The organism is Ruegeria sp. O4 (genome assembly GCF_056535125.1).
In genome coordinates, this window is the sequence record NZ_JBQERO010000007.1 from 57126 (window position 1) to 113443 (window position 56318).

Consider the following 56318-nt stretch of genomic DNA (forward strand, 5'->3'; position numbering starts at 1 on the left):
CTGTCGCTTATATCGGTGGTGGTATTCTTCTGGCACAGGCCAGCGAAGAGTTGCGAGAATTCGTTGAACATATGGGCCTTCCAGTCGCGCATTCCCTCATGGGTAAAGGCGCGTTGCGAGACGACCACCCGCTTGTGCTGGGAATGACCGGGTTTTGGGGCACCGAGCTGGTCAACCAGTCTTGCCTGAATGCGGATTACATCTTTGCGGTTGGAACCCGGTTCAAAGAGGCCGATTGCTCCAGCTGGTATCCCGGCTATACGTTCAATATTCCCGGCTCGAAGGTCATCCATATCGACATTGAACCGCAGGAGATTGGACGAAACTACCCCACCGAGATCGGAATCGTTGCTGACGCCAAGGCCGCTTTGCGCGTCGTCAACCGAGTTGCCCGCGAGATGTATCCTGAGGGCTTCAAACGCCCCGCGCTGGAACAGAAGATCACCGACTTTCGAACGGACTTCAAAGCGCGCAACGTGGACATGGCGACCTCGTCGTCCTTTCCGATGATGCCCGAACGTATTTTGGCAGATACCCGCAAGGCACTGCCCGAGGATGCCATTATCACTACGGACGTGGGATGGAACAAGAACGGCGTCGGACAACAATTTGATATCCTGGCACCCGGTTCAATCCTGACCCCGGGTGGATTCGCGACGATGGGCTTTGGCCCTCCGGGAGCGATCGGCGCAAAACTGGCAGCCCCTGACCGTGTGGTGATAAGTCTTGTTGGCGATGGGGGGTTCGGTCAGAACCCGTCGATGCTGGCAACCGCGGTCGAGCTTGATCTGGGCATCATCTGGCTGGTTATGAACAACAACGCCTTCGGCACTATCGCGGGCCTTCAAAAGGCGCATTACGGTCTGACATACGGGACCACGTTCCCTGGATCAGCCGCAGCTCCTGCGAACGGACCGGGTTATGCAGATATTGCAAGAGCTTATGGTGCAGAAGGGCACAGGCTCAGTGCTGCTGATGAATTGTTGCCCGCATTGGAAGCGGCAATCGCCAGCGGCAAACCAACCGTTCTTGATGTCCCAATGATCAACAACCCAACACCAACGACCGGACATTGGAACATCTTGGACATATACTCACCGGACAAAGAGGTATCTCACGTCGCGACTTGACGAAACTGGGCGCGTTCAGACGCGCCCAGTTTCTTGTGTCAATGTTCATCCGTGTTCGAGCAAATATCAACAGCTCCGTCGCGGCGCGGTCATCGTTGTTGTGTGTCTGAACTTTTTTGTTGGTTAGTTATTCTCAACGAAGCACGTGAGATAATGTCAAATTGCAATAACGCTGAAATATGTGCGTTCTTAGCGTCCAAGTTTTCTCTCTCGCAGCGAATGGCAGATTCGACGGGATGCGCCGCAGCATCACCAACAGGCGGCCACCGGCAGCTTAGGGCCGGGCGCGTCGTTTAGGCCAAGGCGCTTATTAGCTACCCGGGACGTGTCTGTTTTTTGACGGCGGCGAGCAGTAAATGCCTAAGAAAGAAGGCCCGCAATGACGCGAGCCTTCTTTTGGCGGATGGGTCATCGACTATGCGTCGAGAAACCTTTTCGCGCTCGGCAGGTGGTGCATCAGCACGTAGTAGGTCAGACCCGCCGGGATCAGACTTGCATACCAGGAGATCCCCGAAAAGATCAGGGCCGCGACAACTCCGACACCCATGGCGATCACGGCAGCCCAGTTCACGCCGTTATAGGGGCCTTCCAGATCATAGAGCTTGTCAAGATCAAGCGTCTGTTTGCGCAGCACGAAGTAATCGACGACAAGGATCGCGAAGATGGGACCTAGGAAAGCCGAGTAGGTCTGAATGAATATGCTCAGGCCTGCCGCGGACTCATCTTTTACAAGTTCCCACGGGAAAGTGCAGAAGGCGAGCAAGCCGACGATCACTGCAGAGGTTTTGAATTTGATCTTGAAGACATCCATCAGCGCATAAGCGGGAGGGACGACGTTGTTCAGGATGTTCGTTGTGACCTGAGCAAAAGCAATGAACAGGAGCGTTACGACCAGCAGCAGTTTGTTGTCGACAGCGCTCGAAAACACCTTGATTGGATCAACTTCACCGGTAGCACCGGACACCATCAGCCCAATGAGGCCCATGAAAAGTGTCGCCGGCAGGATCGAATTGGCATAGATCGCGACCTGCCTTAGCGGCCCAACGCTCCGGCGTAATTCGCGCGAATAGTCCGATACGTTCAGCATCATCGTACTGTAGATCCCAAGGAAGAGCATGGTTGCCCCCCAGAACGGTGCACCCCAGGTGCCCTCGACATTTACCAGATTGGTCGAGATTTCTTCGCCGTATTTGTTGATGACGCTAAAGAACATGTAGATCAGCGACGCGATGATGAAGATCGATCCGATATTCTCGAGCCACTTGATCCCGTGAAACCCAAGCACCGAAAGACCGATCTGAAGGAACTGGAAGCCGATAAAGAACGCCCACATGTTCGAATAACCGAGGAGCGTTTCCGACACGAGGTTGAGTGCCCCCGCGCCGATCCAACTCTGGAACCCGAACCAGACGATAGCGGGAACCGAACGCACCAGCGCCGGAATCCGTGTACCCGCAAAGCCGAAAGCGGACCGGGCCTGTACCATGAACGGAATGCCATATTTGTGACCGGCCTGACCGTTGATCATTAGCGCGAGCCCGATCACCGTGCAGCCGATGGCGATAGCGACAAAGGTCTGCAGGAGGTTCAGCGTACCGACCAAGCCCGACCCGATAGTAAATGTTCCGATGGAAACACATCCGCCAAGCCACGCGAAAAGATAGGACCACGGGTCCATGATCCGCGTCTCTTGCGGTGCCAGGCTCTCTTCCCCGATCGCCTTGTGTTCGATATGGGTTACGTGATCGTCGTGCGGCATAGCGACCGTGTCGGCCGTGTCTGATTTGAATGTCATTTTCTCCTCCGATGACAGGTTATTTTAGTTTTGGCCGGGCGTAGGCATTGATTTTGCTGGTCTTCAGGCCGCAACCGACCAGCGCTTCGATCATGCGGGTTGCCACGCTCACGCCATCGATCACCGGAATGCCGGTCTCTTCGCTGAGCCACGCGGTCAAATCCGCCATCCCCGCACATCCCAGAACAATTGCTTCGCAATGATCTTCCTCAATCGCGTGCAGGATTTCCTCGCGGATCTTTTCGCGCGCGTTCGAGCCGGGCTCTTCCAAGGCCAAAACAGGGATCTCTGCTGACCGAACCCGCCGGCATTGATGCGACAGGCCATAGCCATGGATCATGTGTTCGATGATGGGCACTGACCGCGGCAAAGTGGTGACGACCGAGAACGAGGTGGCAAGCATGCTCGCCGCCTTCACCGCAGCTTCGCAGATTCCGATGACAGGGCCCGTCGCGATCTCGCGGCAAGCGCCGATACCGGGATTTTCGAAACAAGCAACGACAATGCCATCGACCTGCTGGTCTTCTGCGGCTTGCACGCAGGACAGAAGGCCGGGAACTGACATCGCTTCGTCGAAATGCCCTTCGATACTCGCCGGTGCGCCTTGCGCGGTAGCGCCTTTGATCACGACACCGGCACTCGCGGCCGCCTGGGCGGACGTGATGATCTTGCGTGTCATCGATTCAGTAGAGTTGGGGTTTACAACTAGAATTTCCATGTGATCTCCCTTGACGATATAAATCGTTAACAAACGTTGTTAACGATTCCAACAAAAATGTTAACTTAGATTGTCAAGGCGTTACCGATGCCTAGATGGCGTCTGTTCCGACTGGGGGCAGAATGACAGGGGTGTTGTCAGGTTAACCCTAGATCGGTTGCTCGTGTCTGGATTTGGACATAGATCGCATTGGTGAATCCATCGTCCAACAGCTACAAGCGTCACCGATTTCCGCCTCAGATCATTGCCCACTCTGTGTGGCTGTATTTCCGCTTCAATTTGAGCCTTCGCGAAGTTGAAGAGATGCTGCTTGCGCGCGGGATCGGCGTTTCTTACGAGACTGTCCGGCGTTGCGTGATCAAGTTCGGACGGATGATGGCTCGAAACTTGCGACTAAGTCAGGACCGTCCTGGTGATGTCTGGCATCTCGATGAAGTTGTCGTGAAAATCGCTGGTCGCAGGTATTGGCTTTGGCGCGCGGTCGATCAGCATGGCATCGTGCTGGACGAAATACTCCAACCGAAGCGGGACAAACGGGCCGCAAAACGGTTGTTGCGCCGCCTGATAAAGCGTCTTGGCTTCCTCCATTGGTCAGCAAAGAAGTGAAATTTCTTTCAGACAGTTACACATATCCGCAATGCATCGAGAATTGCGGCGTGTATATTTCGGCTTGTAACTGCGTCGCCAATTCGGGCCAAATGGAAACGGCCGCTTAGATTGGTGTCAACGAATGGAAATGTCCCACCAATAAGCGCCTTGTGTTCAACCTGCCCGTGGTTCCGCGAGCTTGGTTTGAGATCGTGAAAAAGTCCGTCCATTGGGGACAGGCCATGTTCTACGACTACGTGATCAACAAGACGTTCAGTGACATCCCCCGTCAACACATGACGCAGGCTGGCGCGAACTCCATCATCTTCGCGCACCAGGGAGGTAAGCTCTTGCAGGCAGGTGAAGGTAACTCCATTGGCGGCCAGATCGCGTAAGGCGACGGCAGAGGTCGTTGGGCCAAGGTCATGCAGAAGTGCCCGGTCCGGGGTTACAAGATTTACACTGCAACCATTGCCCGCCAGCGCGTCGGCAGTTACAGCCGCAGGGTGGTCGCCGACTTCATCGAACAACAGCACCTCGCCCGAGACACGTGCCTCGCCCGACAACACGTCCCAACTGGAAATTGCCAGGTCGCCGCCGGGGATAACTGTGGTTTCGGGCCAGCCGCCTGTTGCAACGATCACCAAATCGGGGGCTTCGGATATCACGTCATCAGCTTCGGCATAGGTGTTCAAGCGGATATCGATCCCAAGCAAAGTCACTTCGGAAATCAACCAGTCAGCTACGCCCCAGACCTGTCTGCGCGTTTTCCCTTTAGAGGCCAGAACCAACTGCCCGCCCAGCCGATCCGATGCCTCGAACAGCACGACTTCGTGACCGCGCAGGGCGCAGACCCGTGCGGCCTCCAGTCCGCCGGGCCCGCCGCCGACGACAACAACTTTCTTTCGGGTGTCGCTGTAGGCGATGATATGAGGCAAGGTCTGCTCACGCCCCGTGGCGGCATTATGTCCGCAAACGGCAGGTTTGCCCTGATTGACCCGGTCCACGCAGTAGCCCAAGCCGACACAGGGGCGGATGCGTTCTTCTTCCCCTCGCGCGAGTTTTTCTACCAGATAGGGATCTGCCATCTGTGCGCGGGTCATGCCCACCAGATCGACATGGCCGCCGGAGACCGCGTGGCGGGCCGTGGCAATATCCGCAATCCCTCCCGCGTGCAGGATCGGTAAATCGACAGCGTCACGGATGCGCCCGGCTATAGAAACATGCGGCGCCGCTGGTAGGCCCATAGGGCGCACCCATTCGGCCAAGCCAAGATCATCGTAAGGCGCGCCGGCAAGGATGTTGAGCAGGTCGACATGGCCGGAATTCTCAAGCATCCTGGATGCGGCAATGCATTCTTCAGCGCTCAGCCCACCTTCATTCAGCTCATCGCCGGTGACGCGCATCGACAGGATGAAATCAGCGCAGACTTCGGCGCGCACGGCGTCGAGCACCTGCAAGGTCAGGCGCATGCGGTTCTCCAGCGTTCCACCATAGTCATCGTCGCGCTTGTTTGTCAGCGGGGACAGGAATTGCCCCAGAAGGTGTGAGTGGGACAGGAGCTCGATCCCGTCGAATCCTCCCTGCTGACAGCGACGCGCAGCGGCTGCGAAATCGTCAATCACGCGGTTGATGTCTTCTTGTTCCATGGCCTTGGGAAAGGAACGGTGTGCACGTTCGCGGATACTGGACGGAGCTATGACAGGCAGCCAATGGCCATCATCCCATGCAGTGCGGCGCCCCATATGAGTGATCTGACACATGATCGCGGCACCATGTTCGTGAACGCCATCCGTTAGTTTCCGAAACCATGGAATGACGCTGTCATCACCGGTATAAAGCTGGCCGAACACCGATGGGCTATCAGGGGCGATATTGGTCGACCCACCGACCATGGTCAGGGCAACCCCGCCCTTTGCCTTTTCCTCGTGATACAACCTGTAGCGGTCCCGGGGATGGCCATCTTCAACAAAATTCGGCGCATGGGACGTGCTGACGATGCGGTTGCGCAAAGTCAGGTGTTTCAATTGAAACGAATCGAGTAGGTGCGCCACTTTCGTGCCCCTTCGGCCAAATCTGCTGTTTGAAAACTGTCCAGGGTCGGCTCCGCTGGTCAGTTTCAACACCTGATGAGTTTGGTTGTCGAAAGCACTTTACTTGGGAAGCTATGCGTAAGAATTCACTGCTTCCGACATTGCTGTATGAAAAGGCGACCCGACCAGGAAATCCAATGGTGGAACACCCTTTGAGCACAGAAGGGAACCTGGCAGGGGCCGCTCGATCCATCAAGGTCTGCACAAGGTTGCAATCACGTGCAATCTTAGATTGGAGGTGCTGCGCGCGCTGTGATCAACTGTCTGGCAGTAACTCTTTCGCGATGTATCATGTACAGACCTGCACCGATGATGATGGCAATGCCAAGCAGGCTAAGCCTGTTCGGAAAGTCATTGAAGACAAGGTAGCCAAACAAGGTTGCTACCGGCAGCTCAAAATACTGCAAAGGAGCCAATGTGGCAGACGGGGCAAATGACAGCGCATAAGTCATCATCATGTGGCTTACCGTCGCAAAAAAACCGGTCCCAAGAAGCCACAACAGTGCAATGTCTTTCGGCCAAACGGGATCGAAAAGTTCGGAACCAGAACCTTGCGCAACCAATAAGATTGGAATGCAAAACAGACTGGCAACCAGGCCAGTGTGAAATTGCAGAGCCACCGGGTGCATCCGTCGCGACAAGCCCCGCGTCACAAGAATGTAGAAAGCGAAAGCAACAGCCGTACCGAGAGGAATAATTGCCACTGCGCCGAAAGCCGCGAAGCTGGGTTGGATGACGAACAATACCCCGACAAACCCCACAAGAGCTGCCCCGACGCGACGAGGACCGACATCTTCACCAAGGTAAAACTTGCCGACCAGCAAGACAATGAACGGTGCCACAAACACGATGGCAAGGGCATCAGCAAGCGGCATCACTCGGATAGCCGTAATGAAACAAAAAGTCGCGAACAGCAAAAGTATTGAGCGGAATACAAGTACCATCAATTCACCGCTCGCGACACGCAATGACAGTCCCATTTTCCAGACAAACGGTCCCATCAACGCAACTTGCAATACAAAGCGAGCGGCCGTTATCTGCCCAACCGGCACACTGGCCGATGCGAGCTTGGCAGCTACATCGAGCAAGGGAGCAGTCAGGCAAAATCCAAGCATCAGTGCAACGCCCGCAAGGGTGCGATCCGTGGATTGAGGTGTAGAATCAGCTGAGGTCATCTCATCATGAAGAACTGTCGCCAAATGCGTGTCTGTTCTCAATGCGACGCCAGGCAAAAGTCCCGATATTCCCGAGCTCGGGCAGAGTAGGAGTTTGCTCATGCAGCGAACCGCAGGTTCCATGACCCGCACGGCAGCATCAACTGCCTTGTTTCAGGATTCGCTAACGAGATGTACTGGCTTTTTCATTCAACGGTTTACCTGCAAGGCTAGGCACAGAGATCGGCGACCTGCAAATCTCTAGAAACCGGTCAATCAACGCTGTCTGCACTGTTTGGCGAGAGCGGGCAATCACCACCCTGTAGTGTCCGATGCTTTCCTCGAGCGGTCGCGCAACGATGGGGTCGCCTTCAATCGTGCGATCCTGCTTGGGCGGGAAGCCTGCCAGGGTGAAGCCGAACCCCTTGCCGACGTAGGCCTGAACAAGCTCGCGTGATTGGGATTGGAATGGCACTTCGGGGTGAACGCCTGCGGCCTGCAGCAGTTGAAGATAGCTAGGGCCGGGCCCGGCTGGTGATACAGCGATATAGGGCAGTCCGATCAGGTCGGACAGGCTGATCCGGGCTTTTGCTGCCAAAGGGTGTTCGCCTGACAGCAGAACCAGGGGCGGCAGCTCCAGCAGCACTTCTGCCTCATGCCGCTTGAGATCGAACCCCTGGTCAAAGACCACCAGCGCATCCACTTCGCCACTGTCCAGTGCGTCCACCAAGGTCGGATAATCCGCTTCCTTCACCTCGACACGAACGTCTGGGTAGCTTTCGCGGAAGGCAAGCACCGCAGGCAGGACGATCCGCTGTGCCAGTGCGTGATGAGTGCCGATGTGGATCCTGCCAGTGCGTCCTGACGCCAGGTTCTCGGCCTGCCTGTCCAGCGCCGCGGCCTGCGCCAGCAGCGCCTCAGCCTGGGCAAAAAATTCCTTTCCCGCAGGCGTCAGCCGCATGCCTTGCGCCGGAAAGCGGTCGAACAGGGTCACGCCGGTGGTCGCCTCCAGTTTGTCCACCGCTGAGGCAATCGCGGCGGGAGAAACATTCAATTGCCGGGCAGCCTGGGCAATACCGCCCCGCCGGGCGGTTTCTGACAGGTAGGCGAGTTGGCGAAGGGTGAAATTAATCATCTAAAAAACTGACTTTTGAGGTGTATTAAATCAGTTTTATCGACCTTTTGGCAAGCCCTATGCTGCTTTTGGGACAAACAGGAGACTCACATGGAGATTCTTCCACTGACGGGGGGGCTCGGTGCCGAAATTCTGGGTGCGGATGTCCGCAGCGATGCAGATTTTGGCGCCATTCAGCTTGCTTTTGCCAAATACTCGGTGATTGTGCTGAGGGGGCAGGATGTGGGCCCGGAAGATCACCTGGCCTTTGCCCGCCGTTTCGGGCCGGTCAACGTGAACCGGTTCTTCAAGCCGGTCAAAGGGCACCCCGAGATCGCCATGGTGCTGAAAGAGAAGGACCAGAAAGAAGCCGTTGGAGAAGGTTGGCATACCGATCATTCTTATGATCAGGAACCGGCGATGGGCTCGATTTTGCATGCGATCGAAATGCCGCCTTACGGCGGCGATACGCTGTTTGTCTCTATGGGGGCCGCCTACGAGGCGCTCTCGGCCCCGATGCGCCGGTTTCTCGGCGAGCTGACGGCCGTGCATTCCTCGCGGCATGTATTCGGCGCTGCCGTAATGGATAGCGAGGCAGTAAAGTCAGGACGTCTGGGCAATGCAGAGGCCGCAACCCAGGACGCCCGGCATCCGGTTGTTATCACGCATCCCCTGAGCCGACGGCGTGGCCTTTTTGTGAACCCGGTCTTCACCACCCGTATCGAGGGTTTGGCCCCGGCTGAGTCCGAGGCGCTTCTGGCCATGCTCTATGCCCATTGCCAGCAACCCGAATTTCAATGCCGTGTGCGCTGGCAGGCCGGTGACATCACCATGTGGGACAACCGCGCCACCTGGCATAAGGCGATCAATGATTATCACGGCTTCCGCCGCCTGATGCATCGTGTCACCGTGGAGGGCGTGCCCCTCGCGCCCGCTGCTGCGGCCTGACCTTAGCGAAAGTATCGCAATGACCCACCTCAACTCACAGGCAGCAACCAGCCGGCCCAATGTCATCCTGATCCTTGCGGACGACATGGGATTTGCCGATCTCGGCTGCACCGGTTCTGAAATCCAGACCCCCAACATCGACGCCCTTGCGCGGGGCGGTGTTATGCTGTCGGCGATGTACAACTGCGCCCGCTGCTGCCCCACCCGTGCTTCGCTTCTGACCGGGCTTTATCCGCATAATGCAGGCGTTGGCCACATGGGCGCCAATCTGGGCAGCCCTGCCTATCAGGGCTTCCTGCGCAATGACAGTGCCACGATTGCCGAGCATCTGCGCGCTAGCGGTTATGCCGCGCTGATGTCGGGGAAGTGGCATGTGGCGGGTGATTTTGAAGCCCGTAAGGTGGACAGTTGGCGGGTTGGCGACGTCGAACACCCAACCCCGCGCCAACGCGGCTTTGACCGGTTTTACGGGATCATGGATGGGGCCACACATTTCTTTTCGCCGCATTACATGCTGGAGGATGACAGTCGGGTCGAAACCTTCCCCGATGACTTCTACTTCACCGACGCCATCACCCAAAAGGCTATTGGTATGATCGAAGGCGCTGTGGCGGAAGAAAAACCCTTCTTCCTTTACCTAGCCCACACAGCGCCGCACTGGCCGTTGCACGCCCACCCCGAGGACATCGCAAAATACGATGGGGTCTATTCAAAAGGCTGGGACCATATTCGCACCGCGCGCCATGAAACCATGAACGGTCAGGGTGTGTTCCAGCGCGGCTGGGACATCTCGCCCCGCGACAGCACTGTACATGGTTGGGAGCAGGAACAGAACCGGGACTGGGAGGCCAGCAAGATGGCCACCTACGCGGCGATGGTGGACCGAATGGATCAGTCGATCGGCACGCTGGTTGCGGCCCTGAAACGGCTCGGTCAGTTCGACAACACGCTGATCCTGTTCCTGTCAGACAACGGCGGCTGCGCCGAGTTCATGGCCGAGGACGGCTGGGCCAAGTTCTATCCCGACCGCACCCATGACGGCAGGCAGATCACCATGGGCAATGTGACGGATCTGCGCCCCGGCGATGCCCAAACCTTCCAGAGCTATGACAAACCGTGGGCCAATGTCTCCAATGCGCCGTTCCGGCTTTACAAGCATTATGTCCACGAGGGCGGTATCTCCACGCCACTGGTGGCCCATTGGCCAAATGGGTTCGAACCGCGCGGCACAGCTCATGCAGCTTGCCATGTGGTCGATATTCTGCCGACCATCCTGGAAGCCACCGGAGGCGCCTATCAGACAGAGGTGGGCGGTCATGATATCCAACCGTTGCAAGGGGAATCTCTGCTAGGTCTAATGAAGGGCAAGGACTGGCAGCGCGAGCAGCCGATCTTCTGGGAGCACGAGGGCAATGCCGCCATCCGGTTGGGCCAGTTCAAGCTGGTTCGACTGCATGACCGCCCCTGGGAGCTTTACGATATCGAGGCCGACCGTACCGAGTTGACCGACCTAGCGGGCCGCAACGCCGCCCTTGAGAAAGACATGATCCATCAATACCAGGCTTGGGCGGAAACCGTCGGCGTGATGGACTGGAACGTAGCGTTGCCGAAACTGCTGGCGGCATGGGGGATGGAGAACGCGGATGGCTGAAGCTGATCGCTAGGTGGCTGCTGAGGTCCCTTGGTAAAGGACGGGTTTGCTCGCATCCTGCCAGTTCTGGCGAGGTGTAACGAATGGAACCGAAGCCAGCATCAGATCATCCATTTCGATCTTACCTGTGACTTTGGGGGTATCTTGCTCTGGGTAGATTGCTCGCCTCATCTTTTTTCTTGAGACGAATGTTTAATTATAGGAATGTATTTGAAAAAATCGAAAGTAGAACAGAGGAGTAGGCGTCAAATGGCCGGGAAGTTCGAGATATATAAAGACAAGGCTGGTGAATTTCGATTTCGTCTGAAAGCAGGGAATGGTGAAATCATTCTGGCCAGTGAAGGATATGTTCAAAAGGCGAGTGCCACGAACGGGATCGAGTCAGTCAAGAAGAACGCGCCGGATGACAGCCGGTACGAGCGCAAGGAAACCAAGTCCGGCGGTCATATGTTCAACTTGAAGGCCAGCAACGGTCAGGTGATCGGCACCAGCGAGAGCTATACCAGCACTTCAGGGCGGGATAACGGGATCGATTCCGTCAAACGGAACGCACCTGACGCACGTGTCGACGATTTGACGTGACCTGACACGGTAACTTTTTACCACTTCCATTTGTGTAAACTGCGAAGGCGAGATGCATGGACGCATCTCGCACAAAGGCTTGAACAACCAAGCCGAAAGCACTCATCAATCAACCCGTAGGCGCGAACGCATCGTGAAGCGCTTCGTTTCGATTCTGTTTCAAATCCGTGCCTACCGAATAAAACGGCGTTTTAGCGACAGAGGATCCAGACCCATGCTGGCAATCAAATCCGTTGCTTCAACCGCATTTGCCCTGACGACCATTAAACAGAAAAACATGATCCGCTAAGGGCAGACCTCCCCTGGACTCCGTCCATTTCAGCACTTTGCCCAACTGGCAGGCCAATAGAGTCGCCATCTCCACTGATGCCGCCTCTATTAAGACCGTAGTAGAATTGTCAACTTTGGTTCCGCGCGGGTGGGTTTGTCACAGGCAAATTGGGTTTGCTCGCGAGGTCCCCAAGGCTAAAAATCCGGGAGTGAGTGTGAGACGGAGGTAAAGCGGTGACCCAACAGAACTGGAGCCAGGCCATTCTCGACCGGCTCAAGTCCGCAGGAAGTAATCTGACTATACCAGACGGATCCCAACTGTTTGCACCGGGCGCTTACGGTGAGATGTTTTTGATCGTCCGTTCGGGCATCGTCCGGGTGGAACAAACCAGCCCGTCGGGACGCACCGTTGTTCTTTATCGGGTTGGCCCGTACGACAGTTGCGTTATGACGACCTCGTGCATGTTGTCGGACATCCCCTATTCAGGGTTCGGTTATGCCGAGGGGCCGGTGACGGCGCTGGCCATCGGGCGGGACAAGTTCAACACGTTGCTGGCTACAGATGCCGAGTTTCGGGGCGCGGTCTTCATGGCGTTTTCACAACGCATTGTTGAGCTGTCCGAGGTTATCGATGATCTTCTACTTAACCGGATGGACCTGAAATTGGCGCAGTGGCTTTTGGATCAGGGCGCACCTTCGAGCGATATCCGCATCACGCACCAGCGCATTGCGGCCGAACTGGGCAGCGCACGCGAAGTCATGTCCCGTATTCTCAAGGATTTTGAACATCGCGGGTGGGTCAGGCTTGAGCGAGGTGTGATTTATCTGCAGGACCGCCCAGCCCTGCACCACCATGCAAGAACGGGGGTTGTGTGACCTCGTCACATAACACGACTTGGAAAACAGTGAATCTTGGGCCAGACAATCAAGGAGATTCGACCATGCAATTCACGTCAAATGTTGGTTCTGTCGACCGGATTCTGCGCCTGATCCTCGGTGGTGTGCTGCTCCTTCTGGCACTGACCGGTACTATCGGCCCCTGGGGTTGGCTTGGGGCTGTGTTTGTGGTGACAGCATTCATGAAGTTCTGTCCGATCTATGCGCTTCTGGGTCTGTGCACCAACAAGCAAGCCAAGCCGTAACACGACCAACCCTTGCCTCGTGCAACACCGGGATTTTCTGGATCCCGGCGTTGCGCAGCGGGCGCGGGTCAGGCGCGGCGTTTCTCAGAGCTGACGCTGTTTGAGGCGGCCCGAGCGCCCGTGATCCTGGCAAGGGCGGGGGCCAGCTCGGGGCTATTGAAACGGAACCCGCTGCGTAGCAGTTTTGCCGGAATGACACGCTGGCCACCCAGTATCGTTTCACGTCCCATATCCCCTGCGACGTTTGTGATCAGCCAAGCAGGCAGACGTATCAGGGCAGGGCGGTTCAATGCGCTTGCCAAAGCCTGTGTGAACTCTGCGTTGCGCACCGGGTTTGGAGCAGTGGCGTTGAGCGGGCCGTTGATATCCGAATCCGACATGGCGAATGCGATGACGCGGATCAGATCATCCCGTTCGATCCAGGGCATCCACTGTTGTCCATTTCCCAGCTGACAACCGGCACCAAACTCGAAAGGTGTCAGCATTCGGGCCAGCATGCCGCCTTCAACCCCCAGCACCAGACCGATACGCAGTTGCACAACCCGGACGCCCATATCCACGACTGGCGCAGCGGCGCGCTCCCATGTGTCGCACACCTCATGGATGAAGGCGGGGCAGTGCGTGTCGTCTTCGGTGAGGGTCTCGTCTTGCCGCAGCCCATACCAGCCCACGGCGGAGCCGGTGATCAGACAAGATGGTTTTTGATCCAGCCTGCGGATCAGTGCGACCAAATCTTTCGTCATCTTGAGCCGAGACTGCAGGATGCGCGCGCGTTTCCGAGGCGTCCAATGCGCGTTTGCTACCGGCTCACCCGCCAGATTGACGATGGCGTCAAAACGCTCTGTGTTGTCAATTTGCTCGAGTGAGGTGATCAGGCGTACCGGATGGGTCAAAGCGTCGACCTTTTGCAGATTGCGGGTCAGGACGGTGACGTGGTGGCCGCCAGCAACCAGGGCTTCGACCAGGCGTTGTCCGATGAAACCGGTGCCACCCGTGATCAGCAGATGTTGTCGGGGCGCGAGTTGCGCGACCAGAGAGGTCGCGTTGACAGCATTCAACCGCGTGCTGCGTGCGGCCGCCACCAAATCGCGCGCGCTGAACAGCGCCACACCAATCGCGGCAAGGGTCGCCATGATGCTCCAACCGCCGTGATGGACGGGTACCATCTCTGACGGCAGGGCAGACCAGGTCCAAAGGTATGGGGCAGCCAGCGCGAGGATCGCACCATAATTCAGCGCCAGCAAAGTGTGATTGACCCGTTCTGTGGCGGGGAGACGGCGGGTCAGGTCCTCTTCAACGAAATCCCAAAGGGTAATCAGGACCTCAAGGCCCAGGATTATGGTCAGAGCAATGGTAAACGTGCCGTGGGGTTCGAACCATCCAAGGCACAGGAAGATGACGGCGTAGAACGCGTTCCTGACCCCATGCAGGCGCAGTTCGGTCTGTTGCGAAGGGCGCCAGGCCAGCCGCTCGGTGCCTTCATGGTGCACCAGCGTGTCGAATGCACCCATCGAGATCTGAAGGGCAATCAATGTCCAAAGCAGCGGGTCAGTCATGTCGGATCCTTTCTGTCGTAAAAAATGGCGTCCTGGTGGATCAACTCTCCGAACAGGCGGCTATGAAGGCTTAGGGAAAACAGAAACCGCGCGTCGCCAAGATCGGTGTGAGTGATGGTCAGAACGCCAGGGCGAATCCAGCGCGGGAGGCGCAGTTTCCTATCACCCAATTGAACGAAGTAATGATCGCTGAGAAAGCGGAGACCGGTGCGGTCTGCTTGAACGCGTAATGCGATACCGATACCGGCGCCGATGTATTCTTCGATCCCGGTCGGTCCAGAGAACCGTTTTGAGCTGTGGATAACTTGAGGAAACCCTCCGTCGCGCCCATACTGGCGGATCCAGAACTGTCCGTTAACGGAACTATCCTCGGTCACGGTGACAATCGCGGGCTGATCCACGCTGGATGTATCAAAGGGTAGGGGGCCGCCGATCAGACGGGCCAGATGCGCCAGCAATTGCCCGGCCAGCGTCAGCCGCATTGCTACAACTTTGCCCTGATAGACCACGCTGGCGCCGTTCGCTAGGCAATGACCAAACCGCGCCCGGACCTGATGGGGCAGGGCGGCCCAAGCTGCTGGGCCAACCAAGTTGCGAAACCTTTGATCGGACATGTCCATAACATGCGGAGAGAAATTGCTCAGTTTCATATCACACCATATGCTGTAGTTGCTGTTATTTCTGTATGAAGAGAAATATTTTCTCAAAATTTTTTTACGACTTGCCTTTCTTGCTCCCGATCTTGAGAAGCGTGAAGATCTTGTCGCCCATCTTCATAAGAGCCGAAAGCTTGGACTTGGGGACCGACAGCATTTGCTCGGACCATTGGTCGGCCGTAGTCAGGAACTGTTGCATATTTTGCATTCTCTCCAATACGACAGGGGACAGATCAGCCTCGTCCGAGGCTTGTTGCACGCAGATGTCCAACGCCCGCATCGCGGGGTCGATCTCGCGCTCTTTGCGGCCTTTTGCAATCAGAAGGGCCATGTTCCAGACATCGGTTTCGGCTGCGAAGTGCTCGCGACGATCACCGGGGACGGGCACGCGGTGGATCAAACGCCATCCGGCCAGCTCTTTCAGCGAGTTTGAAACATTTGACCGGGCGATGCCAAGTTCGTTTGCGATTTCTTCGGCATTCATGGGCGAAGTGCTGAGGTACAAAAGCGCATGTATCTGCGCTACGGATCGGTTCACGCCCCACTGGCTGCCCATATCACCCCAATAGAGGATGAATTGTGAACGGGCCGAGGATTCGGATAAGTCATTTGTTTCTGTCATGACAGAAATATGAGATATCGGTAGTCAAATGTCAAACAAATTTACCATGACGTCAGGGTGATCCGCCCGAAACCTGTACCGAGGTCTTGTCGCAACCGGATCGCAATTGATGACCGTGGAATCCTGAGTGATTAACCAATTCCAAAATCAAATTTAGGGAATTAACCAGCCGAAATACCTGCCGTGCATTTGTAGCTAACAAACTATGCTAAAACCCGCGGTACGTTGGAACTGGTCACCTGACCGTGGCAATCTGGACATTTCCTACACGGAACCGACCATCCGCGGCCAACGGTACCCATTTTTCAGGACCGACACGCCGTCCACCTGTCCAGGTTCCGTTCGTTGAGCCCATATCACGAATAAAAAGATCGCCCGTTTTTTCTACGCGTAAAACACAATGCTGACCCGAAGTTCTTTCGCTGCGAGAAAGCGCAAGATCAGCCCAGTTCTTGTCACGCCCGATTTTGATCTGATGTGTGTTAGACAAGCCTTTAACATTCCGAAATTCGACAAACTTGCCGCGATCCGGGCCGTTCAGAACAACCAGTTGCCAAAAGGCCAAGGCGCGGGGAGCCATCGGGCTGTACCATGTCACATCGGCGGCCCTGTCATACCGGGATGCGACGTTCGGATTTGCTCCGGTTAAGCCAAACGACATGATCTTCTTCAACGCGCGGGTAGAACGCCGCATATGAGATACCGGATTGCCGCGTTTGTCGCGCATATTCAGACGTAAGGCATATCGTCCCAGGCTGTGCCCACCAAGAAAACCTTCGCAGATCAACCAGTAGCTAAGAACCAGGATCAGATAAAGCCCTACCGGTAAGGCCAGACCGGTATTTCCCAACCGTAGTTCCTGACGCAACACAGGTTCCAAAGTGACCAATACAAAACCCAGAAACATAAAATCTAGGACAGCGGCGGCGCTCAGCAGGCGCGCGGCGTTTTTTGAATCCAGAGGTCCACTGAGCTTCATGTCCGCGCCCCCAACAAAGTAAGCACCATAAAAAGGGCCGCGCCGATCGAGAATAGGAACAGCGCGTCGCACCTGACCCGCAGTGCTCGCCTCCCACCTGCACCGGCGCTTTGAAAATGGAATCCAGCGACCCACAGGGCAAGACCCGTTCCTGCGACAGTGAATAACAGGATTTCCGGCAAGACCTGTTGGTGGGGCGCAATAGAAAGCCAGTCAGCGGCCCCCACCATAAGGCCGCCCCACAAAAGCGCGACGACATAAGCTGCAAAGCCAAGAGACTCATTTCTTTGCTGACTTAGCTTTCCGACAAGTGCACCCAATCCCCATCCCAATGCCGCAGCGACTAAAACTAATAATGTCAGGCGGACAGGTAAAGACAGTGAAGAAACCTGAACATTGAACACAATACTGGACGTATTGTTCGTCAAATTGGAAGTAATACCGAGAAACGCAAGAAATGCGCCAACTCCGGCACCGAGGTGCCCAAGGAAGGTAAAAATATCATTTGCGAGTGAGAGTTTATCTCTGATATCAAAGGGTAATTTCATTGAAAATCTCGAAGGTGGATCTGAGTAACCTGGAAGAAGCATTGCGGATCATTGTCGACCAGGCCGAGCGGAACGTCGTAAACCCTGATCAGTTCTTTGCACAGGTTCTTGGAGTTGCCGCAGACATGAGCCGCAGACCTGATAAGGTATCACGCCAGTCAGACCCCAGCCTTGCCGAAGCTGTAGCGTTGGACGAATACCTGTCTGACTTGCCCTATAAGTCTCAGATCATGACTATCACTGAAGATGATTGGGTGCGCCTTCCGATTTCAGAGCAGCAAACCATCGTCAACGGGCTATATGACAAGATCGAACGGTACCGGCGGTACAACGAGTCGACCGATCAATGGGTTGATTACCTCGGGGCCGGGCCGCAGGCAGGAAACTTGCTGTACCCGATGTTGCTGGATGATCTGCCATAACTCTAAAGGATTGTCGCCAAATTTCTGTGCGAATGAAGCCCGTCAAGGCGGTTACTAGATCATTTGACCATGCGCCAAGCGGGCGATGTGTTCCATCGGGTCACGTTTCTGGTCCCCGACCAACGTATACTGCCAGGGTCCGTCCTGCCAGAAGACGACGAGATATCCGTCCTCTTGTCGAAACCGAAACGATTGAGTTTGAATTGTGTCGCCGTGCGTGGCCATCAAACTCAACCGATCACCCTCTGCATTCTCATACATAAATAAAGCTGAGGCATGGTCGCCTGCGGGCAGAAGGCGTCCTCCAATCAGGGTAAACCCGGTTTCCCCAAGTTGTGGCGCGATAATGGCAGAGCCCAATCGATTGGAGAGCCAGGTTTGCAAGTGATCTTTTTCCGTAGCGGCGACCTCCACAGGGTGAAGAACTTCAACGGCGAACAAAGAATGCGCCGCTTTTGCGTGTTGCGAAAACAATGCCAGATCGTCGGTTGCTCGGCTCTCCCAAGGTTGCAAATAAGACCCCAAACCAAAACCAACGGCAAAAACCGCGACCGAAGCAACCAGCCTCAAAGAGACTGGCGAGGGCGGCTTGGCCTGTTTCCGCAGACTTCGAAGATGTGCCGCAGAAGGAACAGGGACCGCCTTGTTTATCAGGTCTGATTGACGCCGTAATGCACGGATGCGCGCTGCATCGTCCGGGTGATGTTCAAGGTGACGGTCAAGGCGTTCGCTTTCTTCCGATGTCAATTCACCGTCTATGCTACGCTGAACCAGGTCTTCGATGGATGGGATGTGCGTCATTTCACGCTCCTGATCTTCACGGCGGCTGAAGCGTCCATTTCAGATTTGATTTTAGTGCGGGCGCGCGAGATCCGCGACATCAGCGTACCCTTTGGAATGGACAAAGTTGTGGCCGCTTCGTCATAGCTTAATCCACCAATGACAACAGAAAGAAGGGCTTCTCGCTGATCTTGAGGAACAGAATCCAGCGCCTTCCAGACAGCCTTGATTTCCAACCATTCTTCGACTGTGCTTGTCGTTGCTGCCAGCGTCGAAATGTTGTCTAGATCGACAGTGTTAAATCTGGCCTCTCGACGCCACCTGTCCCGGTAGAGGTTCAACAATATTTTAGTGAGCCATGGTTTCAACGGCCGCCCCGGAAGCCAAAGCAATCGTTTGCGCAGGGCGCGTTCAACACAATCCTGCACCAGATCATCCGCCGCATCCCGATCACGGGTCAGCGACCAGGCATAACGCCAAAGATCGGGGAGGCAGTTTTCAAGCTGGTTTTCAAATGACTGAAGCATGTACGTAAGCCGGGGGAGGAAACCTTCCCCCGGCACCAAGGTTCAGGGGCGTGCGATATGCCAAACACCTTTTACACCGTCCCCTGTCATGTCCCCAGGGTTTTCGTCTTTGAACCATAGATAAAGCGGCTTTCCTTTGTAGGCGATCTGAACGCTGCCATCTTTGCGTTCGATCAGGCTGTAGCCTTTTTTCAGTTCCATGTTGGCATCACCCATCAGCGGCGGCCATTTGGTGGCACAGTCATCATAGCAATTCGAAACGCCTGTTTCGTCCTTGTCAAAGGTATAGAGAGTCATCTTGTGCGCATCCATCAGGAAGGTTTCTCCGTTGAGCTTGCCAGTTACGGCTGGCGCACCGGTGTGACCATCCGCAAATGAACCGGTTGCAGTCGCAACCAGCGCGACACCAGAAAAAGTAAGGGACTTTAGGGACATTGGATTCTCCGACTGTTTCAGGTCTGCCGGATGACAGACAATACAATTACGAAGGCGATTGGAAAAAATTCCCCAAAGTGAAACATTTTTTCGGCGGCGTGTGGGCATTGTTTTGATGGTAAAGCCAGAGTCCACGCCTATGGGAAAGGTCACGCATATCCAGTTTGGGTACGAAGAACCTGTATCTGTTCGACAAGTGGGACAAGCGCGTTAGGGCCCGTGGGGCAGGGTGCTTCGTCACCTGTCAGTATCTGAAGTAAGGACATTTAAGTGTTGGCACGGCTATCGCGAATCTTGCAAAACGAAAGCACAGGCGAGCTGATTGCATGCGCCCGGAACAATTATCTCTCAGAAACTTCTGTCTCCGAGCTATCCAATTTGAATTGGAACGCCGCCTAGACTTAGACCTAGAATTTTCCGGGGAAAAGTCCGCATAAAAACCTTCGAACAAGGTTGACAGAGCGGCGGCGTGAAAATCCCTGCATATCGGTTAGGTAGTTCACCCACATCCCCTCCAGCAAGGCCAGCGTTCCGCTGGTTGCGTCATCTACCAGGTTCGGGTCGCCCCTGTTTTCCGAGGCTATCTCTGTGAACGCGGACCGCAAGGTTTCGACAAGTTTGTCATCCTGAGTGCTGCTGTAACGGGCGATACCTGGATGAGAGCTTGCGATACCCCGAAACGCATGCCAGATTTTAGTACTGCGGGGATTGAGCAGTGCTTCTGACAGGTCGGCCTCAATCACTGCCATAACACGGTCTTCGGGTCTTGCGCTCGCGCCCAGATCTGTCCGTCTGTCCATCTCGGCATAATACTCGGTGCTGAAATGCTGGGCGGCTGCGGTCAGTAAATTGTCCTTACCCCCGAAATGCAAATGGATCATTCCGCGTGACAGACCGGAGCGCTCGCAGATTCGGCTGACCGAGGTATCGGTAACCCCAATATCGGCAATCGTGTCCAGAGTCGCGTCGATCAGTAGCTGTTTATTGGCTTCCGGATCCCGCTTTGAACCGCGTTTTTGTTCCTTGACACTTTGCGCTTTATTCAATGTTACCAACCGTTTGTGAATGTCTCATAGAGGTAGCTCACAGGAATATTGACACGAAAGGCCATTCTGGCGCAACATTTAATGGACGATCGTCCATTAGTGACTCGTGAATTGCGGGAAGGGAGGTTGGGTGATCTTTCGCAGCGAAGCGTCCCGGGGATATACCCTCAGCGCGCCAGCCACGGCTTACGTGGGCTTTCTGGTCGCGGCGCCATTGGTGATCCTGATTGCCTATTCATTCTGGACCCAAACCTATGTGACGCTCGACAAGACACCGACACTGAAGAATTACAGCGATGCGTTTGCGGATCCGCTGGTCCGGCACCTGATGCTCAGATCAATCTGGATTGCCGGAGCGGTGACCATAGTCACCGTCGCGCTGGCCTATCCCATCGCGTATTTTATCGCGATGAAGGCCCAGAAAAAGACCATCTGGCTTCTGCTCATCACCATTCCGTTTTGGTCCAGCTATCTGCTGCGCGTATTTGCCTGGAAGCTCATTCTGGGGTTCAACGGCGTGATGAACTCTGCGCTTCTGGCGCTGGGTTTGATCAGCGAACCTCTCGACTTCCTGCTCTACAACGAATTCGCAGTCGTGCTGACGCTCGCTCATGCCTGGGCACCATTTGCGATCCTGCCGATCTATGTCTCACTGCAAAAGATCGATCCGAGCCTTCTTGAGGCTGCCACAGATCTTGGGAACAGCCCCTTTCAACGTTTCATGCGGGTGACCCTGCCACTGACGATCCCAGGTATCATTGCTGCTTGCCTGATCATCTTCATCCCTACCGTCGGTGATTATGTGACCCCGGCTTTGGTTGGTGGTTCAGACGGGAAGATGATCGCCAATCTTATTCAGGTGCAGTTCGGGGCCGCCAACAACTGGCCCCTTGGGGCCACGCTGTCGCTGATCGCAATGCTTTCGGTGGGTTTTGTGGCCATCGTGTTTGTGATGTCCGCGACGCGGCTGGGGAGGCGGATCAGATGAGACGTCCTTCGACCCTGACAGCCTATGCGTTCCTGTATCTGCTGTTTCTGTATCTGCCGGTTCTGTTCCTGCCCCTGTTCTCTTTCAATAGCGGCACAATCGTTGCGTTCCCGATTAAGGGCTGGACACTGGACTGGTATCGTAAGCTAGGCGAGCAGGACACGTTGATCCAGGCGCTTTGGAACTCGCTTGCCGTCGGAACTGTTGTTGCCCTTCTGTCGACCGCCATGGGGCTGTTCGCCGCCCGTGCCTTTGTTCGGTACCGTTTTCGGGGTCAACGCGCGGCAGAAGGTCTGGTGATGCTGCCTTTGGTGATCCCAGGTATTATCGTCGCCTCTTCAATGCTGGTCCTGTTTCTGTTTCTTGGTCTCAAGCCGTCATTGCTGACCGTCATTCTGGGCCACACGTTTCTCGCGCTGCCGTTCTCTGTCTCGATCTTGAAATCAGCCTTTGATGACTTCGATGCATCACTGGAGGAAGCATCTTACGATCTGGGCGTCGGTGTGTTCGAAACCTTCCGCCGCGTGACGCTGCCGGTCGTCGCCCCCGGTATCGTAGCCAGTGTTTTGGTCACATTCACCGTCAGTTTCGATGAATTCGTCCTTGCCTTTTTCCTGTCCGGCAACCAGCCAACCCTGCCGGTTTACATCTGGAGCCAGATCCGTTTCCCCGCCAAGCTTCCAAATGTGTTGGCGCTGGGGTCGATCCTGCTGCTGACTTCGGTTCTGCTTCTGGTTCTGGCCGAATACTTCCGCCGCCGTTCATCCGCATCAGAGGTCCGATGACACACAGAAACATCATAGAGCTCAGGGACGTCGAAAAGCGCTACGGAACATTTGTGGCCGCGAGCGGAATAAACCTTGACCTCAGAGAGGGTGAGTTCTTTTCGCTCCTCGGTCCTTCAGGGTGTGGCAAGACCACGGTTTTACGCATGATCGCGGGCTTTCAGGAACCCACCAGGGGGAAGGTGCTGATTGACGGTCAGGATATGGAAGGAGTGCCGGCCAACAACCGCCCGACGAACATGGTCTTCCAAAGCTACGCAATCTTCCCACACCTCAATGTCGGGAACAACGTAGCCTACGGGTTGCGGGGCAAAGCGCCCAAGGCCGAGATCGACCAGCGCGTCGCCGAAGCTTTGGAAATGGTCGAACTGGGTGGTCTTCAGGATCGCGGCGCAAGCGAGTTGTCGGGCGGGCAGCGTCAAAGGGTGGCGCTTGCCCGCGCGCTGATCATGCGGCCAAAGGTGTTGCTTTTGGATGAACCCTTGTCAGCGCTTGACAAGAAGCTGCGTGAACAGATGCAGTTTGAAATGCGCAATCTGCAACAGTCGCTTGGCATTACCTTTGTGATGGTCACGCATGACCAGTACGAGGCTATGACCATGTCCGACCGTATCGGCGTGATGTTCAACGGACAACTCAAACAAGTTGACACGCCAACGACGCTTTATGCCCGTCCCTGTGATCAACAAGTGGCCAGCTTCATCGGTGAGATGAACATATTGCCGGCCCGGTTACTGAGCGAAAGCGGTGACATGTTGTCAATCGATGCGGCTGCCTTCGGGCGGATGGAAATCGAGAGAAACCCCAATGTGGCGACCAGCGCCAGAAACATGAACATCGGTATTCGACCGGAACAGTTGGAGATTGCTGAGGACCGTCCTGAAGACTACCCATCAACGGTTCAGGGCACTGTCAGCAACGTCGCCTTCTACGGTGAGAATATTCACTACCACATTCAGGTGGCTGGGGCCGAGAAACCAATCTCGGTCTCGGTTCCGAACTATTTCCACACGGTCGACTTTAAACGCGGCGATGTCGTTTGGCTGGGGCTTCAGGCGGCTAGCGTGATCGATCTTGGTACGATCTCGGAATAAAACAGAGGGAGGATAGAATGAAACTTCAGGGAATTGCGGCCTTCGCGTGTGCGACGGCAATAACGACAGGCAGTGCCAGTGCAGGTGGCGCCGATCTGACGGTTTTTGACTGGTCGGGATATGAAGATCCCGGATTCTTTGCCAGCTACATGGAAAAATACGGGGATGAAGCGCCAAGCTATTCCTATTTCGGAAGCCAGGAAGAAGCCTTTACCAAGCTGAGTTCCGGTTTTACCGCTGATCTGGCACATCCTTGTTCTGACGCGGTCAGAAAATGGGTCGCAGCTGATCTGATTCAGCCTTTGGATGAAAGCAAGCTGACCAATTGGGCGGATGTGCTGCCCGAGATCAAAGAGGTCGACGCCATCGTTCTGGACGGCCAGCTTTACATGCTGCCGTTCGAATGGGGGAACACAGGTCTTATCTATCGCACCGACAAGATATCAGGGGATGACATCTCACTGCAATTGATGGCGGACCCGGCCTATGCAGGCAAAATCGCCATCCCGGATGCTGCATCGTCTGCTTATGCCTTGGCCGCGCTGGCCACCGGAAACGCGGATGACTACACCAACCTGAGCGATGAGCAATTCAAGGAAGCATCGGATTTCCTGCGCTCAATCCATCCGAACATGCGCTTTTATTGGTCCGATGCGGGTCAGTTTGACCAGGCCATGACCAGTGGCGAGATCGAAATGGGGTGGGCCTGGAACCAGTCCGAACTGAACCTGATCTGGAACGAAGTGCCCGCGGCCATGATGCGCAACGTGGACAAGGGCATCGCGACCTGGGCGTGTGGCTATGTGCATCTGAAATCGTCCACGACACCGGTCGATCAGGTCTATGACCTTTTGAACGCGCTTACGGACCCTGCCAGTGGTCAGTACATCATCGACAACTGGGGCTACCCGCATTCCAACGCAAAAGCTTTCGAAATCGCCGATCAGGGCAGCATAGAAGCCTATGGTTTTTCCGATCCCAAAAGCTTTTTCGAGGGCAGTTTGTTCTTTGATGCTGTGAACCCCGAGCTTGAGGCGAAGATGCTGGCCGAATTCGAGCGGATCAAAGCCGGCTTCTAACATAACCCACTATCCGGAGCCTTAAGGCTCCGGAACTCAAATACAGGAAAACGCGTGATTATGTCGAACGCGAACCCATATGCTCTGCTTTTCGAACCGGTCCAGATCGGGCCCGTCACAGCCAGAAACCGCTTTTATCAGGTGCCGCATTGCACCGGGATGGGGCATCTCAGGCCGCGGGCGGACGCTGCCGTGCGGGGAATGAAAGCAGAAGGTGGCTGGGCCGTGGTGTCCAATCAGGAGACCGAGATTCATCCGACCTCGGACTTGTCTCCGTTCCCCGAAGGGCGATTGTGGGACGCACGCGATGTGCCTGCGCTGCGGCTGATGACGGATGCAGTGCATGCACATGGCGCGTTGGCGGCCATACAGCTGGTTCATAACGGCAACCACGCGCAAAACCTGCTGACCCGTGCTCCGGTTCTTGCACCGTCCGAGATGTCTGTGGATACGACGCAACCAAAGCACGCGCAGGCCATGGACAAGGCCGATATCCGGGAACTCCGCCGTTGGCACCGCGACGCAGCCCTGCGCGCGAAAGAGGCCGGGTTTGACATCGTTTATGTCTATGCCGGGCACAACATGACATTGGCGCAACATTTCATGCTGGCCCATATGAACCAACGCAGCGATGAATATGGGGGGTCGCTTGAAAACCGCGTGCGGCTGACCCGTGAGTTGCTGGAAGACACCCACGAAGCCATAGGCGACAGCTGTGCCGTGGCGTTCCGCTTTGCCATTGACGAGATGATGGGCGCCGACGGTATGCAGGCGGCAGAAGAAGGCCGCGCCGTTGTCGAGTTATTGGCCGATCTTCCCGACCTGTGGGACGTGAATGTCGCGGATTGGTCCAATGACAGCGCAACGACCCGTTTCCAGCCCGAAGATGGCTATCAGAATGCGTTTCTGTCCCACGTCAAACAGATCACCCGAAAACCTGTTGTTGGCGTGGGCCGACTGACGTCCCCGGACATGATGCTGTCGATAGTCAAAAAGGGAATTGTCGACCTCATCGGTGCCGCGCGGCCATCCATTGCGGACCCTTTCATACCAAAAAAGATCGAGGAAGGCAGGATCGACGAAATCCGGGAATGCATCGGCTGCAATATCTGCGTGTCGTCGGACAATCTGGGTATTCCGATCCGCTGCACGCAAAACCCAACGATGGGCGAGGAATGGCGCCGCGGCTGGCACCCCGAGATCATCGCGCCGAAAAAAAGCGAGGCCGAAGTGCTGGTCATCGGTGGTGGACCTGCGGGGTTGGAATGCACCATGCAATTGGCACGGCGCGGGTATCAGGTGACACTGGCCGAGGCCTCAGCCGAACTTGGTGGACGGGTAGGTAGGGAAAGCAGACTTCCAGGCCTCGCCGCCTGGTCGCGCGTGGTTGACTATCGCCTGAACGATCTGAAACAGCGGGCCAATGTTCAGTTATTCACTGACAGCAAGCTCGAAGCCGGACAAGTCGCCGAGCTTGGCATCGAGCATGTCTTTGTTGCAACCGGCAGCTATTGGCGTGCCGATGGAGTGGGTCGCAATACGCAGCGCCGCCTGCCTAGGGTCACGCCGGATGCCAAGGTGTTGACGCCTGATGACATCATGAATGGGGTTCTGCCCCCGGACGGCCCGGTGATGATCTATGATGATGATCACATCTATCTGGCTGGGGTGATTGCCGAGAAATTGGCGACTGCCGGATATCAGGTCATTTTTGCCACGCCAGAGAGTTTGGTTTCGGCCTACGCCGTTCACACATTGGAACAGTCCCGCATCCAGGCCCGCATGATCGAACTGGCGGTCGATATCCGCTGCAATCAGGTGCTTACGGCGGTTCAGAGCGACGCGGTGCGGATAGGCTGTGCCTTTACCGACCGCGAAACTGATATCCCGTGCGCCTCAACGGTTCTGGTGACCGAGCGCCAGCGTGAAACCGCCCTTTTCGACAGCCTGAAGGGAGCCGGTTTGAAAACCCTTGACCTCATTGGTGATGCCGCGTCGCCGGGACTGATCGCAGACGCAGTTTTTGCAGGTCATCGCGCCGCCCGCGATTTCGAGCGCCCAAAGGTCGATGCAGACAAAGACTGGTTTCGCCGTGAGATTATTGATTTGGCAGAGGATGCAACATGAACAGCACCAATGAAGCACCCCGTTCACGTCGTCGCGGGGGCGGGGGGCGCGCAGCGCGTCTGAAGGTACAACAGACGACCACGGGTAACGAAGCCGTACGCGGGGGTCTGAGCGGCGGACGCTATAGACCGCTGACTCAGACCGATATGGAGAACATCCATCATGCGGCCTTGACCGTCCTGGAACAAACCGGAATTACCGACCATTTCCCGGAGTTGCTTGAGCTGGTGCTTCCCAAAGGTGCAGTGCTGAGTGACCTCAACCGGCTGTGCTTCCCACGCGCCCTGATGGAGGAAATCCTGGCAGGTGCCGCCAAGGAGTTTTACGTCTATGCCCGAGGGGAGCGCGAAGGTAAGGACGACATGCATTGCACGGCAGAAAGCGTCTATTTCGCCAATTCCGGCACCGCCGTGACAACATTCGATTCCAAAACCAAAACCTATCGTCCGTCGGTTCTGCGTGATGTTTATGATTTCACCCGCCTGGTCGACTGTTTGGAAAACATTCACATGCTGGGCGACACGGTTCTGGCGACGGATGTGACCGATGACTTCACCCATGACATGAACACCATTTATGCCATGCTTGCGGGCAGCCAAAAACCCGCTTGCCTGACGTTCCGTGACCGCAGCCACATTCCACATGCCATCCGCATGTTTGATCTGGCCCAAGGGGGCGAGGGGGCTTTCCTGAAAAAGCCAAGCGTCATATTCGGCGGCTGCCCCATTGTTTCCCCCTTGCGGATCGGCAAGGAAAATATGGAGATCCTGATTGATACCGCCAAACTTGGCCTGACTGTCGATTTGGCTGTGCCGCCTCAAGCCGGGGCCACGGCACCTGCGACGCTTGCGGGAACGCTGGTTCAAACCGTCGCCGAAACACTTGCCTGCGTTGCCATCGTCAACCTGATCACGCCGGGTTGCCCCATCTGCTTTGCGGCCTGGCCCTTCATTACGGACTTGCGCAGCGGGTCTTTTACTGGCGGCAGCGGCGAACAGGCGCTGATCGGTGCCGCAGCAATTCAGATGGGCAACTTTTACGGCCTTCCTACCTCGGTGGGTGCAGGTATGACCGATGCAAAAATACCTGATGCGCAATACGGGTTGGAAAAGGCGCTGACCTTTACCCTTGCGGCGCATGCTGGTGCCAATCGCCTGTGCGAGTTTGGTGGCATGATCGGTAGCCTGATGGGATGCAGCTTTGAAAGCATGGTCATCGATGACGAAGCGGGCGGCATGATCCTGCGATCGTTGCGTGGGATAGAGGTTACTGATGAAACCATGGCGGTGGATGTGATTCACCAATGCGCCATAGATCCGGGTCATTTCCTCGGCAATCCGCACACGCTGAGCTATATGAACAGCGAATTTGTCTACCCACAGCTGATGGACCGCGAGCGTACGGACACTTGGGAGAATGAGGGGAAAACGGATCTGTTGGACCGCGCCCGCAACAAGGCGAATTCCATCCTCGACAGCCATTTTCCTAATTATTTTGGTGCTTTGGACGCTCGGGTGCGCGAAGAATTCCCTATTGTACTAAGCGCGGAAAGCATGGCCCGCCATGGATAACTCCAACGCCAAGCAATGGGACAACGACCACTTCCTGCACCCGTGGGAAGGGATGGAGGCTTTGGGTGAAAACGACCGCACCTTTATCGAAGGTGCCAGCGGCATCCATCTGATAAACGAAAAGGGGGCTCGCCTGATCGACGGTCCGGGGGGAATGTGGTGCACCCAGATTGGGTATGGGCGCACGGAAATGGCCGAAGCAATGGCCGAGCAAGCCCGGAATCTTGCCTATTTCTCACCCTTCAACAACACCAACTCGACTGCGGCACAGTTCGCCCGCGAAATCGCCAAACGTGCGCCCGGCGATCTGAATAATGTCTTCTTTACAACCGGCGGTTCCACCGCGGTTGATACAGCCATCCGGTTTGTCCATTTCCGCAACAACCTTATGGGTCGGCCAGAGAAAAAGAAAATCATTTCAAGGCAAAAAGCCTATCACGGAAGCACTTATCTGGCAGCCAGCGTCAGTGGAAAAGAACGTGACAGGCTTTGGCTCGACAAGGCCGACGACCTGGCGCATTTCCTGCCGGACGTGAACCCGCTTTACCGCGCGCCCGGTCAAAGCGATGAAAGCTTTCTGAACGAGAAAGCTGCCGATCTCGAAAACGCCATTGTGGCGCTTGGCCCGGATAATGTTGCCGCTTTTATTGCTGAACCGGTTTTGGCCTCGGGCGGTGTCATCGTGCCACCAATCGGATATCACGCACGCTGCCTGAACATCTGCAAGAAGTATGATGTTCTGTATATATCAGACGAGGTTGTCACGGCTTTCGGGCGATTGGGTCATTGGTTCGCTTCCGAGGCTGTCTTTGGCATTCAGCCCGACATAATCACCTGCGCCAAGGGGATGACATCCGGGTATGCGCCGATGGGGGCCGCGATTATCTCAGATCGACTGATAGCGGATGTTGCGGGAAAAGATGCCACCTTTTCGAATGGCTACACCTATTCGGGCCATCCGGTCAGCGCGGCTGCCGGGTTGAAAAACATCGAGATTATCGAGCGGGAAAAGATACTCGATCACGTTCGAAAAGTCGGCCCGGTTTTTCAGGATCAATTACAGCAGTTGCGCAAGATTGACATTGTGGCCGATGCGCGTGGGATGGGATTGATGGGGTGTGTTCAGTGCTCAGTCGATGGCGATCCCCAGAGCGAGCTTGGGCGCGACTATGAGATTGGCAGTCGTATCGATATGGAATGCCAGAAACGCGGTCTGCTTGTAAGACCCGTGATCAACATGTGTGTTCTTTCACCGCCCCTCATCATTACAAAAAGCGAAATCGAGCATATGTTTGCTATTCTGCGACAAGGGCTAGAAGCGACATCCGAGTGGCTCGGCAGGATCAGTGGCCGGTGACTGTTGCAGGCTGTCGCTGCGAAAACCTGGAGATCGGCTACCGTAGCGGCATTTAGATCTTAAGGATTGCCAAGTTCGTTTTCGTCAAGGAGTTGGCGTATTTGCACTGCCCGAGCGACTATAGCATCTACACGTTGGTTCCAGAGATGGAGTGTTTCGGATCATCAGTGTAGTCGTTTGCTTCTGTCGTGCACGGCCATTACAGGACCGGTTAATTACGTCCAGAGAGATCCCAAACAAGGCCAGTAAACGAAGGACGAGTTCGTAGCGCGTCAAGACAGTGACTACCGTTTCAACCTCGGGACAGCGTAATCAAAAGGATTCCCAATGCGATCAGGCTTGCCCAGCCGATACGGTGCAGAAAACGGGATTCCTTCAAGATGATCGCCGCGAGGGTCACTGAAACCGGGATCGATGCTTGCCGTACCGCGCTGACTGTGGCGGCTTCGGCCCCAAGCTGGAATGCGGTCAGGATGAACAAGTAAGACAGATAGGACGCAATCCCGGCAAAAGCGATCCGCACCGGTGCCTGTGCCCAGCCACGCACGACCCCCAGAAACGGGGCTGACAAGTGGCGATCTTCCCAGGCTCTGATGCCAGCAAGCAGCGGTGTCACCAGAATATAGGTGAAAAACAGGAAAGGTGCCGGATTGGTCAGCTTCATCGCTTGGGCATCGCTTAGCGAATAAGCGGCCGATCCCAGCATCGCCATACTTGCCAGCGCGAATGCTTTGTGATCATGCAGCAGCCCGCCAGGCGACTTCTGAATCATCAGGCTGCCTAGCAGGACCAATGCGATCCCCAGCAGGGTGAACCACGAGTAATGCTGATCAAGGGCCAGCCAGCTGAAGGCGACAATAGCAATCGGCGACGAACGGATAATCGGATAATAAACCGACAGGTTCCCACGTCTCAGGGCCGACAATGTGCCGTAGTAGTAGAAGGTCAACCCAAGGGCTGAGATTGCGACAAAGGGCCAGGTCTCAAGTGGCAGGCTCAATTCCTGACCCATAACCAGCGTATGAACCGCCGCCAGGATCACCCAGGTCAGAGACACTCCGACATAGCACGACACCGGATGCGCAACCCCTTTCAGCGTAAGGTCGCGCAATGGGTGGGTTGCCGCCGAAACCAGAACCAATGCGATCCAATAGGCTTCCATACCTCAGGTCTGATGCAATGGGTTGCGTTGCAGGAAAGTGTTGAAATGCACCGTCAGCTGATCCTCGGCGATCTGTACGACACCGTAGGCCGGAGGTTCGTCGCAGAACTCGCCATCGACACTGGCCGCATTCAACGGAATCTGATGGTTGAGACTGGGCAGGCTGGTAAATGGAATGCCACGCCAGTTCACATAGGTCATGCGGTGCACATGGCCGTAAAACACATGCCGAATGTTGCGCCCGTGTTTGAGTGCGTCAGCAAAGGCGTCCGCTTCGACCAGCCTGATCTCGTCCACAAGGGGAATGCCAAGGTCAAAGGGCGGGTGGTGCAGGAACACATAGGTTGGCTTGTCCTCGGCTTGGGTCAGTTGCTGCCTGAGCCAGTCCAGCCGGGCAGGGCAAAGCTGCCCTTCATGCACATCGCGCCCGTCTTTGGTTGAATCGAGAAACAAGAAAACCCCCTCATCCGTTTCGAACCGATGCTGGACAAACCCGTTGGCATCCTTTGGATGATCCGGGAAGACCGATTGGAAAACAGTTCGGTCGTCGTGATTTCCAATCAGCAGAAATGAGCGGAGCGGAAATGCGGCCAGTTTCGCCTTGAGCGCCCGATAGGCCTCATCCTCAGCAAATTCAGCCAAATCTCCAGAGATGACACAGAACGCCGCATCGGAATGCCACCGAAGGATATCGTCCAAACAGGCGTCCAGCCGCTGGGATGGAAAGCCGCCGTTTAGCGGGCCGGAGTCGCGGACGAGGTGTATGTCAGTGATGTGAATGAATTTCATCAGCCATTTTCCCCGAGTATTGCAAGAAACAAGGTATCGACGAAGTTTGCCGATCACACGGATTTAGTAAGAATTTCACTGGGTTCACTCGCTCATACGCGACAAGGATTGCAGTCGAACACGACAGAGTTCGCGAAACTTCCTCCAAATGATGTGAAGCCGTAGTCCCGATAATCCGGCCGTATTGCTGTCGCGGGTACGCAAGTCTGAAACGGGCGCGGTACCGTGCCTAAACGAACATGTGGAACCCGGGCAGTTTTGCTTAGCTGAGAAAATGGAGAACCAATGTCGCGCACGCCGAGGAGGTAGATACGCTTAGGTTTGCCCTCTGTATGCCGCCGTCTCACACAGCGCAGCCAGTGTCATCACACCGGCTGGCCTGACTGGGGTGCCGACTTGCGTCCTCAGCAGCAGCCTTACGGGCAAGCAGGCTGCCAATCTCTGCACCCAGCTGCAGCTCTGAGACCTGGCCAAAGTGATGTGCTGCAATCCGTCCTGACTGATCCAACAGAACAAGGCTGGGCGTGCCGCGCATTCCGTATGCCGCCATGGTTTCCGGCAAAGGCCCGGTGCCCTGTTTGTCGACCGCCACAGGAAATTTGATACGGTATTCGTGAAGAAAGGCTTTCAGTGATACCGGGGTCATCGCGTCATGATGTTCGAAAACGGTGTGCAAACCGATTACGGCGACGTGTTCGCTGGAAAAATACTCCCGCACAGCTTGTGCCAGAGGAATGCCATGGAGGACGCAGCCTGGGCACAGCATCTGGAAAGCCTCAATCAGGACAACCTTACCCTGGAAATCCGAAAGCTTTAAATTCTTGTCAGTGTTGAACCATTCACTGACCTGTAGTTCAGGTGCTTGCATATTGGTCTCTCTTGTTCAAGGGCCGGGCGCCTGCGTGAAGCGACCGGCTGATACCGTTACTGAAGCTTGCCCGGTAGGCTCAGGTCGCCCGACGCAATGTCGAAAACATCCGTGACGCACAATAGCGGAGCGTGAATGTTGGCGTTTACCCGCAGAGCAGAGGTTACGCCATCATAAGCGATGCCTTCCAACTGAACGTCGTTGGAAAATCCGGCTTTGACTTGAATTTCCGGACCATCGAACAGCGGTGTGAACCCTGGGCTGTCCAGGAAGATTGGGAATCCAGGCCAGGTTGCAGGAAGCTTTGGCGTCGTCCCTTCAGGGATATCGCGCACTGCAAGGGCGCCTGGGCCGCAAGTTTCGGTCGGGGCGAGAACAACCCAGTGGCTGTGCCATTCGATTCCGTCGTTGGCTGGGTCGCCATCGCCGTTTTCATCAAACAGCGGGGTGTCGTCAAAATCCGGGTGGCTGGTTGCAGCCATTGCCAAGATGCCGGCGCCGCCTTCGAAACCTACTGCAGACGTATCCAGGGATGTAGGCCACACATAGGACCAGACGTCTGACCCTCCTACTGCCCCGGTTTCTGCCGGCACCGATGCCCCGGCAGTACCATTGGTGGTCATGTGGAACGTAATGGTATTGCCGTTGCGATGCGCATGCGCTGCAAGGATGTCAAAGTCGGCCACCTTGGCGACATCAGCGGGAGAGACAACAGCCCCCTCCTGATGTATCGCGTGATCGCCTTCTGCGACGGCGGACGAAGCTCCGATCACAACTGCAGCAAGTGATTTCCAGGTGAGTGTCATTTCTTATCTCCGGTAAAGTGATATCGACTCGCTACCAAACGGAGAAACATATTGCAACTTTAATTTCGACTCGCTACTTGTTGGGCATGAGAACCGCCCACAGTATTCGTATCCTTATCAACCGTCTTGCCCGGATAGATTCCGCTGCGGGCTGGACGGGCGACCTGAACCCGACACAAAGGGCGGCGCTGGAGTACCTGTCCGAGGCAAATCAGTTTTCCCGTTCACCGTCACATGTCGCTGAATACCTTGGGACAACCCGCGGAACGATGTCCCAGACACTGAAAGCGCTTGTGCGCAAGGGATACGCTGCCGAGCACCGGCAAAAATCTGACCAGCGGTCGATCTCGTACGAACTGTCCAAGGCAGGCGCCTCTGTTTTGACAGAGGCCAATCCGATTGCTGACGCCATCGGCAATCTGCCCTCCAGCGTTCAGGTGTCTCTCAAGGATGGTCTGCTTCAGAGCTTGATGTTGGCATTGGCAGCGAACGGCGGTCACTCGTTCGGGAAATGCATGACCTGCGCCTATCATAAGAAAGGTCAGGAAAATGGCTTCTGCAGCTTGCTGGAAGTGAGCCTCGAGCGTGGCGAAGAAGAAAAGATATGTATTGAACACAAAGAGGCCTGAATGACCCTTCCTGAACTATCGACAGTAATAGGTGGCATTTTCCTGGGTTGTGTCACGAACCGCTGGGAGGCAAAGCCGCCCTCTGCCATTCAGAAGGACCGGGTGTCTGGCCGTCAGGTCATTTCGCTTACTGGATTTTCAGATGATGCACAGGCGGACCTGACCGTGCATGGCGGTGCAGAAAAAGCCATTCACCATTATGCGCAGGATCACTATGCGGATTGGCAGAGAGAGGGGCAGCTGCCCCCCGGCGCAAAGCCTGCAGCATTTGGTGAAAACATCTCAACAACCGGTTTGACTGAGGAAAATCTGTGCATTGGCGACATCCTGAGGCTGGGCACGGCAATCGTTCAAATCAGCCAGGGCCGTCAGCCCTGCTGGAAACTGGGACTGCACACCGGAAATGAAAGGATGCCCTACCTGTTTCAGAAAACGGGTCGCACTGGGTGGTACTACCGTGTTCTGGAAACCGGTGAGGTCGAAGCAGGAGATCGAATAACGTTGATTGAAAGGCGCAATCCGGACTGGAGCGTGCAGCACGTGACCCGCGCCCGCCTGACACGACGAGTTTCCCGCATGGATGCCGAAGCCCTCGCAAATCTGACAGACCTCGCCCCTGGCTGGCGGCAAGCCTTTGCGCGCATGGCGATGGGCGACGTAAAAGAAGATACGCGCGCGAGATTGGGGAGCATGTCGAACACATCGCCTTAAGGCCCCACTGCGAGACTTCAGCATGTTTGTTGGAAGACATGGGCAGGTCGCCAGCGCGGTGCACATCGGCACGTCCAAGGGGCTGTATGAATTTCTGGCGGTTGATCTGCCAGGAAGTTTCCAGTGAACGTTCCGCTTTCGGAGTTAGGATATCGGTTCCGGTTGTCGGAAGGAGGGTCCGCATGCGGCGGACCACGTCTTTTGCGCGCCATCTCAGAGATGGCAATCAAAGTTCCTTTGCCCCTTCATCGGGCGGTCGCTATCTCCGAGATGAGCGCGCGGAGCCATTGGTGGCGAGGTGACGCTGCCTGGCGCATGTGCCAGATCTGCGCAATTCTATCGGGTGGCAGGTCGACGGGTGGGCTGCAATGAGCAAAGCCGGCAAAGATATTGTCCTTTAACCGCGCAGGCATAGTCGCAATAGTATTGGTCCCGCGAATAAGAGAGGCGATTGCCGAGAAACCAGGCAGCGTCACTGAGATGCGGCGGTGCCTTTCCAGGTGGCTGAGCGCCAAATCGATAGCGGTAAGTTCGTGTTGCCCGGGCATCATGACCGCGTGGGGCAACGCGCAATAAGCCGCGATTGTATCAGGAGCAGTCACGTGGTCAGGGTCGAAATAGCAAAGATCATTGTCGGTCAGGATCAGTTTCTGCATCAAGTCGGCTTCGGTTCCGGTAAGCTCGGGCGCCAGCACCAGATCTACCTGCCCGTTGCGAAGTAGTTCGGCCCAGTCTTGTTGCGACTGCGCGCGCCAAATGCGCAATTGTACCTTCGGTGCGCAGTGTCGCAACGCGTGAAATAAGGGTTTCAGCACGATTTCGGTCTCATAATCATTGGCGGCGATTACAAACTGGCCGCTGTCATCACGAGGCTCGTATTGCGCGGGTTCTGTAAATGCGTCCACTGCCTCCAGAATATGTTGCGCTTGTGCAAACAACTGGGCTGCGCGCGGCGTAGGAGAGATACCGCGCCCCATAGGGACAAACAGCTCATCTTTCACAATTCCGCGTAGCCGGTTCAATCCATGGCTGACAGTGGATTGTGTGACCTCCAGACGTCTGGCCGCCGCCGTGATCGAACCTGTGTCATAGACCGCGGCAAACATGCGTATCAAACGGACGCCGAGTTCCTTATTATCGTTTTTCTTCATGAGTTATATGGTTATTCTTTCTGTTATTTTCATCAATGAAAATCTCTATCTGGTCGCCACATGCAACCGAAAAGGTAAACCCATGCCGTTTAGAAAATCCGTCCTCTTTGCTGCAACCGCTGTGGTTATGGCGCTTTCCACTCCGCTCCATGCTGATAAGCTAAGCATTGACGCACAAACCCAGGCCTCGATCAAACTGGCCGAAGGGTTCTATCGGGATGTTTTGGTTTACCGGAACCTCAACAATTTCGGGAAGTACATCGGCGATACCTATGTTCAGCATGCCACCGCATATGGCGACGGGCCGGTTGAGTTGATCAAGGCCGTTGCCGGTGAACTGACTGCCGATCCTGATGTGCAGGTGGATCTCTACCGTGTGCTTGCCGAGGGTTCCTATGTTGCAATCCATTCTGTCTGGACCGGCAGCAACGGAGACCAGTACGTCTATGTTGATGTCTGGCGCGCCGAGGACGGAAAACTGGTCGAACACTGGGACCACTACCAGCAGGTCCCCGAAAGCGCGGCGAATGAAAACACCATGTTTCAGGGACCAAACGCAGATGTTTATTCCGATCAGAATATCGAGCAGAACCGTGAACGTGCCATCGCCGTTCTGAAAAGCTTTGAAAACCCAAGTGATCTATCAGCGGTCGAAGCGTTTATCTCCTCCGAGAACTATATACAGCACAACCCGAGCGTGCCGGATGGGCGCGATGCTCTGGCAGAATACTTGACCGGACTAGCTGCTGATAACGTGCGCCTAAAAACAGAAATTGCCAAGACTATTGCGATGGGCGACATGGTGCTGGTTCATTCGAAGCAGACCAACCTCGACATTGAGGGCGATCTGGGCATCGGATTTTTCGATATCTTCCGCTTTGATGACAATGGTTTCATTGTTGAGCATTGGGATATCGAAGAAGCGCAGACCGGAGAATCCGCAAACACCAACGGCGTGTTCGAGTATTGAGGATCAGGAGAAACCCCATGACCATCAAACCCGGCAATGTGCACAGGCGAGGATTTCTAAACAGGATGGCCGGAGGTTTGACTGCCGCCGCCGGTACAGCGATGATCGCTGATATGCTGGCAACGCGGGCCTACGCCAGCGCGGTTGATGGGAAGGGGGTTTCGAAACTCAGAAAAGGAGCCTATGGCATGAGAAGCAGCGAAGCCCCCGTGTCAATCGGCCGTGTGGCACTGATTGTGAACAATCTGGACACTGTTGGGACCTTTTACCAACAAGTGCTTGGCCTTGAGGAATTGGCGCGGGATGGCGAAACCCTGAAACTGGGCGCAGGAAACAACGTTCTGCTCGAGTTGCGCCAAGACCGTGCTGCGCGGCGCTATCCGCATGCGGCGGGTCTTTTCCATACAGCTTTTCTGATGCCGGACCGCGATTATCTGGGACGCTGGCTGATCTATGCTGCACAAAACCGCATCCCTTTGACCGGGGCGGCGGATCACGACGTCAGCGAGGCGCTGTATCTAAACGATCCAGAAGGCAATGGGATCGAAATCTACGCCGACCGGCCTGTTGAAACATGGCAGATGGATGGAGAGTATATCCGTATGGGCTCGCATCATCTGGACCTGGAGGCCATTGCAGGTGCGGCCCGTCAAGACTGGTCCGGGGCTCCGGAAAATATGGTGGTCGGACATGTCCACCTACAGGTCGGGGATATCAATGCGGTCGACGAATTCATGACACGACATCTAGCGCAGGATCGCATGCTGCACGAAGGTTCAGCAGGGTTCTACAGTTCGGGTGGGTACCACCATCACTTTGCAGGCAATATCTGGAACAGCAATGGTGCAAAAGCTCGTCCAACTGACAGCAGCGGCTTGGATGAGATCGTACTGTTGACGGATGGGACTGTATTGCAACCGCAAGAGCTGACAGACCCTTGGGGAACGCGGTTCACTGTCGAAAGGAAGTGAACCTGCATGATTGGCCAAGAACAAAGGCGTATCTTGCAGGCCGGACAGCGGTAAACTCCTGCGGCGTGGCCGGAAGGTGGAAGCCGGGCGCGTCTTCCACCAAGGGGGAATACCACGCCGGGTCATTTCCGCAAGTCAGTTGCTATCATTCATGATCCGGTCGAAAACATGCGGATCTGTGACGCCTTCTGACCCGATCAACATCACTCGGGATTGTGGCGTAATTTGATATTGTTGCCGCAGGTCGGTGCGCAATGACGCGCAGATCAAGCCAATCAGACCGGCCACGGCGCTTTCTCCGGCTTCGATTGGCTCATCTCCGAAAGCGCCGTTTGCCAATAGGCGGACGGCCGGTGCCACAAGCTGGTCAGGGATTTTCATGAAACCGCTGGCGGCCTCTTCCAAAACGTTCCATGCCAATTCGGACGGCGCGCCGCAGGATAGACCAGCCATTATGGTTTCTTCGCCTACTTCGACGGCTGTAGGCCGATTTGCCTGGGCGCTTGCAAAAAGGCAGGGGGCCAATTCAGGTTCGACCACGATGACGCGCGGCGCATTCTGCTCCCATTCCTGGAGGAATACCGCGGTGACGGCAGCCGCTAAGCCTCCAACGCCGCCTTGAAGGAAGACATGAGTGGGTGGCAAAGCCAAATCCTGCACGATCTCGCGCGCCATGACCCCGTAACCAGCCATGACATCAAGAGGTGCCTGAGTGTAACCGGGCCAGGAAGTATCTGAAACAATCAACCAACCGTGTGCCGCTGCATCGGTCCGGGTCTGTGCCACGGAAGCGTCGTAATCTCCATCAACCCTGATCACTTCGGCCCCCAGCTGGCGCATTACGTCGGCGCGGAATGCGCTTACTTCTTTGTGAATGTAAATTCGGCATGGCGCGCCGAAGCGCTGGGCACCCCAAGCCACTGAACGACCGTGATTGCCATCTGTCGCCGAAATGACGGTTATGTCTGCAATTCCGGCAGTATGGGTGCCGTTTCGGATCTCATCGGCAGTGACTTCACGGCCTGTCTTTTTGGTTAATTCGCGCTGTAATACTCGCAGAACCGCATAAGCGCCGCCAAGTGCTTTGAAACTGCCCAAACCGAATCTTAACCCTTCATGCTTGTAATAGACTGCGCCCAGATCCAGTGCTTCGGCTAGACCTTGAAAGGACGGCATTGGCGCTCTTTTGTACCCACTCCAGCTTTGAATTTCCCTCTGTGCGAGGTCAAATCCCTCGCGGGGTAAGGTGGCTGTGGCGGCATGGCCAAAGCCTGGCTTGGCTGTATGGCTTTCAATTCCGACTGTCTCAAAGTTTGCGAGCATTTGTGGTCCTTCCATTGTTGGTGCAAATATAATTCAATGTCAGCGATGTTTTCGCTCTGACTTGCTGGTAATTTTGAGGCAAACTTGCATGAGGTCGCCATGAAACAAAAATATTCATCAGGAAGTCTGGATAGCTTCGATCTCGCGATTCTTAGGGTGTTGCAGCAGGACAATACGGTGCCGCACCGTCAAATCAGTGAAAGCGTGAATCTGTCTGCGCCCAGCGTGCAGCGGAGGATCAAACGCATGGAGGCGGAGGGGGTCATTGCCGCGCAGTCAGCGCATATTGATCCGGCAGCCGTGGGATTGCCGCTGACCATTTTCGTCGAAGTCGAACTAAAAACCGAGACTGGCGGAAAAATCGATGAAATCAAGAAAAGCTTCTATGATGCCCCTGAGGTTCAGCAATGCTACTATGTTACTGGTGAAGTGGATTTTGTTCTGATCGTTATCGTTCGAGATATGTCCGAATATGAAAAGCTTACCCAACGGTTGTTCTTTTCGAACAAGAACATCCGAAAGTTCAGAACATTCGTTGCAATGGACCGAACAAAGTCATCCATGCAGTTGAACATCTGACTTGTGCCTCTCCAGAGCATGTAGTCTGGCGGGGTATTTGACTTTTGCGCGGCGAGAACTGGAAACAAAGTGCTTGTGCATTCCAAATTTGCCAGAAACCTGGTGATCTGGGCGGTAAATCCTGCCGAGATACCTCTCGGTTTACCTGGAAAATAACCACGTTTCCTGAGGTATTGAGGTTGGGACACATTTGCCCCAACCTCATCCAGGTAACAGGAGTTTGTGTTATGATTTGATACGGTCCATTTTGGGATCGTAAAGCGGTTGAAGTGTCACGTCGCAGGAGACACGTTGGGTCGCAACCTCCAACTCATACGTGCCGGACGTAACAAAATCTGCATCGACGCCGAACTGATTTCGGACATAGCCGTAACCGATGGATTTACCGGTTGTATAGCCATAGCCTCCCGACGTTAGCCAACCCACCCGTTCTCCATCCCGGTATATCGTTTCGCGGCCCAACAGCACCACATCGGGGTCGACGGTGAAGCAGGCCAGCATCTTTTTGACGCCCTCGGCCTTTTGCTTCTCGCTTGCCGCGCGACCCTTGAAGTTTATGTTCTTGCGCAGTTTCACAGCCCATCCCAGACCGCTTTCAAACGGCGTGTGATCGGGCCCGATGTCAGACCCCCAGGCGCGGTAACCCTTTTCTAGCCGAAGAGATTCAATTGCGCGGTAGCCCGCATTAACCAGCCCTTGCGGTTGCCCTGCTTCCATCAGCGCGGAATAGACTGTTTGCGCGTATTCGACAGGCAAGTGCAGTTCCCAGCCAAGCTCGCCCACGTATGTCACCCGCAGCGCCTTGACCGGGCAACCCGCGATGCCGATTGTCCGGATCGTGCCAAACCTGAACCCGTCATTCGAGACATCATCACGGGTAACTGCCGCCAGAATATCTCGTGCTTTTGGCCCCATCAGCGACAACACTGCGTTCGAGGAGGTGATATCGAACAGCTGGCAGTTCAGCCCGTCCGGAATATTTCGGCTGATCCAGTCAAAATCGTGGGTGGCATAGCCGGTACCAGTGACAATGTAGAATTCATCATGTGCTACACGGCCCACGGTCAGGTCGCATTCAATTCCGCCCTTGTCATTGAGCATCTGGGTATAGACCAGCGCACCCACCGGTTTGTCCACATCATTGGCACAAATCCAGTTCATCGCCGCCAAGGCGTCCGGGCCTTTCAGCGCGAATTTGGCAAATGATGTTTGATCGAACAGCACTGCCGCTTCTCGGGCCGCTTTGTGTTCACGGCCAACAGCAGCGAACCAGTTCTGGCGACCAAAGCTGTATTCGTCCTTGGGCGTTTCACCCAGCGATGCGTCGGCAAACCAGTTTGGACGCTCCCAACCCAGTTTTTCACCAAAGCAAGCGCCCTGATCCATAAGCGTATCGTACAGCGGTGACTTGCGGCAGGGGCGGCCGGACTCGTGTTCTTCATGAGGCCAGGCCATAGTGTAGTGTTTGCCATATGCTTCGACTGTTCGGGTGCGAACCCAATCGGTGTCGAAATGCGGGCGGCCAAAACGGCGAATGTCGGCGGACCACAGGTCAAAGGGCGGCTCGCCCTTGGCGGCCCATTCTGCCAGCACCATTCCGGCGCCACCGCCAGAAGCAATGCCAAAGGCGTTGAAACCAGCACCAACAAAGAAATTCTTCAGCTCTGGTGCTTCACCTACAATGAAGTTGCCATCCGGAGTGAAGCTTTCGGGACCATTGGTTAGGGTCTTGATCCCCGCGGTCTCCAACGCTGGCACCCGGCCCAGCGACAGCTCCATGATCTGTTCGAAATGGTCGAAGTTACTGTCGAGCAAGGTGTAGTGGAAATCTTTAGGTATGCCATTCACCGCCCACGGGATCGGGTTCGGCTCATAACCGCCCATGACGAGCCCACCAACTTCTTCCTTGTAATAGGTCAGCCGATCGGGATCCCGCAGGGTAGGCAGATCACCGGGTACACCAAATGGTTCTGTGACCATGTACTGATGTTCCATTGGCACCAGCGGCACATTCACACCGAACTTGGCGGCAAAATCGCGCGTCCACTGACCGGCACACACGATCACCTTTTCACATTCGATACGGCCATGTTCAGTGATTACGGCGCGGATTTTGCCGTTCTCGATTTCAAGATCGGTGGCCTTGGTATCCTCGAATATCTTCGCGCCTGCCATGCGCGCTCCCTTGGCCAGCGCCTGGGTAATGTCCGAGGGGTTTGCTTGCCCATCGGTGGGCAGGAACGCCGCGCCGATGACGTCACCGATATCCATCAGCGGCCAAAGATCCTGCGCTTCCTTCGGGGTTAGCAGCTGCATGTCCAGACCAAAGGAATGGGCTGTGGTGGCCTGCCGTTTGACCTCGGTCCAGCGTTCCTCGTTGCAGGCGAGACGCAAACCGCCATTCATTTTCCAACCCGTTCCCAGACCGGTTTCTTCTTCAATCTTGTTGTACAGATCGACTGAATATCCCAGCAGCTGAGTGATATTGGCGTTCGAACGCAGCTGCCCCACCAGACCCGCAGCATGGAATGTGGTGCCCGAAGTCAGCTTTTTGCGCTCCAGCAGCACCGTGTCGGTCCAACCGAGCTTGGCAAGGTGATAGGCGGTCGAGCAGCCGATGATGCCGCCGCCGATGATGACGGCTTTGGCTGTATTTGGAAGGTCGGTCATATCTGTCCTCAGGTGTTTTTGTAATCGGTCAGGGCCGTGCGAAACCGCGCGAGATTTTCACTTGTGTAGGCTGCATAGTCGAAGTCGATATCCGAGGTGATCTCGGACACCATGCTCCACATGGTTTCACGAAGCAGCGAGGCGCATTTCATCGCCGTATAGCGATGACGCAATTGGTTGGTGACGGGTGCCTGAAAGTAGGTTTCCAGAACCCAGTCCTCTTGTTCATTGGAAAGAGAGTTGTTCGAGGCCAGCCCACCCAAATCAAACAATGGCGAGTTGAAGCCCGCGTAGTCGAAATCGATCAGCCACAGGCGGGTGCCATCGTCCAGAAAGTTGCCGCAAAGCAGGTCGTTATGGCCAAACACGATTTCGTACGGCCCGGCCTCGGCTTCCAGGTCATTTCCAATTTGCACAAGTTCCGGGATCAGGCCCTTATGCGAACTTCCACGCTCGGTGAGAGTGGCGGCATAGTCGCGGATGACATGAAAGACCCAGAACACCAGCGACGGTCCGCGCAGGTGCTTGGGCACTTCAAGGTGGCAGGCTTTCACGAGCTCCAGCACCCGCGGCAGCATACTGGGGTCGCGTATGTCCTCTTCGGTCAAAGTGCGGCTTTCGACGAATTCCAGCACTGTTAATTCGTTGGACGAAAACACTACAGCGGGTGACAGACCTGCAGCATGGGCGGCCTTACTGGCAGCCAGTTCGTTGAAGCGCATCACCTGGTGCAAAGGGATGTCGTCACCGACACGCACCACATAGGATCCACTGCTGTCAGTGACCTTGTAGTTCACATTTGTAATCCCACCCGTCAACGGGGTGGCTTTGATTTCGCCCTGCCAGATCGGTAGCTTGCGAATGCGGGTCATCAGGTCGGATTGGGTCATATCAACTCTCCATTCCAAAGCGGATGCGTGCCTGACGAGCGCTTGCGTTGATCAGCCTATCAGCGATGATGGCAATGAATGCGATGGACAGCCCTGCCACCAGACCTCGACCAGTGTCAGCCTTTGTTAGGGCAATGTAGACTTCCTGCCCCAGATCGCGGGTGCCAACGAGGGCGGTGATAACCAGCATGGACAGCGCCAGCATGATGGTCTGGTTAATACCCAAAAGGATTTCGGGCAGGGCCATGGGCAAGCGAATATGGCGCAGAAGTTGCGTGCGTGTGCACCCAGAGACCAATCCGGCCTCGATCAATTCCTCACTGACCGAGCGCACGCCATGGGCCGCATAACGTACGGCCGGGGCCAGTGCGTAAAGGACTATGGCAATCAGCGCAGTGAAATCGCCGACGCGAAACAGCATCACAACCGGGATCAGATAGACAAAGCTGGGCAATGTCTGCAGTGTATCAATCAACAGGTTGATCACCGTCCCGGCGCGTTTGTTCAGTGCAGCCACAACACCCAGTGGAACACCGATCAAGGTAGCAAGAAACACAGAGGCTCCGCAGAGATAAACTGTCACCATTGCCTTGGCCCACAGTCCTGACACGAGGATCAGCGACGCCAGTCCTCCGCACAGCAGCGCCAGCCGCCAGCCCCCTGCGTGCCAACCCAGCAAGGTCAGCATGGCAATGGCCCAAGGCCATGGGATTCCCAGCAAAACCGTTTTGATCGGGATCATGAACCACGTCAGGAAGAAGATCTTGATCGCCTCGAACGTGTCAAAATAATTGATGTTCAGGTATTTGACCGTGTCATCCCAGAACCCGCCAGTGGTGATCGTCTGGCTTTCAGGATATTCCAGCAACAGGGGTGAAAACTGTCCCAGAACCCAGGTCAAAATCAGCAGGATCATTACCAGAACTGTCCGACGATGGCGGGTGATCCACGAGCCGGGGAGCTCGTGATGTACCTGCCCCATACGCTCAGCAAAAGCCTGACTTAGGCGATCGACGGCAATGGCCAGAACTACAATGGCAATACCGGCCTCGAACCCAGCGCCGATGTCCAGCCGGCGCAGCGCGGCAAGGACGTCAAACCCTAATCCTCCGGCCCCGATCATCGAGGCAATGATGACCATGTTCAGCGTCAGCATGATCACCTGATTGACGCCTACCATCAGACTGTGGCTGGCGGAAGGAACCAAAACGCGCCACATCAACTGCTTTTGCGTCGTGCCTGCCATGCGCCCGAAGTCCAAAATCTCGGGGTCGACGGCTCTCAAGGCAAGCGTGGTGATCCGCACCATGGGTGGTGTCGCATAGATGATAGTTGCAACAAGCGCCGAAATCGGTCCAAAGCCGAACATGAACAGAATTGGTACCAGATAGGCAAAGATCGGGATTGTCTGCATCAGGTCCAGAATGGGCGAGATGATGCGATCGAAAGTCAGGTGGCGATAGGCCAATATCCCCAACAACAGCCCGCCGCCCGCGCCAATCGGCACCGCAATCAGGACGGAGGCAAGCGTTACCATCGCGCTGTCCCACTGGCCAAAAACGGCCAGATAAGTGAAACAGCCGCCGACCAACGCCGCCAACCCCCAGTCCCGGCAATACTGTCCCAAAGCTATTACGGCGGTGATAACCACAATCCAGCTGATCGCAGGTAGGATGACTTGCGCATCGTTGCCTTGCCCGGTGACAAAACCCTCGGCCAGCAGGGACAAGACAAGGTCATAGGGCTGTTCTATCAACCAAGCAGCAGCGCGGGTAACGTCGGTGAACGAAACTGGGCCGATTGCAGCATCCTCGATCAGCCAGGACATTGCAGATGAGATATAAGTTTTGAACGGGACGACCCAAGCTGACGGGAATTTGGTGATCCAACGCGCATCGAGCGCTTTTCCCAGGTTGCTGCCGAAATACCCCAGCAGGATCGTGAGTCCGACAAGCAGCAGAATGATGAGCTGACTGCGGGACAGGCGGCTCATACCGCGTCCCCTTCACCGAATAGCACATGGGCCACAGCCTTGCGATCAATGGCGCCAATAACCAGACCATTGCTGTCTGTCACGGGAATTGGTGCATCTGCGGCGATGATCCGTTCCGCCACGGTCGAGACGCGGGTCGATTGCACAATGGGCTCACCTTCACCTGCAGCGCCGACGGTCATTACACCACCAACCGTCAAAACCTTGGAGCGCGGAATATGGCGCGTGAATTCAGCCACATATTCTGTCGCAGGATTCATCACCAGTTCTTCCGGGGTGGCGATCTGGATGACTTCACCATCTTTCATAATGGCGATGCGGTCGGCCAAGCGAACGGCTTCTTCAAAGTCGTGTGTGATAAAGACAATAGTCTTATGCAACCGTTCCTGGAGTCGCAGAAATTCATCCTGCATTTCGCGCCGGATCAGCGGATCGAGGGCCGAAAAAGGCTCGTCCAGAAACCAAAGATCGGGCTCTGTCACCAACGATCGAGCAATGCCCACACGCTGTTGCTGACCACCCGAGAGCTCTCGTGGATAGTAGTCCTCGCGCCCTTTCAGGCCGACCAGTTCCACCACGTCTCTCGCCTTTGCGTCGGCTTCGTGTTTGGGCGTAGCCTGAATAGTCAGGGGGAACATCACATTCTGCAATACGGTCAGGTGCGGTAGCAGGGCAAAATGCTGAAACACCATGCCCATCTTGTGCCGACGGATTTCAATCATTTCTTTCTCGCTGGCGCGCAGCAGGTCGGCGTCGTCGAACAGAACCTCTCCGCTCGTGGGTTCGATCAACCTGGATAGACAACGAACCAGGGTTGATTTGCCTGAACCGGACAGGCCCATAATGATGAAGATTTCACCTTCAACGATTTCAATATTGGCGTTGCGTACCGCTCCGATCACACCCGCATTTCGAATGTCATCTGCCGATGGGTTCGGATTTTGCGCCAGAAGGGTCTCGGCGTTTGGACCGTAAAGCTTCCAAACGTTTCGACAGGACAGTTTTGTTGTGGGGGTCATCAGTGGTGTCCGGGACTAAGACGGAAAAAGACCGAAGCGGTAGAGGAGAGCGGGGTAACCGCTTCGGCCAAGCAGATTATTTAGAGATCCAGCCAGACCAACGGTCTTTGTTCGTCTCCATCCAATCCGCGACAACTGCATCAATATCCACACCGTCCAGATCGGCTTTGCCGACCATGGCGCTCATCTCGTCGTTATTGATGTTATAGGCTTCGATGATGTCATACGCGCCCGGCCACTTCTCTTGCAGGCCAGCCCAAGCAGCCTTCCAGATCGGACCACGCGGTTTTCCGCAGTCATAGGCCAAATCCGGGTTCACACCAACTGACGGGTCGCTGTAGCACTCGGGCGAATATGGCGGAAACTCCACGAATTCGCCGTCATATTTGGCCGGGGCCCAGTGTGGAACATAGACCCAAAGCATGATCGGATCTTCACGCTGATATGCAGATTCCAGTTCTGCAAAAAGCGCTGCATCCGTGCCTGCGTGGACAACTTCAAACTCTAGCTCTAATGCTTCGACGCGCTCGTCGTCGAAACCGCCCCAGGTCACTGGTCCACCGACATAGCGCCCATTTGGCGAGGTTTCAGCGGTGGCAAATTCCCCTGCGCAGTCTTTCAAAGCTTCCCAGTTTGGCAGGCCTGGGCAGCGGTCTTTCATGTAAGCTGGGTACCACCATTCTTCGATCGCCATCAGACCGGTTTCACCAACGTTCACCACGTTGCCAGAGGCGGTGGCTTCGTCCAGCGCTTCACGCCCGGTGGTTTCCCAGATTTCCATTGCCAGATGTAGATCACCTGTCTTCAGGCCCGCAAACTGAGCGATATAGTCCGCCTGAACATATTCAACGTTGTACCCTGCCTCTTGAAGGATTGCTCCCATTATCTTGGTGTTGATCAGCTGTCCTGACCAATCATGCAGCGTCAGTTTGATAGGGTCCGTCGATTCGGCGGCCCAAGAAGCCGAAGCAGTTACGCCAGCGACTAATGCTATTGCGTGTAGTGTATTGAATTTCCTGATCATGTTGTGCTCCCTGAATGTGGCTTTTTGAGTGTTTTTCGTTTATTACACTTCCATGCTGCGCTAGCCTGACAACTACGTCAATAAAAACCACACTTATCCACGATAATTCGTTAAAATTCACACAAAAAGCCCCGAATGGCACCGTATTGGGCGCAATATTGTTTTATTGGGATGACTGCCGTATCCCCCTTTCAGGAGGTCGCATGTTAAAGCCACGAAAAACCACAAATCAGCGCGAAGAAGAAATCCTTCGAGAGCTGCAACATGCGGGCGGGTCGTGCAGGGTCAGCCTCTTGGCTCAAAAACTGAATGTTTCCAATGAAACGATCCGGCGTAACGTCAAGGCACTGGAAGAGCGCAAGATCGTGCGGAAGGTTCATGGCGGCGTACATCTTAGCGAAGACGCAATAGAACCACCTTTTGAAAACCGCTTGGGAACGCAAGCGCATGCGAAAGAAGCAATAGCCCGGGCAGTCGCAAACACCATAAGCGACGGGGATTCCTTATTTCTGGATATTGGTTCGACAACCGCTTACGTCGCGCTTGCACTGCGGAAGCACAAAGACCTGTTTGTTGTCACAAATTCGGTTTTCGTCGCTTACACATTGTCAAAGCACAACAACAACCGGGTGTTTCTGGCGGGTGGAGAACTGCGTGCCCATGATGGGGGTGCTTTCGGTGCAGAGGCATTGGATCTTGTGAAGCGTTTCAACGTACAGCTGGCAGTGTTCTCGGTTGGAGCCGTGAATGGCGATTTGGGCTTCATGCTTCATGATCTTGAAGAGGCCAATATCGCGCGTGCTGCAGCTGAAAATGCGCAGGTGCGCATCGTCGTAGCCGACAGCGGAAAATTCAACAAGCGGGCTCCGATATCTCTCCATAACATGGCCGGAATTGATGTTTTGTATACGGACCGCGTTCCTCCTGCCAACATCCTGGCCATGCTCGACAAAAATGAAATCGAAGTTGTTATCGCAGGGTCGGACTAGTGTCAGAACTGATAGATGTACCCAGCTTACAAAACTGCATCTTTGAGGAGATGGCAGCCTTTTAATGAGATCATGTTGAAATCTGTTAACGAACTATTCGATGGGGAAAACGTCAAATCGCGCATGTTCGTCAACCGGGCCTCATAGTTTGCGACACATCCGTTCTGAATGTGCAAACAAGTTGGCAATGCCGACTATTATACTGACACTGGACCTGTTGTTCCTCTAACAACACAATCCAGCTCGCAGCAAATTTTAAAATGTTCCGACTCATCTGACGTAATGTAATCGGTGAACTTGTCACCTGCGAGTTTACCGATGGCTTCGGCGGGGATTCGAATGGTGGTGAGCCCCGGCTCAACATCAGCCGATCCCTTGAAATCTCCGATGCCCATAATTGAAAGATCGCCGGGAACGTTTAACCCCAGTTTCTGGGCCGCAAACAAAGCGCCCTGCGCTATGACGTCATTTCCACATAACAAAGCCGTAAGTCGAGATGTTTCCGCCAAAAGGTTCAGCGCAGCCTGCTTGGCCTGCGAAACGCTGTAAGGAGCTTCAGATTCGTGCTCGCCCGGAACGGAGACACCCATATTTTGTAGCGCTTCGTGCACAGCGGAAAGTCGATGTTGCGCGCGGTCATTACCATTGGTCTTTGGAAAGATCAGCCCAATGTCACGATGCCCTAGGGCCAGCAGATGCTCTGTTGCGAGACGGCCGGCCAACTGGTTGTCGGCCCCGACACAAGGAAGATCCGAATCCTTTGAGTAGTTCCAAATCGCAAGTGCAGGTATTTTCTGCTGCGTGATCAAGCGATTGGTGGCATCGGAATGCTCCAAGCCAACCAATGCCACGCCGTCCACGCGATGTTCAAGAAACTTGCGCACCATCGCGTATTCCCGATCTAGATCATACCCGTGCGACGCCAGTAGAAGGCTGAATCCTGCCTTGTCGATAGAGTCGGAAAAAGCCTGAATGACCTCAGCGAAGATGGCATGGTTGATAGTTGGTACGACCAGGCCAATCGTTCCTGACCGTTTGCCATGCATTGTTTGAGCGGCACGATTGCGGATATACCCGAGCCGCTGCACTGCCCTGTTGATCTTTTTGCGAGTCGCAGGGCTGACCAGATCAGGGTGATTGAAGGTACGAGAAACCGTAGACGGTGAAACCTTCGCGGCCTTTGCGACTGCCACGATATCGACTTTACCATGCTGAAAATTAGACATAATTTCGTCCTGTCCGGTCGATTTTATGAAAACATTTGCAATACTATTTTCATCCCCTAACCTGATTTGTCAACAAACCAAAAGTGCAGACAAACGGGTTGGGAGGCACTGGATGGAATTCATTTACTACTTCGGGGATGTGTTCACACCGATGTCGTTCTTGCTGCTTTTGGGCGGCACGATCGGAGGGCTGATCCTGGGCGCGACACCAGGCTTGTCACCAACGATGGCGGTTGCCCTTTTGATTCCGTTCACCTTCCAGCTTGAGGCCGCACAGGGGCTGATCTTGCTGGGAGCCGCCTATACCTCGACCGTTGCTGGTGGCGCGGTGAGTGCAATTTTACTGAAAATCCCAGGCGCTCCAGCCAATATTGCCACCACTCTGGACGGCCACACCATGGCCAAGCAGGGACAAGGGGCGCGGGCGCTGCAACTGTCGTTTCTGGCCTCGGCGGTTGGCGGCATCTTCGGTGTGCTCCTATTGATCTTTCTGACACCGGTTTTGGCCAAATGGGCGCTGGCGTTTGGCCCCTCACACCTGTTCTGGCTGGCCATTTTAGGGGTGACTGTGATCGGCACGCTAGATTCTGCATCCGTGGTCAAAGGTTTGCTATCGGGTTGTATCGGATTGTGGCTGGCGACAGTCGGTTTCGACGACATTATGGGCGCGCAACGCTTTATCTTTCACCCTGCACTGGGCGGCGGCATCAACATTATCGCGGCACTGATCGGTCTGTTCGCGATCCCTCAGGTGCTGACGATGTTTGCAAAGGGACGCCACGACACGGGTGCTGAAGTCATCGAAGTTCAGCGCCATTCGATCATGGCCGCATTGCGAGAATTGTTCAGCCGTACCCGAGCACTAAGCATCGGCACACTGACAGGTTCCATCATTGGCCTGATCCCAGGCGTTGGCGGGCAAATTGCCGGGCTGGTTGCCTATGATCAGAGTAAGAAGTTTTCAGCCGAGAAGGACAAGTTCGGCACGGGTCATTCCGAGGGCGTAATTGCCGCGGAGTCCGCCAACAATGCGATGGTGGGCCCATCTCTGGTACCGTTGTTGACCTTGTCGATCCCGGGTAGCCCAACCGCAGCCGTTTTGCTGGGCGGGCTGCTGATTCACGGAATTTTCCCGGGCTCGGATCTGTTCGACAACCACCCGGACGTGGCGTGGACGTTCATAAACTCCATGCTGATCGGCCAGGTCCTGATGTGCGTCTTCGGCCTATACATTGCCGGTCTGGCCGCGCGTGTCGCGCAGGTGCCGCAATCGGTCATGGCGGCCATTGTTCTGGCCCTTTCGGTCTTCGGCGCCTACTCGGTTCAGAGTTCGATGGGGGATGTTTACGTCATGGCGTGCCTTGGCATCGGGATGTTCTTTCTGGAACGATTTGGATTCTCGGCTGCTCCGTTGGTTCTGGGATTGATCCTTGGTCCGATTGCCGAAGCCAACTTCATTCAGGGCGGAATGATCGCGGACGCGACCGTCGGCAAAGCCTCTTACTTCTTGACGGGCGGATTGAATCTTCTGCTGATCGCCGTTGTACTGGCCTCAATTGCCTACTCGGTTTGGATGGAACTTCGCCACCGGCGCTATACCACCAAAGAGGAGGCACAGGCATGAACCGCACACAACACATAATCGGGTCGGGTTTGGTTTTTGCTGTAGGACTTTGGGTAACCTGGGTCAGCTTTACTCAGCAACCGGTCGAGGCATTTCTATTTCCGCGTCTTATCGCTTCGGTCTTTGTGGTTTTGGCAGGGTGGACCTTCGGCAAAGCGCTGATGGGATTGTCCAAGGTAGGCAACGGCGTGACCCGCATGATGTTCATCAACATGCTGCCGGGCCTGTTCGTCACCCTTATCTATGTCTTCTGGGCGTCCAAATCGCTGGGGTTCTACACAGCAACGGCAATCGCGTTTTTCATTCTGCTGTCGATTTACGATCCAGACCCACATTCCGAAGCCAATACCTGGGTCAAGCGCGGTGTCATCACAGCGATCTTTGTGGCGGTGATGTACGGGCTCTTTGCCATGCTTCTGCAAGTCTACACACCAAGGGAATTTCTGTTCTGACCGCAAGGGATGCGGATGAACCAAAATAGGGAGGAAACGCAAATGAAACGGTTGATTACAGGGGCAGCACTGGCCCTCACGAGCCTGGCGGGCGCGGCGGTTGCCGAGGAGTATCCCGAACGCCCAATCATGATGATGGTCAGTTACGGCGCTGGTGGCGCAACCGACTTTCAGGCGCGGATTGTCACCATGACATCCGGGAATGAAGACGCGCTGGGAATGCCAATCGCCATCATAAACAAACCGGGCGCCGGAGGGCGTGTGGGTTGGAACTGGTTCGCAACCCAGGCCGACGCCGATGGCTACACGCTTGCTGCCTACAATGTTCCACATTTCATCGCCCAATCTATTAAGGGTGGGGTCGAGTATTCGGTCGACAGCTTTGAGCCCATCGCCAACTGGGGTGCTGACCCGGCTGTCTTCGTGGTTGGTGCGGACAGCCCGTTCAACTCGATGGAAGGTGTTGTCGCATATGCCAAGGAAAACCCCGGCAAGCTGACCGTGTCCGGGGCTGGGCTTTTTGTTGGTCACCACATTGCGGCTCTTCAAATCGACAAGGCTGCAGGAACAACGATGGCCTATATCCCGACCAAAGGTGGTGGCGCGGCGGCCATGAAAGCGGTAATTGCTGGCGAAGTCATGGGTGGTATAAACAACCTGTCGGATGCGTTCCGCGCAAAAGAGGCGGGCAACGTCAAAATCCTGGGTGTCGCAGATCTTGAGCGAAACGCGTTCCTGCCCGACGTGCCGACCATGATGGAACAGGGGCTCGATGTCGACAACTCGTCGGTCAATTTCCGGGGCGTGATGGTACCCAAGGGAACGCCGCCCGAGGTGATCGAGAAACTTGCGGAAACGGTTCCCGAGATGTTCGCCAACGATCGTGTGGTGAAAAAGATGGAAGCCGGCGGATCGCCCATGCACATCATGACACGCGATGAAGTGATCAAGATGTGGGAGAAACGTCAGCAAACACTGAACGAATTGTTGGCTGGGCTCTGAACCAGTCAACTCCCTACGGGGCGGAGTGGGTCCGCCCCGATCAAACAATCGAGGACCGAGATGAACGCTCAGGAAGGGGTTTCCCCCGAGATCGACGAAGTTGATCGCATAGTAGCGCATGCGCGCAAGGCCCAAGCGACCTTTGAAGAAAGCGGCAGTCAGGCGCTGTACGACAAGGCGGCGCTGGCGGCGGGATGGGCAATCATGGAGCCAACACGCAATCGGGCACTGGCCGAAATCGCTGTTGCGACCACCGGTCTGGGTAATGTTCCGGACAAGATTACAAAGAACCACCGCAAGACTCTGGGCTTGTTGCGCGATATCGCTGACGTGAAAACCCACGGCATCATTAGCGACAATCCAGCAACCGGCATGACCGAGATTGCACGCCCAATCGGTGTAATCGGTGCTGTGGTTCCATCGACCAACCCCGCTGCGACGCCGGCGAACAATATCATCAATGCGCTCAAAGGAGGCAACTCCATCGTGGTGGCACCATCCCCCAAAGGAGTCGCTTCCTGCGAGATGCTGATCGCTTTTATCCATTCAGAGTTTGACAAGCTCGGCCTCGATCGCGATCTGGTCCAGATGATCCCTGCGCCCGGATCCAAGGCCAAGACACAAAGGTTGATGGAAGCCGTAGATCGCGTGATCTGTACCGGCAGTCAGAACAACGTCCAACGCGCACAATCCTGTGGAACGCCAGCAGTGGCGGTTGGTGCGGGCAATGTGACGGTGATTGTGGACGAAACCGCAGATCTGGCCGCAGCTGCTTTCAGGATCACGGCATCGAAATGCTTCGACAACGCGACGTCCTGCTCGTCTGAAAATGCGCTGGTTGTTGTAGATGCGGTCTATGACGCCTTTGTCGCCGCGATCGCCGTTGAAGGCGGTGCCTTGGTACCATCTTCCGAGGCTGGAAACATCATCGCACGGCTGTGGCCCGATGGGCATCTCAACCGATCTGTAATCGCGCAGGACGCTGGCAAGATGCTTGAAGCACTGGATATGGCGGATAAGGTCCCCGAAGGGACCAAGTTCCTAGCCGTGGAAACTGACGGAATTGGCCCGGATCATCCTTTGTCGGGGGAAAAGCTCAGCCGGGTTCTGGCGCTTTATCGAGCGGCAAATTTTGAAGAAGCCAAGGTAATCGCGGCTCGTATTCTGGAACACCAGGGCGCGGGGCATTCTGTCGGAATCCATACCAGCGACGACGCGCGCGCGGTTGGGTTGGGTCGTGACCTGCCCACCTGCCGGGTCATTGTAAACCAGGCGCATACCTTTGCCACTGGTGGCAGCTTCACCAACTGCATGCCCTTTTCGCTGTCAATGGGCTGCGGCAGTTGGGGAGGCAATTCCATCGACACCAATCTGCATTGGCGGCATTTCGTACAAACGACAAAGATCATCCGTGAAACGCCGCCGCGCGAGCCCGAATTGGAAGCGATATTTGGCGGCTATTGGTCGGAGGCGGGGCAATGATCGAACCACCCAAGGGAACCGTCCGGGACTGGCTTGACCGTCGGGCAAGCCGCGGGGGAACCGGGTTCGTTTTCCCGGACGGGGCGCGGGACCTGAATTGGGGTGAATTGCGTGACTCAGCTCGCCGCATCGCAAGCATGTTGACCGAACGGGGTGTGGCGAAGGGAGAAAGCGTCGCCATCCTCTACCCCAATTGCCGGGAAGCGCTTGAGGTCCTTTTTGGCGTTCTCTATGGCGGATTTCGGGCCACGATGATCAATCTTGTCGCGGGTGACAGCGCCGTTGCCTATGCGCTGGAACACAGCGGCGCGTGCTATGGATTTGTACATTCCGATCAAACGGACCTGTTCAGGCGAACGGCCAATCCTGCGAGAATCAAACAGTTGAAGGTGGCAGATGCCGTTGAGTCCGGCAGCAACCTGCATAGCCTCTCGCCTCATAGCCACGCTTTGTTGATGTATACATCCGGAACAACCGGTCGCCCCAAGGGGGTGGTCCACACACATTCCAGCCTGTTGGCAGGGGGTTGGACGACCAAAATTGCCCATGAATTGTCCGAGGCTGATCGCGGGTTTTGCGTCTTGCCGATCTATCATATTAACGGGCTCTGCGTGACGGTGATGGGAACACTGGTCTCAGGCGGATCGTTGGCCATGTGCGAACGATTTTCTTCCAGCAAATTCTGGGACAATCTTGGAAAGGCCGAGGCAACGTGGTTCTCGGTCGTTCCGACCATTATCTCGCATCTGCTGCACTCTGAGACTAGTCCGGATGCGCAAACCCGGCAACGCGTGCGTTTCGGGCGCTCTGCGTCGTCAGCCTTGGCGCCGGACGTGCAGCGTGGCTTTGAGGATCGTTTCGAAATCCCAATCGTGGAAACCATGGGCTTGACGGAAACTGCCGCTCAGATTCTGTCAAACCCGCTGCCCCCCGGCGTTCGGAAGATTGGTTCACCCGGCATTGCATATGGAAATGAGGTTGCAATTCTGGACGCGGAACTTCGGCCTGTACCTACCGGAACAGAAGGTGAGTTGGTCATACGCGGTCCGAATGTGATGCTGGAGTACCTCAATGACCCGGATGCTACTGCGGGCACATTTACTTCGGATGGCTGGTTGCTGACCGGAGATCTCGCCCGCATGGATCAGGACGGGTATGTTTATGTGACCGGTCGATTGAAAGAACTGATCATTAAGGGAGGGGAGAATATAGCCCCTCGTGAGATTGACGAGGCGCTTTATTCACACCCCGACGTTGTTGAAGCTGCGGCCTTTGCCCGCCCTTGCAAAAGCTACGGTGAAACCGTCGAGGCAGCGGTCAAAATTCGAGAAGGTTCTGAATTGACGCCGCAAGCTTTGTCAAAGATCTGTGAGTCCCAGCTAGGCCGTTTCAAGTCTCCTGACAAAGTTCATATTCTGATTGATCTTCCAAAGGGCCCTTCGGGAAAGATCCAGAGAAACAGGATCCTACAAATCGTTAGCGAGGAGGCGAGCGACTTGAAAATGTAGATGGCAATGCCGGTCCGACTCTACCTGAAAAATAAATGCCAAAACAACAGCGGGAATAGCCACAAAAGCAATTCACGTCGCCAGCTTCAGCAGTGCCGAAAGCCTTTCAATCGTCATGATAAGCGTGTTTACATCAACGGTTCCAGGCACCCGTTGTGGCAGATGCCTGAACGCCTCTCCTCTTTCGGAGCGATCTTACTCAACCGCCACCGTCACCGAGATTACCTTGCAGGTAAAACGCAAAGCTGCTTCGGCGCCGTTCGCTTTGGCCACCGGTGTGGAAAGGTCGAAGCCAACGTCTGCTGTTTCGTCCGCCGAAAAGATGATGGCCTGCATCTGGTCGGTCCTGCCCTGTGCCACCTGCATCTCGTCAACAAAGAGGGTGCCGTCCCACCTTTGTCAGGGCTTCCACCGTCATAATCTAAATCGAGGACGATTTCATGAGTACCTTCGGTCACAGATTCGGACGCCGAAACGGTAAGTATCTCGATCCCCAACCAGTTGTAGGCATAGGCTGGAACGCCATTTTCAACATAAAACGACCAGCCGTCAAAGCGGCCCGCTTGTGCGATAATAGCCGGGTGGTCTCCGTTAGAAGGTTCTTCGATATGTTCTGCAATGCGTTAGGAGAGGTTCTGGATATTCGGGGTCATGCCGGTCATGCCACTGCAATCGCCGAAGCTGCGTGTCGACGGAAAGGCCCATGCGATCACCCGAACTACT

The 56318-nt window shown here is 55.4% G+C and carries 55 protein-coding genes and 1 pseudogene (2 of these 56 cut by a window edge); 28 read left to right on the plus strand and 28 right to left on the minus strand.

What is annotated here, in order from left to right; translation table 11 throughout:
• Window positions 1-1130, plus strand: partial view of a thiamine pyrophosphate-binding protein gene (locus tag ACR0J7_RS10430; protein ID WP_480899766.1) — the 3' portion only. It extends 652 nt beyond the left edge of the window; only the last 1130 of its 1782 coding nucleotides appear in the window; the start codon falls outside the window, past its left edge; it ends in the stop codon at window positions 1128-1130.
• Between the two features lie 415 nt (window positions 1131-1545).
• Here ACR0J7_RS10430 and ACR0J7_RS10435 read toward each other — a convergent pair whose 3' ends face one another.
• Together ACR0J7_RS10435 and ACR0J7_RS10440 are read right to left on the minus strand one after the other, a co-directional pair.
• Window positions 1546-2925: an NCS1 family transporter gene (locus ACR0J7_RS10435; protein ID WP_480914149.1), complete on the minus strand. Its 1380-nt coding sequence runs from the start codon at window positions 2923-2925 to the stop codon at window positions 1546-1548.
• A 19-nt stretch (window positions 2926-2944) separates the two neighbouring features.
• Window positions 2945-3643: an aspartate/glutamate racemase family protein gene (locus ACR0J7_RS10440; protein WP_480914152.1), complete on the minus strand. Its 699-nt coding sequence runs from the start codon at window positions 3641-3643 to the stop codon at window positions 2945-2947.
• A 183-nt stretch (window positions 3644-3826) separates the two neighbouring features.
• Here ACR0J7_RS10440 and ACR0J7_RS10445 point away from each other — a divergent pair.
• Window positions 3827-4222, plus strand: a pseudogene (locus tag ACR0J7_RS10445) (IS6 family transposase); the annotation flags it as partial.
• Window positions 4223-4257: 35 nt separating this feature from the next.
• Here the strand turns inward: ACR0J7_RS10445 and ACR0J7_RS10450 are convergent.
• The 3 genes from ACR0J7_RS10450 to ACR0J7_RS10460 all read right to left on the minus strand — a co-directional run bounded on the left by ACR0J7_RS10450 (window position 4258) and on the right by ACR0J7_RS10460 (window position 8613).
• Window positions 4258-6285, minus strand: coding sequence for an oxidoreductase (locus ACR0J7_RS10450; protein WP_480914155.1), 2028 nt, complete (start codon window positions 6283-6285; stop codon window positions 4258-4260).
• 266 nt (window positions 6286-6551) lie between these two features.
• Complete coding sequence (locus tag ACR0J7_RS10455; protein ID WP_480914256.1) at window positions 6552-7499, minus strand: DMT family transporter; 948 nt, start codon at window positions 7497-7499, stop codon at window positions 6552-6554.
• A 163-nt stretch (window positions 7500-7662) separates the two neighbouring features.
• Entirely contained in the window at window positions 7663-8613 is a 951-nt protein-coding gene (locus ACR0J7_RS10460; RefSeq protein WP_480899760.1) for a LysR family transcriptional regulator, read from the minus strand.
• 90 nt (window positions 8614-8703) lie between these two features.
• On the opposite strand from ACR0J7_RS10460, the gene ACR0J7_RS10465 reads away from it, so the two are divergent.
• Together ACR0J7_RS10465 and ACR0J7_RS10470 are read left to right on the plus strand one after the other, a co-directional pair.
• Entirely contained in the window at window positions 8704-9540 is an 837-nt protein-coding gene (locus ACR0J7_RS10465; RefSeq protein ID WP_480899758.1) for a TauD/TfdA dioxygenase family protein, read from the plus strand.
• Between the two features lie 19 nt (window positions 9541-9559).
• Entirely contained in the window at window positions 9560-11191 is a 1632-nt protein-coding gene (locus ACR0J7_RS10470) for an arylsulfatase (protein WP_480773845.1), read from the plus strand.
• Window positions 11192-11200: 9 nt separating this feature from the next.
• Here the strand turns inward: ACR0J7_RS10470 and ACR0J7_RS10475 are convergent, their stop codons facing one another.
• Complete coding sequence (locus ACR0J7_RS10475; RefSeq protein ID WP_480539185.1) at window positions 11201-11362, minus strand: hypothetical protein; 162 nt, start codon at window positions 11360-11362, stop codon at window positions 11201-11203.
• Between the two features lie 78 nt (window positions 11363-11440).
• On the opposite strand from ACR0J7_RS10475, the gene ACR0J7_RS10480 reads away from it, so the two are divergent.
• The 4 genes from ACR0J7_RS10480 (at window position 11441) to ACR0J7_RS10495 (ending at window position 13185) form a co-directional block, all read left to right on the plus strand.
• The gene (locus ACR0J7_RS10480) at window positions 11441-11773 is read left to right on the plus strand and encodes a YegP family protein (RefSeq protein WP_480539187.1); all 333 of its coding nucleotides are present in this window, start codon (window positions 11441-11443) and stop codon (window positions 11771-11773) included.
• A 52-nt stretch (window positions 11774-11825) separates the two neighbouring features.
• Window positions 11826-12062, plus strand: a complete 237-nt coding sequence (locus ACR0J7_RS10485) for a hypothetical protein (protein WP_480773844.1) — start codon at window positions 11826-11828, stop codon at window positions 12060-12062.
• 215 nt (window positions 12063-12277) lie between these two features.
• Window positions 12278-12919: a Crp/Fnr family transcriptional regulator gene (locus ACR0J7_RS10490; RefSeq protein WP_480911363.1), complete on the plus strand. Its 642-nt coding sequence runs from the start codon at window positions 12278-12280 to the stop codon at window positions 12917-12919.
• Window positions 12920-12984: 65 nt separating this feature from the next.
• Entirely contained in the window at window positions 12985-13185 is a 201-nt protein-coding gene (locus ACR0J7_RS10495) for a YgaP family membrane protein (RefSeq protein WP_480871235.1), read from the plus strand.
• Window positions 13186-13253: 68 nt separating this feature from the next.
• On the opposite strand, the gene ACR0J7_RS10500 is transcribed toward ACR0J7_RS10495, so the two are convergent.
• From ACR0J7_RS10500 to ACR0J7_RS10520, 5 genes are all read right to left on the minus strand, one after another.
• Window positions 13254-14741: a TIGR01777 family oxidoreductase gene (locus tag ACR0J7_RS10500; protein WP_480914160.1), complete on the minus strand. Its 1488-nt coding sequence runs from the start codon at window positions 14739-14741 to the stop codon at window positions 13254-13256.
• Window positions 14738-15355 (minus strand): DUF4166 domain-containing protein, encoded by a 618-nt coding sequence (locus tag ACR0J7_RS10505; RefSeq protein ID WP_480899750.1) that lies wholly within the window; start codon window positions 15353-15355, stop codon window positions 14738-14740. The genes ACR0J7_RS10500 and ACR0J7_RS10505 overlap by 4 nt, the downstream gene beginning before the upstream one ends.
• Window positions 15356-15455: 100 nt before the next feature.
• Window positions 15456-16019: a GbsR/MarR family transcriptional regulator gene (locus ACR0J7_RS10510; protein ID WP_480914164.1), complete on the minus strand. Its 564-nt coding sequence runs from the start codon at window positions 16017-16019 to the stop codon at window positions 15456-15458.
• Window positions 16020-16254: 235 nt separating this feature from the next.
• On the minus strand, window positions 16255-16998 hold the full coding sequence (locus ACR0J7_RS10515; RefSeq protein WP_480483552.1) for an FHA domain-containing protein: 744 nt from the start codon (window positions 16996-16998) through the stop codon (window positions 16255-16257).
• The gene (locus tag ACR0J7_RS10520; protein ID WP_480914166.1) at window positions 16995-17546 is read right to left on the minus strand and encodes a hypothetical protein; all 552 of its coding nucleotides are present in this window, start codon (window positions 17544-17546) and stop codon (window positions 16995-16997) included. The genes ACR0J7_RS10515 and ACR0J7_RS10520 overlap by 4 nt, the downstream gene beginning before the upstream one ends.
• Before the next feature lie 14 nt (window positions 17547-17560).
• Here ACR0J7_RS10520 and ACR0J7_RS10525 point away from each other — a divergent pair, with 14 nt between their 5' ends.
• A complete protein-coding gene (locus ACR0J7_RS10525; RefSeq protein ID WP_480914169.1) occupies window positions 17561-17968 on the plus strand; it encodes a hypothetical protein in 408 nt (135 codons plus the stop codon).
• 54 nt (window positions 17969-18022) lie between these two features.
• On the opposite strand, the gene ACR0J7_RS10530 is transcribed toward ACR0J7_RS10525, so the two are convergent.
• From ACR0J7_RS10530 to ACR0J7_RS10545, 4 genes are all read right to left on the minus strand, one after another.
• Window positions 18023-18769, minus strand: a complete 747-nt coding sequence (locus ACR0J7_RS10530; RefSeq protein ID WP_480914172.1) for an anti-sigma factor family protein — start codon at window positions 18767-18769, stop codon at window positions 18023-18025.
• Entirely contained in the window at window positions 18766-19311 is a 546-nt protein-coding gene (locus ACR0J7_RS10535) for an RNA polymerase sigma factor (RefSeq protein ID WP_480899740.1), read from the minus strand. Before ACR0J7_RS10535 ends, ACR0J7_RS10530 begins: the two co-directional genes overlap by 4 nt.
• Window positions 19312-19317: 6 nt before the next feature.
• The gene (locus ACR0J7_RS10540) at window positions 19318-19710 is read right to left on the minus strand and encodes a COG4315 family predicted lipoprotein (protein WP_480832995.1); all 393 of its coding nucleotides are present in this window, start codon (window positions 19708-19710) and stop codon (window positions 19318-19320) included.
• A gap of 407 nt (window positions 19711-20117) precedes the next feature.
• Window positions 20118-20756 carry a TetR family transcriptional regulator C-terminal domain-containing protein gene (locus ACR0J7_RS10545; RefSeq protein ID WP_480773836.1) on the minus strand — a complete coding sequence of 213 codons (639 nt, stop codon included), beginning with the start codon at window positions 20754-20756 and terminating at the stop codon, window positions 20118-20120.
• Window positions 20757-20886: 130 nt separating this feature from the next.
• On the opposite strand from ACR0J7_RS10545, the gene ACR0J7_RS10550 reads away from it, so the two are divergent.
• From ACR0J7_RS10550 to ACR0J7_RS10580, 7 genes are read left to right on the plus strand one after another with little or no spacing between them, the layout of a single operon-like run.
• Window positions 20887-21744: an ABC transporter permease gene (locus ACR0J7_RS10550; protein WP_267366088.1), complete on the plus strand. Its 858-nt coding sequence runs from the start codon at window positions 20887-20889 to the stop codon at window positions 21742-21744.
• Window positions 21741-22529, plus strand: a complete 789-nt coding sequence (locus tag ACR0J7_RS10555; RefSeq protein ID WP_480588105.1) for an ABC transporter permease — start codon at window positions 21741-21743, stop codon at window positions 22527-22529. Before ACR0J7_RS10550 ends, ACR0J7_RS10555 begins: the two co-directional genes overlap by 4 nt.
• Window positions 22526-23623, plus strand: coding sequence for an ABC transporter ATP-binding protein (locus ACR0J7_RS10560; RefSeq protein ID WP_480483511.1), 1098 nt, complete (start codon window positions 22526-22528; stop codon window positions 23621-23623). The genes ACR0J7_RS10555 and ACR0J7_RS10560 overlap by 4 nt, the downstream gene beginning before the upstream one ends.
• A 17-nt stretch (window positions 23624-23640) precedes the next feature.
• The gene (locus tag ACR0J7_RS10565) at window positions 23641-24702 is read left to right on the plus strand and encodes an ABC transporter substrate-binding protein (protein WP_480483509.1); all 1062 of its coding nucleotides are present in this window, start codon (window positions 23641-23643) and stop codon (window positions 24700-24702) included.
• Window positions 24703-24762: 60 nt separating this feature from the next.
• The gene (locus ACR0J7_RS10570) at window positions 24763-26829 is read left to right on the plus strand and encodes an FAD-dependent oxidoreductase (RefSeq protein ID WP_480914175.1); all 2067 of its coding nucleotides are present in this window, start codon (window positions 24763-24765) and stop codon (window positions 26827-26829) included.
• Window positions 26826-28400: a trimethylamine methyltransferase family protein gene (locus ACR0J7_RS10575; RefSeq protein WP_480899727.1), complete on the plus strand. Its 1575-nt coding sequence runs from the start codon at window positions 26826-26828 to the stop codon at window positions 28398-28400. The genes ACR0J7_RS10570 and ACR0J7_RS10575 overlap by 4 nt, the downstream gene beginning before the upstream one ends.
• Window positions 28393-29757 (plus strand): aminotransferase, encoded by a 1365-nt coding sequence (locus ACR0J7_RS10580; RefSeq protein ID WP_480773831.1) that lies wholly within the window; start codon window positions 28393-28395, stop codon window positions 29755-29757. The genes ACR0J7_RS10575 and ACR0J7_RS10580 overlap by 8 nt, the downstream gene beginning before the upstream one ends.
• A gap of 292 nt (window positions 29758-30049) precedes the next feature.
• Here ACR0J7_RS10580 and ACR0J7_RS10585 read toward each other — a convergent pair whose 3' ends face one another.
• From ACR0J7_RS10585 to ACR0J7_RS10600, 4 genes are all read right to left on the minus strand, one after another.
• Entirely contained in the window at window positions 30050-30919 is an 870-nt protein-coding gene (locus ACR0J7_RS10585) for an EamA family transporter (protein ID WP_480487995.1), read from the minus strand.
• 3 nt (window positions 30920-30922) lie between these two features.
• Window positions 30923-31708, minus strand: a complete 786-nt coding sequence (locus ACR0J7_RS10590; RefSeq protein ID WP_480546016.1) for a phosphodiesterase — start codon at window positions 31706-31708, stop codon at window positions 30923-30925.
• Between the two features lie 343 nt (window positions 31709-32051).
• Complete coding sequence (locus tag ACR0J7_RS10595; protein ID WP_480546017.1) at window positions 32052-32576, minus strand: redoxin domain-containing protein; 525 nt, start codon at window positions 32574-32576, stop codon at window positions 32052-32054.
• A 56-nt stretch (window positions 32577-32632) separates the two neighbouring features.
• Window positions 32633-33382, minus strand: a complete 750-nt coding sequence (locus ACR0J7_RS10600; protein WP_480546018.1) for a hypothetical protein — start codon at window positions 33380-33382, stop codon at window positions 32633-32635.
• A gap of 86 nt (window positions 33383-33468) precedes the next feature.
• Here ACR0J7_RS10600 and ACR0J7_RS10605 point away from each other — a divergent pair, with 86 nt between their 5' ends.
• Both ACR0J7_RS10605 and ACR0J7_RS10610 read left to right on the plus strand, forming a co-directional pair.
• On the plus strand, window positions 33469-34011 hold the full coding sequence (locus ACR0J7_RS10605; protein ID WP_480588122.1) for a MarR family winged helix-turn-helix transcriptional regulator: 543 nt from the start codon (window positions 33469-33471) through the stop codon (window positions 34009-34011).
• A complete protein-coding gene (locus tag ACR0J7_RS10610) occupies window positions 34012-34722 on the plus strand; it encodes an MOSC domain-containing protein (protein WP_480832989.1) in 711 nt (236 codons plus the stop codon).
• Window positions 34723-34967: 245 nt separating this feature from the next.
• On the opposite strand, the gene ACR0J7_RS10615 is transcribed toward ACR0J7_RS10610, so the two are convergent.
• Entirely contained in the window at window positions 34968-35828 is an 861-nt protein-coding gene (locus tag ACR0J7_RS10615) for a LysR family transcriptional regulator (protein WP_480914180.1), read from the minus strand.
• Here ACR0J7_RS10615 and ACR0J7_RS10620 point away from each other — a divergent pair.
• Together ACR0J7_RS10620 and ACR0J7_RS10625 are read left to right on the plus strand one after the other, a co-directional pair.
• Entirely contained in the window at window positions 35827-36843 is a 1017-nt protein-coding gene (locus ACR0J7_RS10620) for a nuclear transport factor 2 family protein (protein ID WP_480914183.1), read from the plus strand. The genes ACR0J7_RS10615 and ACR0J7_RS10620 overlap by 2 nt on opposite strands.
• Before the next feature lie 17 nt (window positions 36844-36860).
• A complete protein-coding gene (locus ACR0J7_RS10625) occupies window positions 36861-37814 on the plus strand; it encodes a VOC family protein (protein ID WP_480914186.1) in 954 nt (317 codons plus the stop codon).
• Window positions 37815-37949: 135 nt separating this feature from the next.
• On the opposite strand, the gene ACR0J7_RS10630 is transcribed toward ACR0J7_RS10625, so the two are convergent.
• Window positions 37950-39152, minus strand: a complete 1203-nt coding sequence (locus ACR0J7_RS10630; protein ID WP_480871245.1) for a diaminopropionate ammonia-lyase — start codon at window positions 39150-39152, stop codon at window positions 37950-37952.
• An 84-nt stretch (window positions 39153-39236) separates the two neighbouring features.
• On the opposite strand from ACR0J7_RS10630, the gene ACR0J7_RS10635 reads away from it, so the two are divergent.
• Window positions 39237-39716: an Lrp/AsnC family transcriptional regulator gene (locus ACR0J7_RS10635; RefSeq protein ID WP_480871246.1), complete on the plus strand. Its 480-nt coding sequence runs from the start codon at window positions 39237-39239 to the stop codon at window positions 39714-39716.
• A 225-nt stretch (window positions 39717-39941) separates the two neighbouring features.
• On the opposite strand, the gene ACR0J7_RS10640 is transcribed toward ACR0J7_RS10635, so the two are convergent.
• The 5 genes from ACR0J7_RS10640 to ACR0J7_RS10660 form a co-directional block, all read right to left on the minus strand.
• The gene (locus tag ACR0J7_RS10640; RefSeq protein WP_480914189.1) at window positions 39942-42386 is read right to left on the minus strand and encodes a GcvT family protein; all 2445 of its coding nucleotides are present in this window, start codon (window positions 42384-42386) and stop codon (window positions 39942-39944) included.
• Window positions 42387-42394: 8 nt separating this feature from the next.
• Window positions 42395-43276 (minus strand): phosphotransferase, encoded by an 882-nt coding sequence (locus ACR0J7_RS10645; protein WP_480914191.1) that lies wholly within the window; start codon window positions 43274-43276, stop codon window positions 42395-42397.
• Window position 43277: 1 nt separating this feature from the next.
• The gene (locus ACR0J7_RS10650; protein WP_480773824.1) at window positions 43278-45269 is read right to left on the minus strand and encodes an ABC transporter permease; all 1992 of its coding nucleotides are present in this window, start codon (window positions 45267-45269) and stop codon (window positions 43278-43280) included.
• Entirely contained in the window at window positions 45266-46288 is a 1023-nt protein-coding gene (locus ACR0J7_RS10655; RefSeq protein WP_480546022.1) for a quaternary amine ABC transporter ATP-binding protein, read from the minus strand. Before ACR0J7_RS10655 ends, ACR0J7_RS10650 begins: the two co-directional genes overlap by 4 nt.
• Before the next feature lie 76 nt (window positions 46289-46364).
• The gene (locus tag ACR0J7_RS10660) at window positions 46365-47312 is read right to left on the minus strand and encodes an ABC transporter substrate-binding protein (protein WP_480559044.1); all 948 of its coding nucleotides are present in this window, start codon (window positions 47310-47312) and stop codon (window positions 46365-46367) included.
• Between the two features lie 14 nt (window positions 47313-47326).
• Between ACR0J7_RS10660 and ACR0J7_RS10665 the strand changes: the two genes are divergently transcribed.
• Complete coding sequence (locus ACR0J7_RS10665) at window positions 47327-48301, plus strand: DeoR/GlpR family DNA-binding transcription regulator (RefSeq protein ID WP_480899708.1); 975 nt, start codon at window positions 47327-47329, stop codon at window positions 48299-48301.
• A gap of 197 nt (window positions 48302-48498) precedes the next feature.
• Here ACR0J7_RS10665 and ACR0J7_RS10670 read toward each other — a convergent pair whose 3' ends face one another.
• On the minus strand, window positions 48499-49527 hold the full coding sequence (locus ACR0J7_RS10670; protein WP_480483467.1) for a LacI family DNA-binding transcriptional regulator: 1029 nt from the start codon (window positions 49525-49527) through the stop codon (window positions 48499-48501).
• A 112-nt stretch (window positions 49528-49639) separates the two neighbouring features.
• Between ACR0J7_RS10670 and ACR0J7_RS10675 the strand changes: the two genes are divergently transcribed.
• Genes ACR0J7_RS10675 through ACR0J7_RS10695 form a run of 5 tightly spaced genes read left to right on the plus strand, consistent with a single transcriptional unit; the run spans window position 49640 to window position 55595 of the window.
• Entirely contained in the window at window positions 49640-51151 is a 1512-nt protein-coding gene (locus ACR0J7_RS10675; protein WP_480546023.1) for a tripartite tricarboxylate transporter permease, read from the plus strand.
• Window positions 51148-51603: a tripartite tricarboxylate transporter TctB family protein gene (locus ACR0J7_RS10680; protein ID WP_480914196.1), complete on the plus strand. Its 456-nt coding sequence runs from the start codon at window positions 51148-51150 to the stop codon at window positions 51601-51603. The genes ACR0J7_RS10675 and ACR0J7_RS10680 overlap by 4 nt, the downstream gene beginning before the upstream one ends.
• A 42-nt stretch (window positions 51604-51645) precedes the next feature.
• Entirely contained in the window at window positions 51646-52605 is a 960-nt protein-coding gene (locus ACR0J7_RS10685) for a Bug family tripartite tricarboxylate transporter substrate binding protein (protein WP_480483461.1), read from the plus strand.
• Between the two features lie 60 nt (window positions 52606-52665).
• Window positions 52666-54087 carry an acylating sulfoacetaldehyde dehydrogenase gene (gene sauS / locus ACR0J7_RS10690; protein ID WP_480914200.1) on the plus strand — a complete coding sequence of 474 codons (1422 nt, stop codon included), beginning with the start codon at window positions 52666-52668 and terminating at the stop codon, window positions 54085-54087.
• Entirely contained in the window at window positions 54084-55595 is a 1512-nt protein-coding gene (locus ACR0J7_RS10695; protein WP_480914203.1) for a class I adenylate-forming enzyme family protein, read from the plus strand. Before sauS ends, ACR0J7_RS10695 begins: the two co-directional genes overlap by 4 nt.
• Window positions 55596-55790: 195 nt before the next feature.
• Here the strand turns inward: ACR0J7_RS10695 and ACR0J7_RS10700 are convergent, their stop codons facing one another.
• Window positions 55791-55931 (minus strand): hypothetical protein, encoded by a 141-nt coding sequence (locus tag ACR0J7_RS10700; protein WP_480483455.1) that lies wholly within the window; start codon window positions 55929-55931, stop codon window positions 55791-55793.
• A gap of 367 nt (window positions 55932-56298) precedes the next feature.
• Between ACR0J7_RS10700 and ACR0J7_RS10705 the strand changes: the two genes are divergently transcribed.
• Window positions 56299-56318, plus strand: the beginning of a protein-coding gene (locus tag ACR0J7_RS10705) for a hypothetical protein (protein ID WP_480483453.1). 283 nt of this gene lie beyond the right edge of the window; the window shows 20 of its 303 coding nt (coding positions 1-20); its start codon is at window positions 56299-56301; its stop codon lies beyond the right edge, outside the window.

Coding starts and splice junctions, on each gene's coding strand:
- ACR0J7_RS10435 (WP_480914149.1), bottom strand. CDS start 2,925: ATGACATTCAAATCAGACACGGCCGACACGGTCGCTATGCCGCACGAC.
- ACR0J7_RS10440 (WP_480914152.1), bottom strand. CDS start 3,643: ATGGAAATTCTAGTTGTAAACCCCAACTCTACTGAATCGATGACACGC.
- ACR0J7_RS10455 (WP_480914256.1), bottom strand. CDS start 7,499: ATGACCTCAGCTGATTCTACACCTCAATCCACGGATCGCACCCTTGCG.
- ACR0J7_RS10460 (WP_480899760.1), bottom strand. CDS start 8,613: ATGATTAATTTCACCCTTCGCCAACTCGCCTACCTGTCAGAAACCGCC.
- ACR0J7_RS10465 (WP_480899758.1), top strand. CDS start 8,704: ATGGAGATTCTTCCACTGACGGGGGGGCTCGGTGCCGAAATTCTGGGT.
- ACR0J7_RS10470 (WP_480773845.1), top strand. CDS start 9,560: ATGACCCACCTCAACTCACAGGCAGCAACCAGCCGGCCCAATGTCATC.
- ACR0J7_RS10475 (WP_480539185.1), bottom strand. CDS start 11,362: ATGAGGCGAGCAATCTACCCAGAGCAAGATACCCCCAAAGTCACAGGT.
- ACR0J7_RS10480 (WP_480539187.1), top strand. CDS start 11,441: ATGGCCGGGAAGTTCGAGATATATAAAGACAAGGCTGGTGAATTTCGA.
- ACR0J7_RS10485 (WP_480773844.1), top strand. CDS start 11,826: ATGCATGGACGCATCTCGCACAAAGGCTTGAACAACCAAGCCGAAAGC.
- ACR0J7_RS10495 (WP_480871235.1), top strand. CDS start 12,985: ATGCAATTCACGTCAAATGTTGGTTCTGTCGACCGGATTCTGCGCCTG.
- ACR0J7_RS10500 (WP_480914160.1), bottom strand. CDS start 14,741: ATGACTGACCCGCTGCTTTGGACATTGATTGCCCTTCAGATCTCGATG.
- ACR0J7_RS10505 (WP_480899750.1), bottom strand. CDS start 15,355: ATGTCCGATCAAAGGTTTCGCAACTTGGTTGGCCCAGCAGCTTGGGCC.
- ACR0J7_RS10510 (WP_480914164.1), bottom strand. CDS start 16,019: ATGACAGAAACAAATGACTTATCCGAATCCTCGGCCCGTTCACAATTC.
- ACR0J7_RS10515 (WP_480483552.1), bottom strand. CDS start 16,998: ATGAAGCTCAGTGGACCTCTGGATTCAAAAAACGCCGCGCGCCTGCTG.
- ACR0J7_RS10520 (WP_480914166.1), bottom strand. CDS start 17,546: ATGAAATTACCCTTTGATATCAGAGATAAACTCTCACTCGCAAATGAT.
- ACR0J7_RS10530 (WP_480914172.1), bottom strand. CDS start 18,769: ATGACGCACATCCCATCCATCGAAGACCTGGTTCAGCGTAGCATAGAC.
- ACR0J7_RS10540 (WP_480832995.1), bottom strand. CDS start 19,710: ATGTCCCTAAAGTCCCTTACTTTTTCTGGTGTCGCGCTGGTTGCGACT.
- ACR0J7_RS10555 (WP_480588105.1), top strand. CDS start 21,741: ATGAGACGTCCTTCGACCCTGACAGCCTATGCGTTCCTGTATCTGCTG.
- ACR0J7_RS10560 (WP_480483511.1), top strand. CDS start 22,526: ATGACACACAGAAACATCATAGAGCTCAGGGACGTCGAAAAGCGCTAC.
- ACR0J7_RS10565 (WP_480483509.1), top strand. CDS start 23,641: ATGAAACTTCAGGGAATTGCGGCCTTCGCGTGTGCGACGGCAATAACG.
- ACR0J7_RS10570 (WP_480914175.1), top strand. CDS start 24,763: ATGTCGAACGCGAACCCATATGCTCTGCTTTTCGAACCGGTCCAGATC.
- ACR0J7_RS10575 (WP_480899727.1), top strand. CDS start 26,826: ATGAACAGCACCAATGAAGCACCCCGTTCACGTCGTCGCGGGGGCGGG.
- ACR0J7_RS10580 (WP_480773831.1), top strand. CDS start 28,393: ATGGATAACTCCAACGCCAAGCAATGGGACAACGACCACTTCCTGCAC.
- ACR0J7_RS10585 (WP_480487995.1), bottom strand. CDS start 30,919: ATGGAAGCCTATTGGATCGCATTGGTTCTGGTTTCGGCGGCAACCCAC.
- ACR0J7_RS10590 (WP_480546016.1), bottom strand. CDS start 31,708: ATGAAATTCATTCACATCACTGACATACACCTCGTCCGCGACTCCGGC.
- ACR0J7_RS10595 (WP_480546017.1), bottom strand. CDS start 32,576: ATGCAAGCACCTGAACTACAGGTCAGTGAATGGTTCAACACTGACAAG.
- ACR0J7_RS10600 (WP_480546018.1), bottom strand. CDS start 33,382: ATGACACTCACCTGGAAATCACTTGCTGCAGTTGTGATCGGAGCTTCG.
- ACR0J7_RS10605 (WP_480588122.1), top strand. CDS start 33,469: ATGAGAACCGCCCACAGTATTCGTATCCTTATCAACCGTCTTGCCCGG.
- ACR0J7_RS10610 (WP_480832989.1), top strand. CDS start 34,012: ATGACCCTTCCTGAACTATCGACAGTAATAGGTGGCATTTTCCTGGGT.
- ACR0J7_RS10620 (WP_480914183.1), top strand. CDS start 35,827: ATGCGTATCAAACGGACGCCGAGTTCCTTATTATCGTTTTTCTTCATG.
- ACR0J7_RS10615 (WP_480914180.1), bottom strand. CDS start 35,828: ATGTTTGCCGCGGTCTATGACACAGGTTCGATCACGGCGGCGGCCAGA.
- ACR0J7_RS10625 (WP_480914186.1), top strand. CDS start 36,861: ATGACCATCAAACCCGGCAATGTGCACAGGCGAGGATTTCTAAACAGG.
- ACR0J7_RS10630 (WP_480871245.1), bottom strand. CDS start 39,152: ATGGAAGGACCACAAATGCTCGCAAACTTTGAGACAGTCGGAATTGAA.
- ACR0J7_RS10635 (WP_480871246.1), top strand. CDS start 39,237: ATGAAACAAAAATATTCATCAGGAAGTCTGGATAGCTTCGATCTCGCG.
- ACR0J7_RS10640 (WP_480914189.1), bottom strand. CDS start 42,386: ATGACCGACCTTCCAAATACAGCCAAAGCCGTCATCATCGGCGGCGGC.
- ACR0J7_RS10645 (WP_480914191.1), bottom strand. CDS start 43,276: ATGACCCAATCCGACCTGATGACCCGCATTCGCAAGCTACCGATCTGG.
- ACR0J7_RS10650 (WP_480773824.1), bottom strand. CDS start 45,269: ATGAGCCGCCTGTCCCGCAGTCAGCTCATCATTCTGCTGCTTGTCGGA.
- ACR0J7_RS10655 (WP_480546022.1), bottom strand. CDS start 46,288: ATGACCCCCACAACAAAACTGTCCTGTCGAAACGTTTGGAAGCTTTAC.
- ACR0J7_RS10660 (WP_480559044.1), bottom strand. CDS start 47,312: ATGATCAGGAAATTCAATACACTACACGCAATAGCATTAGTCGCTGGC.
- ACR0J7_RS10665 (WP_480899708.1), top strand. CDS start 47,327: ATGTGGCTTTTTGAGTGTTTTTCGTTTATTACACTTCCATGCTGCGCT.
- ACR0J7_RS10670 (WP_480483467.1), bottom strand. CDS start 49,527: ATGTCTAATTTTCAGCATGGTAAAGTCGATATCGTGGCAGTCGCAAAG.
- ACR0J7_RS10675 (WP_480546023.1), top strand. CDS start 49,640: ATGGAATTCATTTACTACTTCGGGGATGTGTTCACACCGATGTCGTTC.
- ACR0J7_RS10680 (WP_480914196.1), top strand. CDS start 51,148: ATGAACCGCACACAACACATAATCGGGTCGGGTTTGGTTTTTGCTGTA.
- ACR0J7_RS10685 (WP_480483461.1), top strand. CDS start 51,646: ATGAAACGGTTGATTACAGGGGCAGCACTGGCCCTCACGAGCCTGGCG.
- sauS (WP_480914200.1), top strand. CDS start 52,666: ATGAACGCTCAGGAAGGGGTTTCCCCCGAGATCGACGAAGTTGATCGC.
- ACR0J7_RS10695 (WP_480914203.1), top strand. CDS start 54,084: ATGATCGAACCACCCAAGGGAACCGTCCGGGACTGGCTTGACCGTCGG.
- ACR0J7_RS10700 (WP_480483455.1), bottom strand. CDS start 55,931: ATGCAGGCCATCATCTTTTCGGCGGACGAAACAGCAGACGTTGGCTTC.